Here is a 48,225-nt window from a genome sequence, read left to right on the forward strand (position 1 = left end):
ACAATCAATAAATTTGGTATTTAGATTCTGTGATAATAAAAAATTGCCGAGAAAAATACCCTTTCTCGACAATCTGACTCTCTTCAAAACAAATGAAGAGAGTTTTTTTGTATAAAGCTATTAGCCATTAACCGCCAATATAAGACATCTCAATTTTTTTGCGGTTTTTATTCATTTCATCAGTTCTTTCATCTGAATAGCGGTCTGCCCTGTTATTCCAGATATTTACAATTCGCTGTGATACCTCCTCATCGGAGGCACCATTTCTCATAAAGTTGCGAATATCATGTCCGTTGCCATTAAATAAACAGGTAAATAATTGGCCATTGGCAGAAAGACGGGAACGTGTACAGCTTGAACAGAAAGATTCAGAAACGGATGTTATGAACCCAACTTTTACATTTGTCCCTTTATAACGATAATGTTTGGCGACTTCCCCAAAGTAGGCAGGATCAACCGGCTCCAGCTCAAAGTGATCCTTTAACATTTCAAAGATTTGTTTTTTAGTCACTACATCATCCATTTTCCATCCATTGGTTGAGCCCACATCCATATATTCAATATAACGAAGCTCTAAACCCTTTTCTTTACAAAAAGCAGCCATCGGCACAACTTCGGAATCATTGAGTCCTTTTTTTACAACCATATTCACCTTGACTCCAAGACCGGCTTGTTTTGCTGCTTCAATACCTTCCAGCACAGGTCCTGTTCCGACTCCACGTCCATTTATTTTTCCAAATAAGTCGTCGTTCAGACTGTCAAGGCTGACGTTAACCCGTTTTAGGCCAGCCAGTTTAAGTTTTTCTGCCTGTTTAGGCAGCAAGACCCCGTTGGTTGTTAAACCCAAATCGCTCAAGCCCTCTAATTTTGACAGTTTTTCAATCAATACCGGCAGGTCTTTCCGCAGCAGCGGTTCACCACCTGTCAAACGAATTTTCTTTACACCTAAATGTATAAATATTTTGGCGAGACGTTCAATTTCCTCATACGTCAAGAGGGCACTTCTAGGAAGGAACTCAAAATCAGGTCCAAATTGGTCAGAGGGCATACAATATTGGCAGCGGAAATTGCAGCGATCTATTACTGAAATTCTTAAATCTCTAAGTGGTCTATTTAAACTATCTCTAATAATCGTTTTTTCCATTTCATCAACTCCATTTGAAGGAAGTTAGTTTATACCCATTGTATCAGATATCTCAAAGAAATAACTGTTACATTATTCACTATTACAATACTTTTTATCTTTTTTCTAATAAGTTTTCACTATATTGTCATTGTTTACTTCCGGTTCCGGTGTTAATTTACGTTACAATAATGGTATCAAATTAAAACTAATTTTTTGTTTGAATTTTTGAAGAGGTGATATAAATGATCACACAAATGAAGCCTACACACTCGATCGAAATAAAGGAATTACTAAAATTATCCGACCGTACATTTAAATGTGAAAAAGGACGTTATATATTCCAAGAAGGAACTGCCGCAGAAGAACTTTATATTATCATTTCCGGCAAGGTGCAAATCAGTAAAGTAACATCGGATGGCCGTGAGCTTTCATTAAGAATTTGCGGGGAAAACGACATCTGTGGTGAATTAACCCTATTTACGGAGCATCCCAGATACCTGTTTAGTGCAATGGCATTAGAAGAAGGAGAAATAGCCGCCATTAAAAAGGACGTACTTGAAAAGGAAATTTTCGATAATAGTGCCCTTGGATATGAATTTATGAAATGGATGAGCGACCATTTTCGAAAAACTCAAACCAAATTCCGTGATTTGGTTTTACATGGGAAACGGGGTGCTCTTTTTTCAACACTTATTCGGATGTCCAACAGTTATGGAATAAATAAGGGGAATGAAATCCTGATCGATTTACCGCTGACTAACCAGGAACTAGCCAATTTTTGTGGCACATCCAGGGAAAGCACCAATCGGATTTTAAGTGAGTTAAAGAAAAATAACATTATCTCCATCAAGCGAGGCAGAATTACCATCCTGGATTTACAATATTTAAAAGATGAGATAGGCTGTGAAAATTGTCCAGCCGTTTATTGCAACATAGAATAGAGGCTTGGCTTAAGAACCAGCCTCTTTTTATATCTAATCATCCCTAAAATATGCGCATGTACTGTGCTGGGAGCAAGTAAATAGAATTGCTCCCGCACTTCATTCCTATTTTGCAGCCTATTTTTCTCTTAATGCTTTTGGGGTATAAATGCAAAACGGTTCACTTTCCAAATAATCCCCTGTCATGGCATATGCCCGCGATCTAGAACCTCCGCAAACATAGCGAAATTCACAAACTCCACATTTGCCTTTAAACGAGTCAGGATTTCGTAACGATTTAAAAATCGGTGACTCACGATAAATCTCGGCAAGTGGTGTTTCACGGACATTCCCGGCCTTTACTGGCAGCAGTCCGCTCGGATAAACATCGCCAATATGAGAAATGAACACAAAACCATTTCCATCATTCACACCTTTTGGCGCTCTTCCTAACCCATCAATTGAACCAGTCAATCCTTTTTCCGTTAATGCGTTTAAATAATCAATTTCATCAACCTTTGATTTTGCTTCACGCATTTTTTGCTGGATAACTACCCGGCGATAGTGCATTGCCTCCGTCGTTTTTATATCAAATGGCACCCGCTTGCTAAGGTCATACAGCCATCTCAGCACCTTTTCATGTTCAACAGGTGAAATCATATCAGATACTTGACCTCTGCCTGTCGGCACCAGAAAGAAAACACTCCATAACACACATTGTAATTCTTCCACTAATTTAGCCATCTCTTCAAGATATTCATAGTTATACTTCGAGATGACCGTATTGATTTGAACGGGTATTTCCAGTTCATGCAGGTATCGGATTCGTTCCATGGTTAAAGCAAAGGAACCGTCCGTTCCGCGAAAATGATCATGAAGTTTGGCATTGGGTCCATCAAGGCTAAACGCCCAGCGGGATAGACCCACTTCTTTTGCCTTTTGGATGGCTTCTTTCGTTACATTCGGTGTGGCACTTGGGGTCATGGAAACCCGTACCCCTTTACTTACGGCATATTTGGAGATTTCAAATACATCTGGTCGCATCAGCGGGTCTCCGCCGGTAAAAACAAGCAAAGGATTATTCATTTCATATATTTGATCAATTAAATTTTTTCCCTCTTCAAACGTAAGTTCACGAGGATCTCTCGTATATTGAGCATCAGCACGGCAATGCAGACATTTTAATTGACAGGCTCTTGTTAGTTCCCAAATGACAATAAACGGATCTTTAGTAAAATCACGGCTAAAATCCATTAAAGGCCCTCCTAAGTACAGCTAGCCTAACCAGCTTTAATACTTAGATTATAAATGTGTTTATAGGATAAAGAAGTGAACTATCTCACTATCCTCCTCATTAACAAAAAGGGAGGACCCCTTAACATCCAGCTTCATTTTTGCCAATTTAGCTAGAATAGGTCCCCCCTAATTCCAATGTTATGAAATGGTTAGCACTTCGTATTTAGCAGCAAGATCAATGAACTCACCCATACCGCTTATTTTACCTGCTGTTAATTTATCTGTAACCCCGTAATGGTCTGCACATGTTTTGCAGGCCAATATATTGACGCCCTTTTCTTCTAGTTCCCTTAAATGAACGGATACTAATGACTCCTCGGTCATGGTCAAAACTCCACTGTTCATACAAAAGACCGCTTTCGGAAGCTCTTGTTTTTGCTTTAGGATCGTAAAAAAGGTTTCAAGAATATTCTCTCCCAGTTCTTGATCCCCTCTCCCAAGCTGATTGGAGCTTACTAAAATCACCTTATTTTGCATAATATTACCCCTTACCGTATCCCCAAAGCGATTTTTGCATAACGGGACATCATATCTTTGTTCCAAGGCGGATTCCAAACAATGTTTACTTCTGTGTCCTTAATTTCAGGTATATCAGCTAAAGATCGTTTTACTTGGTCGACAATCGTTCCAGCAAGAGGACAACCCATGGCGGTTAAGGTCATCGTAACGGTCAGTTTCCCTTCCTCATCCATTTCTAAATCGTAAACTAATCCTAAGTTTACAATATCAATGCCAATCTCCGGGTCAATGACCAGTTCCAGGGCGCCCATAATATTTTCTCTTAATTCTTCATTCATGTTATCTCACTCCTATTTATTTTTATCTTTCTTTAGTATAAATTTAATTCAAACAATTTAGTGTGAATTTTTTTACACCGGCAAAGTAAAATTGTTAACATAGTGAATATAGTGAATATAGTTTTAAATATTTCCATTTTGTATGAAACTTTTAATGTTTTTAGTTTAACATGAAGATACATTTTTTCCTAGGAGCAGCGCTTAAAGCAAAATACATGATAAAGAGGGATTTATAATGGCCGAAAAACACTTAATTGCATTAGATCTAGATGGCACATTGTTAACAGATGATAAAACAATATCAAAAAAGAATAAACAGGTACTTGCCAAAGCAAAAGAAGCAGGACATGTTGTAATGATTGCAACCGGCAGGCCTTACAGGTCTAGTGAAATGTACTATCGGGAGCTTGAATTAGATACACCTATAGTCAATTTTAACGGAGCGTTCATGCATCATCCATTAAACCAAAATTGGGGCTTTTATCATGAACCGCTTGATATTAATGTGGCAAAAGATATTGTTGAAGCCTGCCGAAGCTTCCAATTTCATAATATTATCGCTGAAGTCATGGATGAGGTATATTTCCACTATCATGACGAGAAATTATTAGAAATCTTTAGTTATGGCAATCCCAAAATTACCACCGGTGATTTAGCCAACTTTTTGCAGGATTCTCCCACCAGTATGCTTATCCATACAGAAGAAGATCAATTGAAGAAGATCCGCGGCTATTTATCTGAGGTTCACGCTGAAGTGATTGAACAGCGGAGCTGGGCGGCCCCGTGGCATGTGATTGAAATTATTAAAACAGGACTTAATAAAGCCGTTGGTTTAAAAAAAGCTGCGGATTATTACGGAATTCCCCGTGAAAAAGTCATTGCTTTTGGTGATGAAGATAATGATTTGGAAATGATTGAATATGCAGGCCATGGCATTGCCATGGGGAATGCGATTGACCCATTAAAGAATATTGCTAATGATATTACTTTGTCCAATGAAGAAGACGGAGTAGCAGCATATTTGGAAGACTTGCTGCAGATTAAATAAGAATTATTCACCAGACATTCTCTGATGAACATGATTCAGTTTGAGCATACTAGATCATGAAACAGCATTGCTGTTTCCATCAGAGCTTTGAAGCATATTGGAGGGATTCGAATGGGTAACAAATCCAGACGCTTTGTCCAGCAGGGAAAGGATTCGATCAATAAGCATGCGGAACGAATACCTTATCACATGACCTATGCTGAAGCGGAAGCTCAGAAAATGGCTAATGTGCATAGCTCCTCGCCTGGAGGAATATAACCATGGGTAACCAATTGTTCCAAGAAGCACGCCGATTTGTTGAGATGGCCATAACGGCCAGCCCAGAGAACCGCGATACTGCAGTCGCGAAAGCTAAAAATGCATTAAGCTCTGCTTATGCGAACTCGACTGCCGCGGAGCAAAGTCAGCTCCAAGAAATGCAACAACAGCTTGATCAATTAAAGTGAACAAAAAGCGGAAGCATCTAAGCTTCCGCTTTTTGCATTTAAAACCTCTCTAATACGACTGGATACTCATTTTCAATTTCTCCATTTTGATTGCGCTTATAGAGATACACCATTAAGGTTCCATTTTCCGGCAGCTTTACTAGAGGGATTTGGATGGTAAAGCTAAAGGGCCGCCACTTTACCTGTTTTCCCTTTATCCAAATCCTTTGTTCTCTCAAATATTCGTTATGCCCGTCTTCAACTGTGTAAAATACTCCTTTGTCGTTCCACTTTACTTCACCAGATACCCTATATGTTCCGTTCTCTCCTGATACCCTCATGTTTCGAAATTCTGTTTCCTTCACACCATTTATATCAGCGTTTACCATCAAGGGAAAGAAAAACAAAAGCACGCTCATAAGAAGAATACGCATTCATTGCCTCCTGGTTCATTCAGATTTCTAGTCCCTACGGAAGAATCCGTATACATTCGATGTTTCAATTATATTGGTAAAGGCATTTGGATCCACATCCTTGATGACTCTTTCCAAATCAAAAAGCTCATACCTGGTTATGACAATCATTAGCATATCTCTTGTTTCATTAGAAAATGCCCCTCTAGCCGGGACCATCGTTATTCCTCTGACAAGTTTGGCATGTATGGCTTTTTTTAATTCATCCGCTTTTTTAGTAATGATAAAAGCGGTGAGTTTTGCATATCTTGTGTGGATCGCATCCACGACTCTTGTTGAAGTATACAAAAACACTAATGTATATAGCGCTTTTTCCCATCCGTATAGAAACCCGGCGGTAATGATGATGACGAAGTTTAATATAAACATGTAGGGCCCGATTGGCTTATCCTTGATCCTGGACAGCACCATAGCAATAATATCCAGCCCCCCTGTTGAGGCTCCCCACTTTAAAGTGATTCCAATCCCTGCTGCTACAATCACGCCGCCAAAAACAGAATTTAACAGGATATCGTTTGAAACCGGTCTCACCGGTATGAGCTCTAAAAAGAACGACGAAAGGACCACGCTAAGAAAACTATAAATCGTAAAGGCTTTCCCGACTTTTTTCCACCCTAAAATGGCAACGGGAATATTTAAGATAAGTAATAACAATCCCATCGATATTGAAAACGGTGTATAGTCACTTAACACTCTTGAAAGCAATTGAGCAATCCCAGTAAAACCGCTCGAATAAATATCTGCCGGAACTAAAAATAAATTCATTCCGGCGGCATTTAACAAAGCTCCTGCCGCAACGATGCCAATTTTCTTGATTTGAAGCCAAATCACAAAAATTCCCCCTTTTTTTCCCCCTAAACAAATCAGGTAATTGTATTTTCTTACTGAAACCGATAAACTAAATCTAGTTAAGATAGATTTTTGAAAGCAGGTGAGCTTCATGCAGGTAAAAATACTCGCTGACAGCGCATGCGATTTACCTTTAAACTTTTATGAAGAAAATAACGTCACATTAATCCCATTAAAGGTCCATATCAATGGAGAAGAATATGATGATGTAAAAAATATTGACCCTATCACCGTATATGAAGCGATACGCGCAGGTAATATTCCCAAAACATCGCAAGCCTCTCCCCTATTATTTGAGGAGATTTTTACTGAAATGGGTGAGAAAAATGAGTCAGGCATTTATATCGCCTTTTCTTCTGAATTATCAGGAACCTATTCTACCGCTGTTATGATTCTTGACCAAGTAAAGGAAAAATATCCAAATTTGGATTTAACAATTGTTGATACAAAATGTGCTTCCTTGGGGCAGGGGTTAATCGTTATGGAGGCAGCACGGCTTGCCGCAGCAAACACCCCAAAAGAGGAGATTTTAAAAGATGTCCTGTTCCGGGCTCAGCATATGGAACATATTTTCACCGTTGACGATTTGGATTATTTGGCAAAGGGAGGGCGTGTCTCTAAAGCTTCAGCATTTCTTGGAGGCTTATTAAACATTAAGCCGATATTAAATATGGATGACGGAAAGCTTGTCCCGATTGAAAAAATCCGCGGACAAAAGAAGGTATGGCGCCGAATTATTGAAATTATGAAAGAACGCGGCAGCAATCTTTCCAGCCAAGTGATTGGCATCAGTCATGCAGACAATGAGGAAATGGCGAAAGAAATGAAGGCGATGCTTGAGGCAGAATTTCAGCCTAAACAAGTCTATATTTCTGCAATTGGTGCTGCAATTGGCGCCCATACCGGGGCCGGAACAATTTCAATATTCTTTTTAAATGAAATTCCTTCATCATAAAAAAAGGAGTGAGGCGCGCCTCACTCCTTTTTTTAGCTTATTTGTATTGCTCTCATTTATGATCCGTTTTCTTTGAATATTGATTTTTGCCCATCTGCCTGTTTTTTTCTGCCATCATATTTTTTTCATGATTGATGGCATTATGATCTTTTGCTTTTTTATCATTATCTGAAGTATGCGGCATATCTAAATGCTCCTTTCCAATAGTTCATCTTTATTGTTTATCATTTTGGAAAAGAGTATGTACCGAGTCGCTACTGTTTCTTAATATAGGTCCAACCGTTATCTTGATAGACTGCATTCTCCTTCATCAATTTCCCCAATGCACGCTTAAATGCAGCCTTGCTCAGTCCGAACCGTTCTTTGATATCTTCAGCCATACTTTTATCGCTGTAAGGCATAGCCCCATTTCTGCTCATTAAATAGCCTAAAATTTTTTCAGCATCCGTTTCCAATGACTCCTGCTTTCTGGCCATCAGTGAAATGTTGACAGTGCCATCTTCCTTAATATCAATGATACGTCCTTCTACTTTTTCACCTAAACGCGGTTCCACATTCCGCTGTGATTCGTGAATAAAACCTTTATAGCCTTCAATCGTATAAACCCAGCTTCCAACTTTGGCTGTCCGGTAGATGTGGCCTTGCACATTTTTATTAAAGGCACTCCGGTCCGCTTTAACAGAAATCGCTTTGATGACCTGGTCACTGGCCAGCTTTGCATAGATTAGAAAATTCCGATTGACTCTTAATGTAATATACAACAAATCTCCTTCTTTAGGCCATACCGATTCGTGAGCAGGCAAATCATCTTTTCCTAATAAGATATCCTTTGGCAGTCCAATATTTAAAAAAACGCCGATGTCCTGCTTTACATCTGTCACTTTTACCCAAGCATACTTGCCCACCGCTACTTCTGGAATAAAATCCGAAGCTGCCACTCTTCCTTCTGAATCAACATAAAGAAATACCTCCGCCTCATCGCCCTCTTCCAAAGGCCGGCTGGCCTGATTTTTGTGGAGGAGCACATCTTCCTCACCATCCGTCAAAAAATAACCAAAGTCTGTAATTCGGGCCACTTTTAAAAAAGCGGTTTGCCCGATGCTTTCTTTTATAGACATCTATCATTCCCCATTTCTTTAGGAGCTTTTTAATAGTATAAACATGATTTTATTTTTCCATTTTACCTGCTAAGGGTTTAAATGACAAAAATGCTTTTCTTGTTCGAACTGATTTATTTTACTATAATGTAGGCATGAAGGGAAACTTTAACAGAAATTGATTCCTAATTGTTTCATAATGGAGGTTATGATATGTCAAAAGACAGCTCATTTGATATTGTGTCCAAAGTCGACTTTTCTGAAGTGACAAATGCCATTACCCAAACAATGAAAGAAATTAGCACGCGCTACGATTTTAAAGGCAGTAAAAGTGAAGTCAGCCTTGAAAAAGAAGAACTTGTTCTACTCTCTGATGACGAATATAAAATGGAACAGTTAAAAGATGTCTTAATTAGCAAGCTAATTAAACGGGGTGTCCCCATTAAAAACCTCGACTATGGCAAGTTAGAAGGGGCTTCCGGCGGGACCGTCCGGCAGCGGGCAAAATTGGTTCAGGGAATCGATAAGGAAAACGCCAAAAAAATCAATACGATCATTAAAAACAGCGGTGTTAAGGTAAAAAGCCAAGTTCAGGATGACCAAATTCGTGTCAGTGGAAAAAGCCGTGATGATTTGCAAAAAATCATTTCCTTGATAAGAGAGGCTGACCTCAGCATTGATGTCCAATTTATAAATTACCGGTAAATGGTAAGCATAAAGCCCTGCTTTATGCTTTTTTTATTCCCCCCATCATAATTTTCGGCACATTTCTAACACTAACCAATGTAATGAATTGTGTTGGGAGGTAAAAAAATGAGCAATAATCAAAAGAAACCAAGTTTTCCGCCGCAGCATCAAAACCACCAGCCTGGAATGGAAAGCGAAATGAATCCAAGACCTCTATCTGTTGGTCCTGAATATAAAGCAGCGGGCAAATTAACCGGTAAAACAGCCCTTATTACAGGGGGTGACAGCGGAATTGGCAAGGCTGTTGCGATCCATTTTGCCAAAGAAGGGGCGGATGTCACAATCGTGTATTTAAGTGAGCATCAGGATGCCGAGGACACAAAAAAATTGATTGAAGCAGAAGGACGCAAATGCCTGCTTTTATCAGGAGATATTGGAGAAGAAGACCATTGCCGCGAAGTGGTTCAAAAAACAATCAATGAATATGGAAAACTCGACATCCTTGTTAATAATGCAGCGGAACAGCATCCACAGAAAAGCCTATTAGATATTAGTGCAACACAGCTGGAAAGAACCTTTCGAACCAATATTTTTTCTTACTTTTATATGACCAAGTCCGCCCTCCCGCATTTAAAACAAGGGGCATCCGTCATTAATACAGCCTCCATAACAGCCTATGAAGGAAACAAACAATTACTGGATTATTCTTCCACTAAGGGAGCCGTTGTCAGTTTTACCCGCTCTTTAGCCATGTCTTTGGCAAAGGATGGCATTCGAGTCAATGGCGTGGCACCTGGACCTATTTGGACGCCGCTCATCCCTTCCACCTTTACTGCTGAACAGGTAGAAACTTTTGGATCTACTACACCGATGGGAAGGGCCGGCCAGCCTTACGAACTTGCTCCTAGCTATGTTTTTCTTGCTTCTGATGACGCCTCCTATGTAAGCGGGCAAATGCTTCATGTAAATGGAGGAACCATAGTCAGCGGATAGAATGGCAGCGATAAGAAGCATCAGGTCATGTTCCTGATGCTTCTCTTTTAGCCTATATTCTTTTTTCCCCGCTTAATGATTAAGAACAGAAACAACAGTATTAATAATACGGCTATGATCGTAACCGTAATATATGGAAGGTTCAACCCTGTTTTATCAGCCAGCATAAACACTTCAGAGTTGTCCCGGTCAATAATAAGCGTATATTGGCCATTCTGGCTGCGGACTACATTATCACTAAGCAGCCCGCGAAGTTCTTTGTTCCTTTCCAGTTGTTCACTGGTTAATGTTACATTTTGTGATTTTCTTGTATTATTGATGGCAACGACCGTCGTTTCCCCTTTATATTCCCGTTTATAAACCACCATCCCGTCCTTGTCATACAGCATGGTGAAAGTTCCACGTGTTAAAGAGGGCTGTTGTGCTCTTACTTCCCCAATCTGGGTGATATAATCAATTAATTCTTTTTCCGCGCGGAAGCTCATTAATCTGCGGTTATCGGGAATTTCACCGCCAGTTAATGCAATCTCCGTACCATAATAAACCACAGGGATACCTGGAGTTGTATAAAGATAGGTTAAAGCTGTTTTCCAACGGGAACCAGGGAACTGTCTTTCATCCACGATATCACGAGTAAATCTTGCCGTGTATTCATTATCAAAGAAATTCGCCTCAAGCAACTGTTGCTCCGGTATAGAGGTAAGTGAGCGGCCGGTAGCGGCAAAGACCTGCCGAAGTTTTTCGCTTTGAGAATAATTAAATAGGCTGTCTAGTCCGGCACTTTGGTATTGCTCCAGCCTCACATTGGAACCTAGCGATGGAATGCCTAAAAGAAAGAAATCCTTTTTCTCATTTTTAACGGCAGAAGCAAATTGCTTCCAAAAATCGGTGGGTACGCGATCCACCTCAGGCAGGCTGTATCCGTCTATATCCGTTTTCTGAATCCACCACTTAGCAGCATCTATTAGATATTGGCTTACCTCTGGATTATCCTGATTTAAATCAGGCAGCCCATCGACCCAGCCATTCTCGGCTTGCTCTTGATCAGCCCAATCTACTTGTTCTAGTTGATCATGGTACCAGTCCCCTTTTTCAGGATCATTTACCCACGGATGGCTTTTAGCCGTATTATTGGCAACAAAATCAATGATAACCCTTATCTTCCGTTTATGGGCCTCTTTTACTAGAGTTTGAAATTCTTTCATGGTGCCGAAATGCTCGTCCACTTTGTAATAATCAGTCACCCAATAACCATGATACCCGCCTGCTGCGTTATCAAAAATCGGTGATAACCGGATGGCTGTGAAACCCATATCTTTCAAGTAATCTAATTTATCGATGATCCCCTGAAAATCACCGCCATTATATTGATTAGGATCATTCGTATTGACGTCCAAGTCATTTTTTATATCCGCATTATTAAACCGGTCTACCATAATGGAATAAATGGTTTCATCCTGCCACAGGCGATCAGCCTTTGTTTCCTCTGCATGAACAGGAATTGCCGATAGTAAAAAAATAATCAAAATGATAGGCATTATTTTATTCATTTATGTATCCCCCTATAAGAAAAGCGCAAGCATCCTAGTACCTTCTCATTCCGTTAAAAAGGAAGGGGAAGACCCCTTCCTACACTCATTTTAATCGAATCCAAGGTATATTCCAAATGTAACGGCACGGTTTTGACAACAATTAATTTACTAAATTAATATTATAGTCTTTAAACCATGTATGCAGCTGTACAAAGTATGCTAACAGCTGTGGTCCTGTCATCAGCTGTCCAAACCAAGGTTCTTGGAAAGAAGTCCCACCCGTTTCTACTAGTCTTTCTAGCTGGTCTTTCCCAAAGAACTCATGTAACGCAGAGGATGAATCCTGCAAGATATCCTTCATCCATTTTTGCACCATAACCGTATATTCCGGATTATGTGTTTTTGGATACGGACTTTTTTTCCGATACAAGACCTCCTCAGGCAATACGCCTTCAAAAGCCTTGCGGAGGATTCCTTTTTCCCTGCCACGGTACATTTTCATATCCCAAGGAATATTCCAAACATACTCAACAAGACGATGATCGGCAAAAGGCACCCTAACCTCTAAACTGGCTCCCATGCTCATTCTGTCCTTACGGTCGAGAAGGGTGGTCATAAACCAAATCATATTTATATAGAATAACTCTCGGCGCTTTGATTCTTCCAAGCTTTCCCCCTCAAGTTTAGGGGTTTCAGCAATCGCCTTGCGATATTGTTCAATGCTGTACTCGGCTAAATTCAATCGTTCCCGCCAAAATGGCTTTAATAAATTTTCCCGTTCCGTAACTGAGCGCATCCATGGGAAACCTGACCGCTCTAGATCCTCCTTGCGCCGGAACCATGGGTAGCCCCCAAAAATTTCATCCGCACATTCTCCTGAGAGGCTCACTGTAAAATCTTGTTTCATTTCCCGGCAAAACCAGAGAAGAGAAGAGTCCACATCCGCCATGCCAGGCAAATCTCTCACATGGAGCGCTTCTGTTAAATCCTGCACTAATTGTTCTTGTGTGATGGTTTTCTGATGGTGTTTAGTTGCAAAATGCTGCTCCATTAAGGCGATATACTTTTCGTCAGAGTCTGGCTGAAATTCATTTGCCGTAAAATGTACATCATTGCCCTCATAATCAATCGAATAAGTATGAAGCTGCCCTTTCCCCTGTGTTTTGAATCCTTTAGCAGCAATTGCCGTTATGATACTTGAATCAAGTCCTCCAGATAAAAATGTACACAATGGCACATCCGATACAAGCTGTCTAGTGACCGCGTCACTAACCAAATCCCGAACTTTTTCTGCTGTTTCCTCAACACTATCCTTGTGCACTTCACTTTTTACATTCCAATACCGCCAAATTTTTAACCCATCTTTGGAAAATGTCAACGCATGAGCGGGTCTCAGTTCGTTTATCCCTTTAAAAACACCTGACCCAGGCGATCTGGATGGGCCCACTCCTAACACTTCAGCCAGCCCTTCACTGGTGATTTCGGTCTTTACTTCCGGATGGGCAAGGATGGCTTTCAATTCCGAAGCAAATAATAATCCTGCTTTATGCTCTTTAAAAAATAATGGTTTTACTCCCAGACGGTCCCGCCCAATAAACAGCTGTTCTCTTTTGCTGTCCCAAATGGCAAAAGCAAAGATGCCATTTAAATAATTCACACATTCTTCAGCCCATTCTATATAGGCAGTTAACAGCACTTCAGTGTCAGAATGGCCGTTAAAGGAATATCCTTTAGTAAGGAGAATTTTGCGCAAGTCTTCTGTATTGTACAACTCTCCATTATAACAAATTGTATAACTAATGCTTTCTTTCTGTTTGGACATGGGTTGTCTTCCCCCAGCCGGGTCGACAACAATAAGGCGTTTATGACCAAAACCTACATGTGTATCCGTCCAAATGTTGGTTTCATCAGGACCTCGCTTTGACAGAGTCTGGGCCATTTTAGTTAATGTATCCGTCTCGTTTTTTATCGGTTGTTGAAAATCAATCCAGCCTGATATTCCACACATGTATCGTTACTCCTTTCGATTTGTAAATCTTGAGTACTCTCTGACATGTTCTATACTATTCAGCCCAGATTAATTCGTTAATTGTCCAGATGAAAAAGCGCCTAGCCCGTTAAATTTCCTTGTTAAAATAACTCACACCCATTTTTATAAATTTATCGGTTATAAATTATCAGAAAGATGTCTAAAAAGAAAAGTGAAGTATCTGGCACGGAGGTTAACTATGAATCGACAGCAGCGAACCCATCTATATGATATTCAAATGCGGGCACATACCGAAGGATCAGTGGAACAAATTAACGAACAATGGATATTTTTTGATGAGGAAACAGAAGAAGCTTCCATGATAGAGGACTATCTTCAGCAGGAAATAGAAATTTTTCGATTAAACCGGTGGAGAAAAGGGATATTGCTCGAGCCAGGTAAAATTCGTATTGGACATGATGTGGTCATGCTCCGTGACCATGATTTGGTAAGAATCAAAAAGCATTTAATCTATTCGCTTGAGCGGCTTTTAGAGGGAATTAATGATGATGCTTTTTTCCAATTCGTTACTACCTTAAATTCATTGAACTTTTCAATTTACGATTGTATTTATTGTTATAATCACTTATCCTTTTTATCGGATGAGAATCGTAAAGATGGAGTCAACTTTATGGTTTTCGATAACCAGGAACAAATCTGCAGCGTTCAGCATCATTTTTGCTATTTTGAAAAGGTCAACGATCGGTTTGAATTCACCTTAAATACCGGCAAACGGCTGATCATTGAAAAATTAATTTCATAATTTAGGAGGCTGACTTTTCAGCCTAAGATTGTCGAGAAAGGGTATATTTTCTCGGCAATTTTTATTTTGTCTAAATTTAAATGACCAAATTTTTTATTGATGGAGTGTCCCTACTATCGGGCCTGTTGATTTCCGCTCCGGGCACTCGCTGGTCTAAAGCCTCCTCGGCGCTGAAACCTGCGGGGTCTCCAGTGACCTCTATTTCCCGCAGGAGTCGAGTGCCCTCCGCTCCAATCAACAGGGAGGCAAATTAACTTGAAGAATAGCAGCACACTTTTTCCATCCTAAAAAAGTGTGTTGTCATCTTTTTCATGTTCTGGCAAGCTGCAGTTAGAAGAGCCTGCCCTAGACGATGGCTCTGTTAGGATTCATTGTTGTTTTTCGTGTAGGTATGAGAATGAATAAGAGGAGAATTTCCCGCTATTGTAGATTGGGGACCCTTAGGAAGCCAAAATAAGAGGAGAAATTCCGCTTAACGGTTCTAAATATGCCAAAATTCATTGATTTGGATACAATAAAGGGAAAAAATACTCTTATTTTCAAGGAAATAACGATATTTCCCAAAATAGACGGAATTTCTCCCTTTATTTTTACCTGTTGATTGGCGCGGAAGGCACGAAGACTCCTGCGGGAGTACGGGGCTGGGGAGATCCCGGCGACGAAGGAAGCTCCCCGGCACGCCCGCTGCCTGGAGCGCCAATCAACAGACTTGTTGAAAACCCTATGCATTAATAATATGATGCTAAATTGATTGACGCGGTTAATTATTAAAGAAAATAAAAGGCTGTAGAAAACTTTTTCGATAGCCTGAAGCTGACTTTTCAGCCTCTTTATTATTTTATTAATTGCCAATATATTTCGAGTAAAGTGATTTTGCTTTTGCCAGATCATTTGTTCCATGAATGAGGACGCGGGCATCCTTAAATAAAACGATTGTGATATCCTCGTCAGGTGAAAACCTGACTAAGAAATCGTTTGCTGCCACCTTGCCAATTTTTTTTAGATTCTCGGCTGCCGCTTTTAAATCAAGTTCCCGTTTATTTCTCGGATTCACTTGTACCGTATCCCTGCCACAAAGTGTGGAATAGGTCTCTTGAGGGGCGGATGCACGGTTAAGAAAATCAAATTCCCGTTTACCGCATGCTCGGCAGTTAGGATTTTTCCCTTTGGAAATATCCATTTGCAGAGAGACATGATCCCAAATATCAATTTGCTCCAAATTGGGTGTTGTGTCATGCCCTACTAATAATTTGATCGTTTCCATCGCTTGGTAAGAACCAATAATATCTGTTAACGGCGAAAGTACTCCAACGGTATCACAGGTTTCCCCCATTCCTGCCGGAACTTGTGGATATAGGCAGCGATAACAAGGAGTAATACCAGGCTTAAATACTGCAAACATGCCTCTTGAACTTACAGCAGCCCCATGAACCCAAGGGATACCATACTTAACCGCTACGTCATTGATCAAAAACCGAGTCATAAAATTATCTGTGCCATCAACAATAACATCCATTCTATTTATCAATTCTTCGGCATTATCAAGGTTTAAATCGGCTATAACGGCGTCTACAGTCACTGTAGAGTTTATTTCATTCAACCTTTTTTGTGCTGCAGCAGCTTTAGGCAAATTAAATTGGGCATCTCCTTCATCAAATAACGTTTGCCGCTGCAAATTGGATAATTCCACCAAATCCCGGTCAATCAACCGGACGTATCCTACTCCTGAGCGGACAAGGTGGTTGGAAATAACCGTCCCCAGCGCTCCGGCGCCAACAACAGCAACGCGCGATTGCATTAAGGCTTGTTGGCCTGTTTCCCCAATCCCTGCAAAAAGAATTTGCCTTGAATAACGGGCTAAATCACTCATGAAATTCCCCATTTCCAGCTAATATGGCACTTCAACTTTACTACATCCATTTTTATCATAACAAAATATGAAATTAGATTCCTTATTGAAGATTTAATTTTAAAAAAATTGAAAAAAGTGTTATAATCAAAATAATATTTGGATTTTCTGCTAAATTTTTGAAATTTGTCTTAGCTTTTAAGAGATAAAAATATTTAAGAGGAAAAGAGGGGTAGATATGAATATAGGCGGCTTTAAAAACAAAGAAGTACTAGTAGACCTAACAGATGGAACCGTATCTTACAGATCAATCAATGAGGAAGATGCGAAAAAGTACATTGGCGGAAGAGGGCTTGGCGTAAAATATGTGCTGGATAACGGGCCTGAGGTGGAAGCGCTTTCTCCAGAAAATATTCTATGCATCATGACTGGTCCTGTGACAGGCTCCCGTTCAGCCATGAGCGGACGCTTGTGTGTTGTAACGAAATCCCCGCTAACCGGCACCGTGACAGACTCCCATATGGGCGGTTGGACAGCAGCCCGCCTAAAATGGGCTGGTATCGATAATATTATCGTAAAGGGAAAAAGCGGCAAGCCTGTTTATCTTTATATCGAAGAAGGCAAGGCGGAAATTCGCGATGCCTCTAATCTTTGGGGAACCAGCACTAGAGCCTTTATTAAGGCCATGCAAGATCAATATGGAGAAAAGGATCTCAGTGTCATGACAATCGGCCAGGCTGGGGAAAATACGGTCCGCTATTCTTCCTTCATAAATGAACATGACCGTTCAGCGGGACGCGGCGGGACTGCGGCGGTTGCTGGGTTTAAAAAACTGAAAGCCATTGTCATTAAAGCTCCGCAAAAAGGAAATATGCCAGTTGCTAAATTAGATAACGAATATAAAGAAGCCAACAAAAAGGCCTTGAAGGCCGTTCTTGAAGGCGGTTTGACTGCACCCAACAAGGGCGGTTTATCCGTTTACGGGACAAACGTTTTAACCAACCTCATCAACGAGGTGGGCGCACTGCCAACGAAAAACTCACAACTGACTTACTGGGAAGAGGCCGAAAAGCACAGCGGCGAATATGTAAATCAGCATCTTCGGATTGCCAATAAATCATGCCATGCTTGCCCTGTTGGCTGTAAAATTGAAGTCGAAGTCAAGGATGGAAAATATAAAACCCGGGTGGAAAGTATTGAGTTCGAATCGGCTTGGTCACTAGGCTCCAACTGCTTATTAAGTGATGCGGAAGCCATTTCTTACTTAATTGACCGCTGCAACGAATACGGAATTGATACCATTGAGCTTGGCCATGCCTTCTCAATTACCATGGAGGCATATGAGAAAGGGATCATTTCCGAAGAGTTAAATTGGGGCGATGCCGACGCTATGCTAGAATTGACCAGGAAGATTGCTTATCGTGAAGGTCTTGGCGGCCTGCTTGCAGAAGGACCGGCGCGTGCTGCTGCAGCTTGGGGAGCGCCTGAACTTTCCATGTCTGTTAAGGGTCAGTCTATCCCAGCCTATGACCCGCGTGGAATTCAAGGTATTGGTCTTGGGTATGCAACTAGTAACCGCGGCGCCTGCCATTTGCGCGGCTATACGGTTGCCAGTGAAATTGCCGGCATTCCAGAACCAACGGATCGTTTGAAACCGGAAGGAAAAGGGGAGCTATTAAAGATTTTCCAAGATATGCTTGCCTTCTCTGATTCTATGAACATTTGTAAATTTTCCTCTTTCTCAGAAAACGCGGAACATTACGCGGAGCAATACAGTGCCATGACCGGTATTCCCATAACTGCTGAAGATGTCATGAAAGCTGGGGAAAGAATTTATAACCTAGAACGTTATTATAACAACCTAGCTGGCTTCAACAAACGGGAAGATGACTTCCTCCCTAAGCGGTTCACAGAAGAACCAGCAACTGGTAATAGCGCAGGACACGTCAGCCGGATGGATATCATGTTAGAGGAATATTATCAAGTCCGCGGCTGGGAAGACGGCGTAGTTCCAGAAGTGAAGTTACGCGAACTTGGCATCATCGATCCTGAAAATCAAGCTGTATAATAGTCCGAAAAAGGCCTCTGCTCAACATGCAGAAGCCTTTTTTAAATTTATCCACCTATTCTAGTCGTTTTATATCGATAGTTTTTGATCAGCTCCGCTAATTCGATCTGATCCTTAGCATGGAACCGCACTGTCACAGCATTCACCTTAAAAGAAGAAGTGAACGTTATTTCCTGTTCTGATACGATTTCTCCTGTCCAATCGTTTGCTGCATAGACAAACGGAAAACGATCCGTTACTCGTTTTGCCCCGAGCTCTTCAAAATACACCCCCAGGTGTTCCCGCTTTATTCCCCGAAACTCTAACTGTTTCACTTCCACATCAGCCACCAGCAACAGGCGGAAAAAGCGCAAATTGATCTGATTCTTTGACAGTGGTCTCAAGGCTGTTTAAGTGGATGATATTCTGCCCGTTTACATAAACATGAACAAAAGGCCGTAATTCTTTTTCCACAGTCAAAATCTCATCCTGCAATTCTGGAAACATTTCGATCATCTTATTTAAAACATCGATAACCTGATTCCCATCAGGCTTAACCTCCACGGTGACTCCTCCGCATATTTGGCGGAGATTGGCAAATACTTTAACAAGCACAACAACCCTCTCCTCTCCCCTTTCTTTCCATATTAAAACCAAAAAAGGCTGTTGTCACTTTTTTCTGACATTAAAAGGGGCTGCCGAAATTTTTTCGGCAGCCCCTTGACAGAGATTGTTCAAATTATGGGGTTAAAAATGACATAGGCAGCTTCACAAATCCTAGATATAATACAAGCAGCCATGCCACCACAAACTGAATCCAGAAAACGGAGGTTTTGCGGTTATTTGCTACTCGGCCGAGCAGCATTTCAAAAATTCCAATTACCCACAATCCCACAATGGCTTTCAAAATGTACCAAACATCAATATTAATACCGGAGAACAGCAGTCCCGCACCTGTCGCGATAATTGCCAAATAAAGAACGCGCAAAATCATTTGGACAATTTTAAAGGCCTTTGCTTTCCCGCTTTTATGTAAGCCAATAGAAACAAAAAATAAAATGAGAGCTAAAAGCCATGCTGTAATATGACCATGAATCATTGATTAATCCTCCTTTTCAGGTGTTCTATTTTTCCAACCTATCATACCATAGGAAGATGTTAAATACGAAAGAAAAAACAAATAAGGCATTGCTTTCGTAACATGTGAAGTTCCTGAAATGGGGCAGATTAATCTTTATCCTGAATGAACGATTTTAGTGTTCCGACTTTTTCTACCTTAACCTCGATCGTATCACCAGGCTGTAAAAACATAGGCGGTTTAAATCCACTGCCGACTCCAGCTGGTGTTCCGGTAGCAATAATATCTCCCGGTTCTAGTGTCATTCCAGCTGATAGGACGGAGATAATCTCCTCAATAGGAAAAATAAAATGTTTTGTATTGGAGGATTGGCGCACTTCGCCATTCACCTTTGTTTCAATGTCCAGTAGATTGGGATTTTCAATCAAACTCTTGTGGACAATCCATGGCCCCATTGGACAGGTAGTATCTAAGCTCTTTCCAATGAAATATTGCTTATGTTTTGACTGCAAGTCCCTTGCCGTAACATCGTTAATAATGGTATAGCCAAAAACATGGTCGAGTGCTTCCTCTTTTTTAATGGCCCTTCCGCTTTTCCCTATGATAACAACTAATTCTCCTTCATAATCTAGCTCGCTGGTTACTCCTCTATGGTTTAAAACCGATTCATTTGGGCCGATAACAGCAGTAGGTGCTTTGGTAAATACAATTGGCGCTTTAGGAATATCCTCCGCACTGCCCATCTCAATGGCATGTTCAGCATAGTTTTTGCCTATACAAAAGATGTTTTTAGCTGGTCTCGGTATGGGAGCAAGCAAGGAGATCTCGGAGAACGGGATAAAATAGGCATTTGGCGCCTCTTGCGTTTGCACCCAATCTGCCAATTGTCTCACCTTTCCAATGCAGCGGTCACCATCCGAAATAAACTCAATCATTGAATCAGGAAAGCTTGTTTCGCCTGTTCTGGCCTGTTCCGTACGATTAAGCGGCAGGACAGCTTTTTGGTCTTCATCCACAAGACATACAAAAATGTCTTCCCGATGTTTGGCAGTTGCAAATTTCATCTCCATCACCCTTTCTTTTTCTATAAGAACAGAATAACTGAAAATTTCCAATCTAACAAATAAAGGCGTTTAATTTCTATTAAAATTATGCCGTTAGATATAAATATGGGCGTTTTAATCACATTAACAGCGCCCATACATAAGATGGGAATAGGTAAGCACGACTGGAAGTTTATTCCGCTTTCACTGGCCATTATCCAAGATGGTTTTAACCTATCTAAAAAAGGTGTTGTTGTTTATGCCGGCAATTGTTGGTGTTGCTCAAGTCATTACATTAGGAAACAGTTCCACTTTTCATATTGGAGATGTATACAAAATCATGCCGTTTTCAACTGCCAAGACCTTCTCCGGAGCAGGTTCCTTTAATACTGGGGATCAATTGGCAATCCGAAACCAAGTAAGTTCGACAAACACATACGATCCCGATGTCATTGATCAAAGTAATTTCTTAAATATGTAATAAACAGGTGGTTAACCGATGAATGTTTATATACAGCAATCCATTCAGATAAACAGCTTAAGAGTAGGGGGCATTACCAATTCCTCAGTCCTTCAAATTGGCAGTGCAGGAATGATCAAGCCAGCCTCCTATCTATACAATACAGGAGGCTTTACCGGTCCAGCGCCAGCTACTATAAAACCAGATGAATTAGCGGGGCAAACAGCAGTACACTCATTTGGGACTCCTCCACCCAGCTTGACGGAACAGCCTTCAGTCCCTTTACAGGCTCCCGTCAGATCAAGAGATCGGAATCAATCTTAAATTTCTGCCTCACAAGAAGAATGAATGGAATAAATTAGGTCTTCTGGTGATAGCGTCAGAGAAGACATGTTGCGGGGTGATAAAATGTATCAAGATCTTTCTCAGTACCTTCAATGGCTTCAAATGTATATGCAATCACAAGAAAATAGAATTGCCTCTTTGGAAGCATCTATTCAAAAAATGCAGCAAGAGATCAAAACATTACATGAAACAAAAGCGATTCATGTGGATCGAATTGAATACAAGTTTGATCAATTAAAGGTTGAGACTCTTGAAGGCACATTAAACATTGGCCTAAACCCCAATGATTTGTCTGGCATTGAAGAATTTGAGGTGCAAAATCAGGCACTAAACACTCAATTTACCCCTGCAGATCAAATGAAAAGGTCGATGAAAATTGAAGAAGCCATCTATCAATATTTAGAATCCGATTTGCCGGACATCATCAGCCAGGCCCAAACTAAATTAAATATTCAACCAAACGAATCCTATTTATCTTTTATTAAACAGGATATTATTAAACAGCTTCCAACAAGGGTTGACTATCATCTGAAGAATTTTCATGCTAACCGCAATTCGGATATCCCGCTGAATGCTGACTTACAGATCATTGAACTCATTAAACAAGAAATTCAAAATGGGGTAGCGGCATTTTTAAATCAGCTTCCAGAAAATATGAAAGGAATGAAACCAGAATGATTTTTGAGGTTTATAACCGAGATCTTTGTGTAGGGAATATCACCATAACTGGTGTCGCCAGCTCCTCCATGGTTTTAATTGGCGACACCGAGACCATTCAACTTGCCTCCGCATTTGACACCCCTGCCGAATCTCTTATTATCGGACCTTTTGTCCCGCTTCAGCCGGGTGTGCAGTAATATGTTAGAAAGAACATCCAGCGTCGATCATATCCATGTAAAACAAGTGGCTTTTTCCTCTACCCTTCAAATCGGGGATTCCCAAATTATTAACCAATTTTCAAGGGCAATCGCCTTGCAAAGAGAGGCTGAAATATTTTTTGGCAATGAAGTTAATTTTGCTGACTATCGCGTATTTACGAAGCCAATTCCACTTGAGCCCGTTTATGAACCAGTCACTTTCATCCGTCACAACACTTCACCGCTAATCAAGGTCCGCAATATTGATATCACTGGGATTTCCTCTTCTTCCACACTGCATGTTGGAAACAGCAGGAATATATATTCGGAGGCGAGGGTCAAACATATACGCCATCTCTCGCCATATGGGCATGAACAAGACATTCGTTACCTGCATAGATTACGGTAAAGGCAATTGCCCATAAGAATTTTATCAAAAGAAAAGGATGTTTTTAATGCCCGCGATTATAGGACCCGTACAAATTGTCAATGTATCAGGAGGAATCGTCCAATTCGGCGACACGTTATACATCTCTCCAAAATCTGGCTCAAAAACGTTTGGAGGATCAGGAGGATTCAATACCGGCGGCCTCATTGTTGCCAATAATGGACTTAACGCAACCAACGTCCTCGATACACAACTGGTTGACCAGCCTATTGCTGGGAATTTTTAAAACAAAAATCTGGCTAAGATCAAGGACACAAAATACAGCTAATATACAAAAATGACATAAACCCATATTGGGCTTATGTCATTTTTTTAATCGTTATCAAGTTTTAAGACATGGGACCCATCGAAGAAAAATAAATACTTGTCTGTCAAAGGCCGTTTCCATATCTGTTCAATTGCTCTTGCATATAAATGAACCTGCAGCTGATATCTTTCCACAAGGATTGGTTTTGCCTGTTCAAATCCGCCTTTATAGCGGCCGGTAATTCCATCTGATTTATAATCAATAAGAATGAGTCCTGTTTCGTCCTCGAGGATACAGTCAATGATTCCTTGGATAAATATCCGTTCTGTTAAGTCAGTCCAATCCGGATAGACCTCATGAGCTGGAAGCGACAGAGTAAATGGGACTTCCCGATGTACCGCTTTTGCCTGGTAAAATTTTTGCCCCAGTTCTGTTTCAAAAAATTTCACAATCAATGAAATATCGACCATCTCTGCTTGTTCCTGCGTTAACAATTCGTTTGCTGCCATCCAAGCCACCTGCTCTTTGATCGACTCTTCTGTTACAGTCTTTGACAAATCAACATGCTGCATCACCATATGCATAGCTGTGCCGCGCTCAGCAGGACTCAATGACTTTTCCTGCATAAACTTTGGCCGTTTTAAGATTGGTTTACGGAATCGCTGGATGATATCAGTTCCGCTTTGTTCATCCATCACTTCCCGCTGCCGTTTCAATTCTGACACTGATTGCTTTGAACGATGGCTCGCTGCACTCATGAATGGGTATTGCCAAGAGAGTCTGGATCTGACTTCATCCTCATAGATGGAGGTAACGGGAACAGTCAGGCCTTTCTGGACATAGCCGAGATACCCCTCTCCTTCTGGCTCGCTAATCATCTCTTGCTTATTCATTTCTTCAGCATTCACAATAGTAATTTTCCATGAAGATGGATGCATCAAGATTTCCTGCGGAATTTGCCCTTCCGTCTCTCTTAATTCCATGGCGTCTTGGTGGCGAATGAGGGAAGGGCCAATCCAATCCATATAACTTGCTGCAGATGCCCGCTTATAATCAGGCAGCAGCCAATCAGGATGGTCGGCAGTGTCCCTCCAGCTATCCACTTTTTTAGCAGCATCCTTTAACGAGGCCGTCAAATAAAGCTTTTCCTTTGCTCTTGTCATCGCAACATACAGCACACGCATTTCCTCTGCCAGCATTTCCATTTTCTTTTTTCGTTTAAATGCCATCTGTGGCAAGGACGGATAAGTAACCCGCTTTTGTACATTTACGTACCTTGCAGCAAAGCCAAAATCCTTATCAAGCATGTAAGGCTTCTTCATATCTGTCATATTGAAGTTACGTGCCATTCCTGCCATAAACACAACTGGAAACTCAAGGCCTTTACTGCTATGGATAGTCATAATCCGAACGACATCCTCCTGCTCACCGAGTGTTTTTGCAGCTCCCAAGTCGTCCCCTCTATCGATCATCCGCTCAATAAAACGCAAAAACCGAAACAAACCGCGGAAGGATGTTTGTTCATACTGACGCGCCCGATCGTATAGCGCCCGTAAGTTTGCCTGACGCTGTTTCCCTCCAGGCAAACCTCCAACAAAGTCATAATATTGGGTATCACGAAATAACTGCCAAATAAGTTCAGATAGTGCCCCTTGCCGAGCCATCGACCGCCATTTTTTCAGCAAATCATGGAATTCTTTCACATGCACGTAAAAGCCTTCTGATTCTTGAGCAATTTTATCCTTGCAAAAGGCAGTAACGGCCTCCCAAAACGAACCTCGCTTCTGGTAAATTCTTATTTTGGCCATTTCCTCTTCATTTAGTCCGACGATCGGCGATCGCAATACGGAAGCTAAAGGGATGTCTTGGAACGGATTATCAATTACCCGAAGCAGCGAAACCATGACAGCCACTTCTGTCGCTTCAAAATACCCTGTCGATAATTCCGCGTAAATTGGGATTCCTTGCTGCTTAAATTCTTCCATAATAGCAGGGGCCCACGTCATGGACCTTAGCAAAATAACGAAATCTCGATACATAATCGGACGGGCAGTTTTCGTCTTTGTACTGTAAACAGGGGAACCCTGTGCAATCAATTCTTTGATTTTCGCTGCGATGACCCTCGCCTCTAACTGAGATTGTTCTAGGTCTGCCTTGTCAAATTCGTCTTGTGTCCTCTCCAAATCTGATTCTGTTTCTTGGGAGGATTCAGCTGACGCCTCCGTCGATTGGTCGACCAAGATTACCTCAACAGGAAAGGATTCCTCCTCTGGATAAGGAGCGCCATTTCTCAACTCGGCCGCTTCGTCGTATACTATTTCACCGACCATCACACCCATTATTTGTTTAAATAAATAATTGGCGGCATCGAGTACCTCTTTGCGGCTTCGAAAATTGCGGGCTAAATCAATCCTTAATCCGGATTCGCTGCCATCAGAAGTAAACCGGTTATATTTATCTAGGAAAAGATTGGGCTCCGCGAGGCGGAAACGATAAATCGACTGCTTTACATCCCCAACCATAAATAAATTTCCGGCCTGTTCTTCTTCTTTAGCAACAAGCTTTAAAATGGTTTCTTGCACCATATTAGTATCCTGGTACTCATCCACAAAAACCTCTTTAAAATGGCGCCGGTAAGATTCCGCTGCTTCCGATGGAGAAAAGACACCGTTTTGATCAATTTCTCCCGTCATAATTTCCAAACAAAAATGCTCTAAATCTGCATAATCAACGATCCCTTTTTCCCGTTTCACTTGCTGGAATCGGGCAGAAAACTTATGAACAAGCTCCGCTAACGTTTGAACGAATGGGTGCATTTCCTCCATATCACGAAGAAAGTTCTCCGGCTTTTGGGAAAACAGCTCATCTTTAAGGTCTTGAATCTTCTTCTTTGCTTTTTCACGCAGCTTTTGCGCTTTTTCTGTCAATTCTTTATCATATTGATCTCCTTTTACCTGTTTTGCTCTTGAGAAAGACCAAGTTTGCATCGCCCGATAGAGAGATTCCCAAGAATCTTGTTTGGCCATCATAAGGGTTTGAATCCCTTTTAGGTCATCCTCCAAATTCTCTGCTCTTGGTGCTGGACCATTGGGAAGTTTTGCCAGTTTTAAAGCTTGGTTCAGCAGTTCCTGCGCCGATTGGAATTGGAGGTCAATATCCAATAGCAATGCCTGAATAAAAGGCAGCTCTTCCAACTGTATATCTCGATTAACATCGTACATAGAAACAATAGTTTGCAAATATTGCTCAGGCATTGGATTAGAACGGGCAAAGTCATATACATTTTGAATAATTTCCTGTAGGGCCGCATCACTCCGGTCGTTCGTAAAGGCATCTACTAATTGGTAAAATCTTTCATTATCCGTTTTGCCATATTCCTCTTCAAATAGTTCATCGATTACTTCATCCCTAATTAATTGTGTTTCTGTTTGATCAGCAATGCGAAAGTTTGGGTCTATGTCAATTAAGTAATAATACTTTCGGATGACTTCCATGCAGAAGGCATGAAGCGTTGAAATAGAAGCTTTATTTAACAAACTAAGCTGTTTTCTCAAATGCCTGGATGCTGGATTTTGATTAATGGCTTTTTCTAATGCTTCACCGATTCGATGGCGCATCTCCGCTGCTGATGCATTAGTAAAGGTTACAATTAACAATTCATCCACATTGATTGGATCGTGTTCCGAAAGGACTTTTTGAATGATTCTTTCCACCAATACAGCGGTTTTGCCTGAGCCCGCCGCAGCGGCTACTAAAATATCTTTATTGCTTGCCATAATTGCCTTCCATTGATCGTCTGTCCATGTGGCATCCTTCGGTTTAGCCGGCAAGGCCCAATTACTCATGATTTTTCTCCTCCTCTCTGATAAGTTCTAAAACATCATCCTTTGAATAAGGAGCTAGAACTCGGAAGCGGTTAGCTTCCAGGGATTCGTCGAATTGACATACGGATTTAAAACTGCAAAATGTGCAAGGGATTTTATCCTTTAACTTATAGGGAGCGATATCATTCTGCCCGCCCAATATGTTTTCCCCTGCTTTCTGGTAAAGGTTTCGCACATAGCTCTTTAACTGGTCAAACTCTTCCATGCTGGCAACCTTTGAATTTTTCGTCAACTGGCCATCTTTTTTAATTCCAGCTGCGATAATCTGTGAATTTCCTGATTCGAGCGTTTGGTCCATTAGCCTGACTACATTAGGATCTCCTAACACCAAACCGTTCATTTTAAACTTTTTCATCATTTCGTTTTCAATCTCTTCTATTTCCAGCATTTTTGATGACTGGATAAACGGGTTATGGACATGAAAGTACAAAACACCTGCCGGGCTGGCCTTTATATCAGCCAACTTGTCAGAATGGGTGATGACAATGTCAAGATAGGTCAGCATTTGCAGGGCCAAACCATAGTACACTTCTGTTAAATTAACATCCTTTTCACTTGATTTATAATCAATTACTCTTAAAAAGACACCCTCATCGTCTTGCTTGGCCTGGTCAACTCGGTCGATTCTGCCGGCCAATTCCATCCGCTTGCCATTTTTCAAGGAAAAAGACAGCGGCGGCAGGTCTCCATTCGGTCCAAACCCTAATTCTAAGCCAATAGGAGAAAATCCGCTTACTCTTGCATGCTCACTTAAAACAAGTGAAGCCCGCGTGATGATCTGCTCTAATTTCCGTTTGATGTAATGATGCCGCTGTGAACTGAGCAATATTTCATTCTGGAGCTTAGGGGCCAATGTGTTAACAGCCGCTTTCGACAGCTCCTCACATTGCTGTTTGGACAGCCTTGCCCAAGATAATTTTTGTTCGTTCACTGTTTCTGATATTTGCTTAAGAGCTGCATGAAACAGTTCCCCAATATCCGGGGCTTCCAAGCGGAATACTTGCCGCTCTCTTAGCTTTAGTCCATGCTGGGCGAAATGAGAAAATGCACAGGCATGAAACAGCTCCATCCTCGACACACTGGCTTGTATCGTCTCGCCATATAAGGCATCTGCTGTTGATTTTGACAGCCTGACTGCTTGATTGGTATAGAACAGGCTAGAAAACACCTTCTGCGCTGCAGCTTGTCCACGGCTGTTCATGTAATAGTTATAAACATCCCACCACAAATCAGGTATTGGATAATTTCGTTTCTTCCATTGCAGCTGAGAAGTAAGATAAGCTAACGTCACACCGAAATTAGAAACAAAGTCTAACTGGCCGGCTTCTGGAAGGTCAGCAGGGTCCAAAACAAACAGCCGCTCTCTGACATCTTGGAACATATCTTTTATTCTTTTAATATACGAAGATGGCATCAAGGCTTTTCCTTCATTATTTGCGAGCGGGTAACTAATATAGAGCTTTTCTGTAGGCGCAGTAAAGGCTTGGTATGCAAGAAAATTTTCATCTAACAAACGGATCCTGCTGCTTGGAGCCACCTGTATCCCTGCCGCGAGCAGCACTTCCCTATCTTCGTCTGCAAGGATTCCCTCATCTGTCATTTTGGCAGGCAGTACACCCTCATTAACGCCTGCAACGAACACAGCCCTGATCGATTTAAGACGTGATTTCTCCAAATCACCAATCAAAACCTGATCAAGTGCTGGCGGAATCAGTGAAAAATGCAAGGACTCAAGGCCCGCCTCCAAAATCGAAACAAAAGCTGTTAATGAAACAGGCTCTTCTCCTAAAATTTCTACGTACTGATCGAGCAAATCGATGACAGCATTCCATACCTGCTCATGTTCTCTTGCTTTAACAAGTCTTCCTTCTTGCTCCGCTGCGATTTTCCAGCTTTCCAGTTTAGCGGGAATATCTAATTCTTCTAAAAATAAATAAACAGCTTCGCAAAGTTTACGTCCATTGTCTGCCTTTTTCAACCGTCTGGATAGCCGAAGCAATGGAGCTGTAACCATCAGTTTTAACTCATTCAATTCTTGTTCTATTTGTTTTTCAGATTCTGTTTGGATAGTTGTCCCCAGTTCCAATCCTCTTATTCTGCGATAAACCCAACGGTCTTTACTTGTCCACTTGCTGCCGTTAATTCCATATGCCAAACAATAGTTTTCAAGCCTGTCCATTTTTTCCCGCATGGTATCCGGCTTCTCATGAAGGGGATAGATTAATTCCGTTTTGATCACTCGAAACACCGGCTCATAGCGCCAGTAAGATTGAATGACTTCTAGACTGGATCGGATGAGTTCAATTAACGGATGATTAAGCATCGTCCTCTTTTGATCAATAAAATATGGAATTTCATAATCTTCAAAAATAGGCTCAAGTATCTCATGATAATCTCCCCCATTTCGGACCAACAAAGCTATATCTCGATATCGGTAGCCTTTCGTTCTGACGAGTTCCCGGATTTCACGGGCAATTCCTTCCATTTCAGCCCGCCGATTCACCGCCTGGCAAATTTCAATCTTCGTTTTTCCCTGGAACGATACAGACGGGCGTGAATCAAAATGGCTTTCTAAATGACCTAATGAACGATCGGCCCATTTTTTTGACTGGTTTAAAATAATTGGCTGTTCCCATTCAACTCCTGCTGCTTCAGCGAGATGATAAATCGTAAAACAGGCCTCTTTCGATGCACGAAACAAATCAAGTTCATCCGGAGGAGAATCCAGTGCTAAGGATTCCGCCGTCAGCGCAATCGAAACACGCTTACACTGCTTCATTAACTCTTGGATCACCTGATATTCCTGCTGTGAAAAACGATGGAAACCATCTATATAAATTTCCGCTTCTCTTAAATACCTGGAGGCGGAAATCTTTTCTGATAATAAGCGGAAATAATCTTCCGAATCAATATATTTTCCAAAGATTTCATCTTCGAATCTTTTATAAATTATTTCTAGATCGGCCAGTTTATCATGTAATGCCTTCGCATCAAAAGTGCTTTCTGATTCGAAAGATTTTAAACCGTGCATAAGATCTTCTGGATTAACATTGTATCGTTTTAATTCAATGATCATTTGCTCTACTTGCTGGATAAAACCGGTTTTATCTGCTGCCCGTTGAAAGAGCGTTAAACGATCTTTTTGTTCATGGATTATTTTACGGATTAACATATTCATTCCAACACTGCTTAAATGCATACGGCTAATTCCGCCTGTCTCCTGAAGAATCCGCCAAGCCAGCCGTGAAAAACTAAAGACTTCCGCCCGAATCATGCCGCCAATCTTCGGGTCGGTTACCAATTCATATTCAGACATAAACGTCATCTGTTCTGGAACAATATAAATAACCGGGAACCCTTCTGGATTTTCAATTAGCCTGCTGCGAATTTCGTCGAGGAACATAGCCGACTTACCGCTTCCCGACCTTCCAACTACGATTCTTAATGACATATCGGATATCGCACTCCTTTTTCCAAAACTCTGTAACACTCATTTTATCATAAAATAGGCACAAACGTTTGGAAGCCAAAAGGATGTTTAAAACCAAAAATGGTAAATCTTATTTTTACATAAAGGTTGTGTTCATGATCGATTTCCCTCTAAACATCCGCTGATTGGAGTGTCATTCAACAGGCAAGTTCAACTATTGGAGAAATAAAAAAACACGATCTAATTATCGTGCTTCAATAGAATTCCATTAAAAGTGTATATCCATTTCGTTTAATGGCCAGTAACGGAGGTCGACTTTTCCTACCACTTGGTTCACCGAAATAAACCCGAAATGCCGGCTGTCCCAGCTGCCTAAACGATTATCGCCGAGCACGAATAGCTTTCCTTCAGGAACCGTATTCTCCCCGGTAATTTCCTGTAAACTGAAATCTCCTGTAATATTCACCCCGGGTGTTTTTTCCTTGTAAACTTTCAAAAAAGGTTCTTCATATTTATGGTCATTTACATATAGCTGGTCGTTACGATATTCTATCTTATCCCCCGGCAATCCAATAATCCGTTTGACAAAATCCTCTTTTTCATTCGCATGGAACACAATAACATCGAAGCGATTCAAATCACCGGACTGGTATCCCAGCTTATTCACAACCAGTTTATTTCCATCCTCAAGAGTTGGCATCATGGACTCACCCTCAACAACATAATTGGAAAAGAAAAATGCACGAATAAAGATAAAAATGATAATGCCAATAACAAAAGCCTTCAACCATTCCATTCCTTCCCGTTTCCATTCACTTTTCATTGAATCCCCCTCCGTTTTTTTGGCTTATCCATTCTATCTCTTGATCCATTATCGGCATTTTCTACGCCTTTATTCAATCTTACTTCGATTCTTTTTCCAACATACCAAAGAATAAAAATAATCCCCAGAACGATGGCCGTACGATAGGGCTGGGTTATTAACGAACGAAGGTCATAGCCTATAAAGCTCATAGTAAAAATCATGACCATTTTGCCAATTACGACTGCAAGCATATATTGAGCGCCGCTAAGCTTGGAAAGACCTGCTACGATATTAACAATGGCCGATGGGGTAAAAGGAAAACAGAGAAGTAAAAAGAGAGGCCCAAAACCGTGCCGGTCCACCCAGTCCATTAGTTTCCTAACTTTTGGGTGCTTCGAAAAAAACACCAATAATCGCTTTTTCCCATATCTTCTAATAAGCGAAAACACCAGAAAGGCACCAACACACGCACCAAGCCATGAATATAAAAATCCAAGCCAAAGTCCAAAAGCATTTGCATTTGCCATTACAAACACTACAAGAGGAAGAAACGGCAGGAACGCTTCAAGAATGGTAAGCCCGATTCCCGGGAGCGGTCCCAGTGCTCGATATTCCTGTATGAGGTCCATAATATTATCTAGTGTAAACCAGGCTCTAATTACTTCCATATCCATCCGTTTTCTCCTTCTATCTTTTACCAGATTAACTATGAATTATTTTGTAATAAATTCGTGAAGGGCAGCTTTATTCTTTTGCAAATCTATATCTAAAACGGCTCCGTCTTTAGCCACTCTCTTCTCAGTAAAACTGTTGTCAATTGGAATCCGCAATGTATCTACATTCCCCCGTTCATCCGAGAAGAAATCTTTTCCGATAAATAACATATCAGAAGTGTCCATATTCGTGTTGATAAATGGGCTGACCACACCAAGCAGCTTCGGGAGCTTGGCAACATTTTGAATGCTGACTAGCTGGTCTCCAATTGCTTTCACTGCCTTCTGCTGCCGTTCAACCCTTCCAAAATCGCCGATCGCATCATGCCGAAAGCGGACATAGCTTAGCATCTCTTCCCCATTTAATCTTTGCAGGCCTGGCTGCAATGGGACATCCACATACGCGCTCATTTTCTTTTCAACATTTATTTCCACACCATTTGGAAATGCTTCATCAATCAGCTGGACAAAGCCTTGAAAATCTACAATCGCATAGTATTGCAAATCAATATCAAAGTTTTGTTTAATGGTCTTCCTTATTAGTTCAGGGCCGCCACGTGCAAAAGCTGAGTTTATTTTATGTTTGCCGTATCCGGGAATTTGTACATAAGAATCCCGCATAATCGAAGTGAGTTTAAAAGTCCCTTTGTCTTCATTATAATGAGCAATCATGATCGTATCTGCCCGCGAAGGCTCATCTCCCCGGGCATCACTTCCCAGCAATAGGATATTGGTATCCCCATATTGATCCTTTTGGCCTTCAAATTTATAGTTCACTTTTGCTTCTTCCGGATCCTTATTGATATTTTTTAATGATTGGTTTACGCCTTGGTTATATTGGTAATAGGAATACCCAATAGCACCACCGACAAGCAATAAAAAGAAAATCAAAATAGATGCCCATCTTCGCCGTTTCTTATTTCGATGTTTGTCCGCTCTCATTAAAATCACCTATTATGTATGTATTTTTTATCACTAAGTCTATTCTTAAATTCATTTTCCCCCAACAGATATCCTTCTATTAATAAAAACTTTCTCATGAAAATGATGAATTTTGCAATAAAAAAGCCTCGCTGTTTAGCGGGCTTCTTCACATACTTCTATGTAGAGGCATTATTGCATTATTGAATGGTTTTTAGTAAAATAAAATAGGAACATTAGTTCGATTTTTAGAAAGGTGTGAATGACAATGACCAGAATTCCAGAGTATGATCGGGACATGATGGAAAAAGCTATTTATTTGCCAATGGTTTTAACCATCCTAAATCGGGATCACTCCGTAGTGGATAAAGGTCCTTTCAAGCTAAAAAAACCTTATTTGGAATTAATTGAAGCGGTGATGAAGGATATTCAGGGTGAGTTATTCCAAGTCAAACAATACATGAAAAAGAATCAACTGCGGGTAACCGAAATAAAACGGGATGAAACCTTTACGATGTATATGTTTATTTACAAAGGATACGAAGAAAATCACAATTACTTTAATCCAAGAATCCGCAATAAAGTCCAAGAATTAATGCAGGCCTATTTATTAAAGGGGCGCCAATTGTCATGAGAATGTTATACAATCTATTTCAATAACCGTTACTTTTCCGTTTCATAATCCTTTCCGCTTTCTGAAGTATTTAATTCCTTTGGCCCGTGAAGCAAATAAATCATTTTCTTGCTCCCATCAATTCTCTGCATAAGCTTTGTTTTAAGCAATGAAGTTCTAAGGATTTGTGTTTCAATCGTGGTAGATGAGACTGGGAACAGATGAGAAGATTTATTTCGAAAAGTGATTAATGTTTGATGCGGACCCATTCGGCGATATTTTTCAATATGTTCATTGGAAATCCATATACACTCTGGACTGGCGGGTGCAGTGGTAGGAAAAAAGAAAATATGGTTAGATGGCTCAATTACAATCGGGAGTTTACGACAATACCCAATAAGCTGCTTTGTCCCTTTCTTTCTGCTTTCATAATCCACTCCAAAATAGGTACAGCTTCGTCTAATAATGTCCAAAGGTTTGAACGGGGAGACGTATTCATCTTCAACTTCAGTAATCTGAGAATACACTTTACTTCCGTATTCTACAGGTGACAAAAACATCGTGCAAGAATTAATCTCATAATCTTGAATTTCATGTTTCAAACAAATCAACTCCTTATTTAAGATTCGAAATTATTTTAACACTTCCAAAACATTATTCCCCAGATTTTCTGAATTGTTGCTAATTTATTCACAAATTTTTATCAAGAAAAATAAAAACTGAAAATTTGAATTATTATTGATAATATTCAAAAAACCCCATATAATAGAAAAAAGCATTTGGGGTGATTTTCATGAAAGAAAAATCGTATGCGGAATTAATGAAAGTTGCAGCCATGAAGCGGAATCGGTTAAAAGAAAACTTTGTCCAGGAACTCTATGTTGAAATGCTCTTAACGGAAATCCAATTGACAGTGGAAAAGGAAAAGCTAATGCAAAGTATTGATCAGGCAATTGACCGTAAGGATAGAATGTCTTTTCTCCAATTATCCAGCCAGCTTAAAGAAGTGAATAAGAAATTTGGGACTTAAATGACCTGTGCTTGCCGTCTTTGACGGCTTTTTCTTTTCGGATAAAAAAGAAGCTGGGGGATTACCTCCAGCTTAATCCTTGCACAATCAATCCTGCCGATGTTCAATTTCATATTGTTCAAGCATAGAAATACGCTCAAGCATCGTAGGATGAGTATACCGAAAAATCTTTACCAATAATGGAGGGTGAACTTGAGTCAAACCTGACTTGGCTAACTCCTGAAAAGATGTGATCGCCGCTTCCGGATTTTTCGTCATTTCTATTGCATAGCGGTCCGCCCTCGTCTCTTGATATCGGGATGCTAGATTGACAAGCGGGCTTGCTGCAAATAACAGTATGGAGACGATCATAAAAAATAACGGAAGGGAACGGATGTCTCCCACTTTTACAGTCTTCCACTCTTTCCCTAAGCGGTTTTGGACCCAATTCATGATCCTATAAGTTAAATATAATCCCAGCAGGGAAAGCAGCAAATAACCACCAATTCCCCAATATATATGCTTTTCTACATAGTGGCACATTTCATGCGCCATAATAAGTAATATTTGCTCATCCGTCAGCCGATTCAGGGTAGTATCCCAAAGGACAATTCTTGCATTAGAACCTATTCCTGTTACGTAAGCATTTAATGCGTTTGTTTTTTCAGCCATGTCCACTTCAAATACATGTTGTGCTGGAATGTCAGCCTTATCTGCAAGCTGCAAAATTTTTGCTTCTAATTCTTTATTTTTTAAAGGATAGAAATCATTGTATAGTGGATCGATAATCACTGGCTGCAGAAACATCATAAATAACGTAAAAGGCACAGATAAAAGCCAGCCATAGAACCACCAGCGTTTTGTGCTTTTTTTCATCAGCCAGTACAGCACTGGGACAATCACCAGCCATGTCCCATAATTAATCCAAAAGTCAATCAGCTCATCCTTCATCCACGAAGGGAATGTTTGTGTGGATATATGATACGTCTTGGACAAGGAATAGCTGATATAGCTTAAGGGAAGAGTTGCTATATAAGCAGCTAACGATAACCAAAACAGATAAATCGGCGTGTGCAGCAGCTTGTATTTTGTAGAATCCTCCGCCCAGCGTTTGAAGACATTCGACAGGCCGAAGATAAGGATGAGAAAATAAACGAGCCATTCAAATGGTTCTGCCAAGAAAAATAGCAGGTTACGAATTTCTGAATATTCTTCGCTTAGCATGAGCTCTCTGCCATTTAAAAAAGTGGCCGGGTCCGCTTTTGTTCCTTGAAATTCAAATGGCAGCTTTGGATCTGCGAAATGGAATAAATACCAGTAGAAAAATAATCCATATAAAACAAAGGCCAAAACTGCATAGACCCCCAGCTTTCTTACCATGTTTTGTCCCCCTTTTTGTACAGCCTCCTATACTTAGTTTAGTAAAAAACTTTTGATTTAGAACTAGACACGTCCTAATAAACAAAAATTGGCATTACAACACGAAAGGCAGAGCCAATCGGTCTGCCTTTCCCCCAAAAATTAATATTTTTATTTATGCTGGACTGCCCTGAGTTACTTGTGACCTAAGGGCTCTTCTTAGAATTTTACCGGTTGTATTTTTGGGAAGCTCTGCTAAAAATTCAATAGAAGTTGGGACCTTATATTTTGCCAAGTGCTCTCTGCAATAGTTTTGCAGCTGCTCGCATGTTATCTCGTGATTATTGCTTACTACATAGGCCTTAACTGCCTCTCCTTGATTCGGATCAGGTACGCCGAGCACAGCAGCCTCTACTACATCTGGATGATTGTAAAGGACCTCCTCCACTTCACGAGGATAAACATTATAGCCGCCCACAATAATTAGATCCTTTTTGCGGTCAACAATATAGAAATATCCTTCTTCATCCATTCTAGCCATATCACCGGTATAAAGCCAGCCATTGCGAATGGCTGCCGAGGTTTCCTCCGGCATTTTATAATAGCCTTTCATCACATTAGGTCCTTGAACAATAAGTTCGCCCACTTCACCGATTGGGACCTCTTCCCCAAGCTCATTTACAACTTTATTTTCAACATTTGGGATGGAAACACCTATGGAACCCGGTTTGCGCGGACGGTCTAGAGGATTAAAGCAAGTTACCGGCGATGCCTCTGATAAACCATATCCCTCTGAAACTAATACATGAAATTTCTGTTCAAAATTCTTTAGCAGCGCAACTGGCATGGACGCTCCTCCAGAAATGCATAAACGGAGTGTGCGTAAGTCATCCGGATTTCCTTCCGGATATTGATAGAGGAAATTATACATGGTAGGAACTCCAGCAAAGACCGTTGCCTTTAATTCTTTAGCCAGCCGGAAAATTTCCTTTGGACTAAATTTAGGAACAATGAGTAATGAAGCGCCCCTCAAAAGTGGTGCATTTAAGGATACGGTTAAACAGAAAACATGAAACATCGGCAAAGTGGTGATCACCCGGTCTGCTTGGTTCATTTTCAAATAGGCTCCGACATCCCTGGCATTGCTGTATAAATTCTGATGAGTCAGCATCGCCCCTTTCGGTTTCCCGGTCGTTCCTGAAGTATAAAGAATCAGCGCGGTATCGTCACTTTTCAGTTCAGGCCCTTGAAAGTCCAAATCCCCGGCTGCAACAATACTTGTAAACGATTTCATTTTTGAAAAAACAGAGAGATCTTCAATGGCTGGATTTCCTAACCCGTTTTGTTCTGTTTCGCAAATGATATAATGCTCCACTTTTGGCAGCAGCTGGTGTACCTTTTCAGCAATTGGAATCATCAGATCCAGGCCGACTACTACTTTCACATCACCATTGTTTAAAATATAGCCAATTTCATCCTGCGTATAGATTGGATTAATGGGAATAACGGTTGCCCCTAACCGTAATGCCCCATATAGACTGATGACAAAATGAGGGGAGTTTCCCAACAATAAAGCAATGTGATCCCCTTGTTTTACTCCGAGTTTTGCGAGTCCTGATGCAAATTTCGTTATCGCTTCATCCAATTCAGCATACGTTGAGGATTGGCCCATAAAATAATAGGCAATTTGATTGGCAGAAGCTTTTGCAGTTTTGTGAAGCTGCAATGGCAAATTCATTTCTCTCTCCCCTTTGTTATGAATGAATAATCATTCATATTATTTTAGCAACAATTTACAAATATATTATATTGAATGAATGAACTCTATACAAGTATAATACTCTAAAATTTCTGAAAAAAGAAACCATTTAAATTTATTCACAATAAAAGAAACAGCACCCATAAGGTGCCATTTCATGAAATAGGAATTAGTATATTAAGTTAATAAAATCTTGTTTAGATATATTTCCAAAATAGTGGGTCGTATCGATATCCTCTAATGCCTTTTCAATTTCGCTTTTTTGATAACGAATTCCTTTGAGCCTCGTTTCAATCTCACTTACATCCCCGACGCCAAAGAAATCCCCATAGATTTTACAATTTTCAATGATCCCTTTATTTACTTCCAACCGGGCATCTATTGTGCCAGCAGGAAAGCGGTGGGAATGCTGCAAATTAAATTTTGGTGATCTGCCATAATTCCACTCCCAATTTTGGTAGCGTTCCTCCGAGATTTTATGAATCTTTTCCCAATCCTCTTCTGTTAAAACATACTCAGGTATTTCTTCCTGGCCTTCAAAGATCGACTTTAACAAGATGGAACGGAATTCTTCAATTCCTAATTTTTTAGAAAGAAATTCAGAGATATTAGCAACACGGCTGCGAACGGATTTGATCCCTTTCGATTCAATTTTTTCTTTTTTCACTCTAAGAGCGGATACCACATGATCCATCTCTGAATTAAGCATCAGTGTCCCATGGCTGAACATCCTGCCCTTTGTTGAAAATTGGGCATTTCCGGAAATTTTCCGTCCTTCCACTTCAATATCATTCCTGCCGCTTAACTCTGCGTTAACACCCAAATTTCTTAGTGCCCTGATAACCGGCTCGGTAAACTTGCGATAATTATGAAAGCTTTCCCCATCATCCTTTGTAATAAAGCTAAAATTAAGATTGCCTAGATCATGGTAAACTGCACCACCGCCTGATAATCTTCTCACCACATGTATTCCGTTTTTCTCCACATACTCAGTGTTGATTTCCTCAATCGTATTTTGGTTTTTCCCTATAATAATTGAAGGTTCATTTATGTAGAACAATAAATACGTTTCATTAATATTTAAATGCTTCAGCGCATATTCCTCAATGGCAAGATTAATACGGGGATCCGTAATTCCTTTATTATCAATAAATAACATGTCCATTATCCTTTCTATACTGTAATCACCTGAAATTCTTCTGCAAGTTTTATTATACCAGTATATTCACTTGATGCCTCTCCCAAGAGCTCGGCCAAATTGCCGTAATGCGGAAGATGGGTCAGGATTAATTGTTTGACACCGGCTTCGCGGGCAAAACGTCCAGCATCCAGACTATTCATGTGACCGGCCGGTTTCCCATTTTGATTAGCATAAAAATTACATTCGCAGACAAGAACCTCCGCACCTTGGCTAAAGGAAATAAACTCTTCTTTAAAGGAGCTATCAGCCGTATAAACAAACCTCTTGCCTCCCGCCTCAAACCTCATTGCATAGCATGGCACTGGATGGTCTGTTTTCAGAAATGAAATTTGGAAGGGACCTGCTGTTAATTCCCGGTTAGGATCATAAACGATACCCTCGGTAATATTTTTGAAAGTTAACTTGGAGAACTCCTGTTGGTCAAGAGAATGCCCATAAACAGGCAAGGCCGGCATTTGTTTTCCCAAATACCCTTGAATTAATCTTGCATGCTGCAATACTCCAATATCGGCTATATGGTCAGGATGGTAGTGTGAAATAATCACAGCATCCAATTGTTCCGGATGGACAATGTTTTGCAGCTTTGCAAGCACTCCACTGCCGCAATCAATTAACAAATGAAATCCCTCATGCTCCAGCAGGTAGCCTGAACTGGCTGCATTCGCTTTCGGGTAGCCGCCCCAAGGCCCAATAATCGTAAGCTTCATATTCCATTCCTCCCAATTTAAGTTTCATACCTATAATATACGCTAATATCAAAATAAACAGCAAAACAAAACCAGCCTAATAAATTAGACTGGTTTCGTCTGCAATTAATTCTCAAGCGGTTTGGTAAACTTTGTTTTAAATCGGATCATCAGATAACTTATGGTGCAAATAGCAAAAATAACGATATATCCTGCCAATATGGAAAGATTCTCCCACATATATCCGAAATCGCCGCTTGAAACAACGGCTTTGAAGCCTCTTACGGAGTAAGTCATCGGCAGCAGTGCATTAAAGTGCTGCAAGAAATCAGGAATCGTTTCAAGCGGGAATGTGCCTGCGCTGGTTGTTAATTGGAAAATCAAGATTAAAATGGCGATGAAACGGCCAACATCCTTCAATGCAGTAACTAGCAATTGAATTAGTGCAACGAAGGTTAAGCTCGTCAAAATGGTAAACAGGATAAATCTAGGAATACTTTGAACCTGAAGGTCCAAAGCAGTTAATAGGATGATATCTGCCAATATAGCTTGAACAATACCCATAACTGCAAGAATCGAAAATTTGCTAATGAACCAGTTAAATCCGTTTGCTGGTTGTACAGCTGGTTCTGCAATTGGAAAGACAATGGAAAGAATCAATGCACCCACAAACAATCCAAGCGACAGGAAGTATGGCGTAAATCCTGTTCCGTAGTTTGGCACATGATTGACACTTTCTGTATCCAGTTTCACTGGTTTTGACATCATATCATAAGTCTTGCCATTCGCATTCACCTTTGAAGCTTCATTGGCGCCTTCTGCTAATTTATCAGCCAATTCCTTGGCACCATCGGAAACTTTTGCTGTACCGTCAGCTAATTGGCCGGCGCCTTCTGCCAGCTGATTAGAACCGTCAGAAAACTGGCCGGCACCGCTCGACAACTGACTCATTCCTGAGGTTAAATCATTGGCACCGCTAGTTAAAGCTTGAGACCCCAAATATAGTTGATGGACTCCAAGCTGTAATTGTTTTTGGCCATCATTCACGGCATCAATGCCTGCTAACAGCTGATCAAAATACGGATCGGTCTGGCTGGACAGCTTTTGTTCAAGTCCACTTGTTGCACCAGCTAATTTTTGGCCGACAGCAGTCTGGAACTGGCCAAATGCTCCAGCTAATTTCGGTGATAACTCAGCCGAGATTTGCTGTTCGACCGCTTCTTTCGCTGGTATTTGCGCCTTAGCGCCTGCTATCACGCCATCTACAATTTGTGGATTGACACCATAATTTTTTAAGGCTGCAGCTAACTGATCCATCGTGCTTGTTTGCTGTTGAATCATGGTTTCAGCCATTTCTGATGTCAATGTATCAGATAATTGTGTTTTAAATTGATTAATGCCTGTGTTTAATTCCTCAACACTTCCTGCCATCTGACTGCTAATCCCTTTTGCTATTTCAGCAGGCAGGGCGGTTTTCATTTGTTCGGCCCCTGCATATACTTGGTTTGTTCCATCTATAAGCACAGGCATGCTGGAATCTGCCTGTTCAAGACCTGATTTTAACTCAGCTGATCCGGACGCCAGTTGTTCCGAACCGGAAGAAGCTTGTTTGACCCCTTGATTAAATTCAAGCGATTTCTCAGCAAGCGTCGTCAATCCCTCGGTTAATTCTTTAGACCCGCCAGCCAATTCGACAGCTCCTGAGCTTAACTCCCCAGCCCCATCACTTGCCTGCCCGATGCCATCCGCAAGGTCTGTTACTTTATCAAACATCGTTTCTGCGTATGTTTTCGTTACCTGTTCGGCTACCGCAGTCTTCACTTTTTCAGCTGCTGTTCCGCCAATTTGAGCTGATAGGAAGTTAAAGCTTTCATTGGGAACATAAATCAGCTCCAGCTTTTTCGGATTATTGTCCAATAAGGTTGTCGCATTCTTGGAAAAATCTTTTGGGATTTCAATCAGCATATAATATTTTTCATTGTTAAGCTGTTTATACCCCTCGTCCTTAGTTACCGTTTGAAATTTGAATTCATTACTTTTGGTTAACTTTTTCACAAGGTCCTTCCCTAGCTGCAATTGCTGCCCATCTAATTCAGCCCCTTGATCTTCGTTGACAATGGCAACCGGCAGCTGATCGAGTTTAGCATACGGGTCCCAAAAAGCCCATAAAAACATTCCGGCATACAAAACAGGAATAAATAACACAGCGAGGATGGGAATAAGGATTTTCTTGTTTTTGAAAATCGTTGATAGTTCTTCCTTTAACAGAACGTTTTTCACCTCGGATGCCTCCTTTTATAATATTGACCATTTTGTTCATACAGTCATTTTTATCAAAAAAACAAAGGACTATCAAATAGAATAATCCTTTTATGACCAAATGAACAATTTAGTCATTAAATACCTTAAGAGTATACTCCCATTTATACTTGTAATCAAGTAAAACATAAAAAAGAAGCTGTTATATTTGAACAGCTTCTTTAAGATAATTTAAAGCATTTTGAACGGCTGCTTCCCCTTGGTCAATACAATCAGGCATTCCAACACCGCCATAGGAAGAACCCGCTAAAAAGACTCCTGGCAATTCCGTTTTCATATGTTCCAAGATTTTTTTCAAGCGCTGTTTATGTCCCACTGTATATTGGGGCATCGAATTTTTCCAGCGTGAAACAATGAAAAAGTCCGGATTCATGGTAATATCCATCGTCTTTTTCAGGTCTTCGAGGACAATTTTTACAATTTGATCATCTGACAGGTCGACAATCGTCTCATCACCAGCTTTTCCTACATAGCAGCGAAGCAGTGCTTTCCCTTTCGGAGCCGAGTGAATCCATTTTTTATGCGTCCATGTGCATGCGGTAATGGAGTAATCATTGTTTCTTGAAACGACAAACCCGGTTCCATCAATATCCTGCTTGATCGCCTCCTCTGGAAAGGCCAGTGCAACGGTCGCAACAGATGTTGATGGAACTGATTTAAATGGCTCAAAGAAGGGATAGTCAGAAAACATCGCCTGCGTTACTTTATGCGGGGTAGCTGCAATAATACTGTCAGCAATTAGCATTTCGCCATTATTTAAGTATATTTCATACTTTTGGTTTACTCTGATGATTTTTTCAACCCGATGGCCTTTTAAAATTGATTCGTGTGCCAATTTTGCTTCAATGGCCTCGGCAAAGGATTGAAGACCGGTCTTAAATGTCAAAAATCCGCCTGTTTTCTTTTCCTTCATTTCTTTAGGCTTCGGCTGCGAAGGGATTGTTTTTTTCATCCCCAGAATTAAGCTCCGGTATTTTTGCTCGACCTCATAAAACTGCGGGAACGTGGCCTGAAGACTGAGCTGGTCGATATCACCTGCATATATTCCTGATAATAATGGCTCAATTAAATTCTCGACCAGTTCATCACCCAATCTTCTTCTGAAAAATTCACCTAATGATTGGTCTTTGCCGCTTTCTGAGCGGGGCAAAACCAAATCCGCAGCAGCTCTTAGTTTCCCGGGAATTGAAATAAGGCCAGTCGTGACAAACGGCCCTATTTCCGTTGGAATACCCATCATCGCCCCGCCAGGAATAGAAAACAGTTTCTCATTGGCAAGTACAAATGACTTCCCCGTGGAATTGGGCACTAGCTTGTCCTCCATCCCAACTTCTTTAGCCAGATTTATGATACTTGTTTTTCTAGCTAAAAAGGAATCGGGACCGCGCTCAATGATAAAACCGTCTCTAATGACGGTTTGCATTTTACCCCCAAGACGGTGTGATGCCTCAATAAGTTGAACCTCAATAGGAAGGCGGCGGGCATTTATTGATTTTTGCAAGTAGTATGCGGCAGAGAGGCCGGAAATTCCTCCGCCAATAATGACAACCTTGTGCTTGTGTTCTGCCACGGACATCACCTTCTTCCAGTTTGACGTTTTCTCATTTATTCTGCCGCTTTTTTCAGAACGGCTGTCGATAATACTTCAATAAATTCTGCCTTGGCATTTGGCATTTCCGGGCGATAGTAGTGAACCCCTAATTCTTCTGTGACCGCCTTACACTCTACATCATTATCATAAAGAACCTCTAAATGGTCGCAAACGAAACCGACCGGTGCATATACGAATGCTTTATAATGATGCACTTTATATAAGCTTCTCGTTAAGTCTTGGACATCTGGCCCCAGCCATGGGTCCGGAGTATTTCCGGCACTTTGCCAGCCGATGCAATAGTTTTTTACACCTGCTTGTCCTGCAATCAAATCGGCTGTTTCCTGCAGCTGTTTGGGATATGGGTCACCTAGCTGGAGAATCTTCTCTGGCAGGCTATGGGCCGACACAATTAGCACAGCATTTTCTTTTTCATCTTCAGGCATTTCATCAAAAATCCCCTTGATTTGATCAGACCAGTATTGGATAAACTTCGGCTCTTGATACCAGCTGTCAATCGATTTGATCGAAAGGCCGCCTGCTTTTTCCGCTGCCGCTGCTGCCCTGCTGTTATAAGATTTAATGCTAAAGGTAGAATAGTGAGGCGCCAGCACAATGCTCACTGCCTCCGTTATACCATCCTTACTCATTTGCTGCACGGCATCTTCAATAAATGGTTCAATATGTTTTAATCCCAGATACATTTTAAATTCAATTTCCGATTGAATCGTATTAAGATGCCTTTCCAGCTTTTCTGCTTGTTCAAGCGTTATTTTTGCCAGAGGTGATATACCCCCGATAGCTTCATAACGATTGCGCAAGTCCTCTATCATTTCGGGAGTTGGCTTTCGCCCATGGCGTATATCTGTGTAATAACGTTCTAGGTCTTCAGCAGTATAGGGTGTGCCATATGCCATAACCAGCAGACCCATTTTCCTTTTTGTCATCTATTGCACCTCATTTTTGAACTTTCTACAGTAATCAAGAACACTTTGAAGCAGGTCATCCCTCTATATAGTTTCACTTTATTGTGCCAAAAAATCAGCGGCACTGCCAATTTTATGCCTTAAAGAGAAATAGGATTGACCTTATTTTACAGCTGAGTATTCATGTATAAACGCCGTTAATCTTTTTAAAGTTTCCGGATTCACAGAAGGGAATACCCCATGGCCTAAGTTAAATATGTAGCCGCCCTGCTCCATTCCCTGATCCAAAATGGCTTTTGCCTTTTGCTCAATAACCTCCCAAGGAGCTAACAGAATGGCAGGGTCAAGATTTCCTTGAACAGTTTTTTGAATGCCCAACTCTCTCGCTTGGCGAATAGGAAGCCGCCAGTCCAATCCGACGACATCAAGCGGCAGATCATTCCACTCCAGCGCTAGATGGCTTGCCCCAACACCGAACATAATAAGAGGCACATTTTCTTCTTTTAAAGAGGCAAAAATCCGATTCATGACTGGTTTAATAAAATAGCGATAATCCTCAACATTCAGTGCGCCAACCCAAGAGTCAAAAATTTGTATGGCTTTTGCACCGGCATGGATTTGAGCCTTCACGTATGTAATAATCATATCGCCTAACTTATCCATTAAAGCAAACCAAGCTTTTGGCTCCGTATACATAAATGCTTTGGTTTTATTGTAATTTTTCGACGGTCCGCCTTCGATCATATAACTGGCAAGAGTGAATGGCGCGCCGGAAAAACCGATTAATGGAACGGTTAATTGCTCTTCCGTTAGCAGCTTAATGGTATCCAGTACATAGGGAATATGTTCCTCTGGGTGAAGTTCCTGAAGTTTCTCCACATCTGACAACGAACGGATTGGATTATCAATGACCGGTCCCACTCCCCCTTTAATTTCAACATTCATTCCCATACCTGGGAGCGGTGTCATGATATCCTTGTATAAAATAGCAGCATCTACATTGTAATTATCGACTGGCAATCTTGTCACATAGGCGCATAATTCTGGCTGATGAGTGATTTCAAAAAGAGAATACTTTTCTTTAATTTCACGATACTCGGGTTGAGAACGCCCAGCCTGTCTCATATACCATACAGGGACATAGTCCGTTTTCTCACCTCTCGCCGCTTGTAAAAAAGTCTCATTTATCGTTTTGTTCATTCCATTGTCCCCTTTCATTACACATCTGTTTACCATTTTAATATATAAAGATTAATTTTAAAAACTTCAATTTCATAATAGACTGTCTACACTATATCGATTAAACATATTTGTGTATAGTAAATGTTATTAACTGTCAAAAAAAAGTCAATTTTCAAGAGTGACTTAATGTCAAGAATGTATAATAATGTCAGTCGTACACTAATAGTAACTAAAGGAGGATAAAAAATGGATGGATATATAACAACTGGCACAGCTGAGTATCTAAAGAAGCTTATGAAAAATTATGAAAAGGAAAAGATTGTCGTCATGGAAAATGCCAAAGGGGGACTTCTATTCCATGAGACGACAGGACCGTCCCTATTCCAACAGCCTAGGAAGTATGAGGTGATTGAAAGGCTCGGGGATTTGCCAAAAGAAGGCTATACTGTCTTGAACTATATTCCAGTAACGGACGAAGGGCGTCCCTTATTTGAACACCAGTTAAGCATTCAAGACTGGCTGTTCAAAAATGAAGCGGGATTACTGGCCTTAAGAGTGCTTCGGCCGCTTTCATCCAAAACTTATATCATCATGACCTTTTGGGAAAAAGGGACATTCTATGATCAATGGCAAAAAGCTAATCCCCCGCTGGCTGAAAAGTTAAACAAAGGTCTGGGCTATAGCCCGCAGCCCCAAATCTTCGATGGTTTCCCCTACACCCAAAAGTACACAATATCAGGGTAAACACCCTATTAATGTTTGTTAGAAGTTTCAATCCCCAGTTAAACCTGTCTTGGAATGGAGAAATGGCTCCATTCCTTTTATTTTGAAAATACGCCTCTATCACTAATTTTCTTCTTCACCACTTTGATTGTTTTTTAATATCCTGTATTACATCCATCAGGGCGGATACCCAACTTGCCGCCTATGGAATTAGAGAGGAGGCCAATTTATGCTTGTCGAGCTGACTGCTCTTCATTGGATATATGTCATTTTCATTGCCTTAATCATCGGCTTCATGGTCATGCGAAGAGATACGACTATTGTTTGCATTGCCGGTATTTTTTTAATTGCAATTACAGCCACCGGCAGCTTAGCTCATGCCGTGAGCAGTATTTTTACGAGTTTTATTTATGCGATAACAGAGTTGTTATCTACCATTCTGGTCATTTCAATTATTGTTGGAATGAGCCGCACGTTAACGACAACAGGAATCAACGATGTGATGATTTCTCCATTTAGAAAGCTGATCCGCAATCCCGGATTAGCTTATTGGACGATTGGAATTTTAATGATGGCCATTTCCTGGTTTTTTTGGCCATCACCAGCTGTCGCCCTGCTCGGGGCCGTGCTTCTCCCTGCAGCAATCAGAGCAGGGCTTCCTGCACTTGGTGCCGCTATGGCTATGAACCTGTTTGGGCATGGAATAGCCCTGTCTGGGGATTTTGTTATCCAAGCAGCTCCAAAACTGACCGCGGATGCAGCGGGTCTTCCCATAAATGAGGTTATCCAGGCAAGTGTACCGTTGGTTTTTATCATGGGCATTGTCACTACGACAGTTGCCTATTACTTCCTGCGAAAGGATATGAAACGGGGACGATTGTCAGCCGGCCCCTCATCAGAAACGGTTTCAGAGGAAAACTCGGATACCTTGCCTCCACTCTTATCCATAAACCAAAAACGATTTTTCGCTATTTTGGTCCCATTATTGTTTGTTGCCGACGTAGCCGCCATGATCGTTCTGGACTTAACCGGCGGAGATGCCACAGCTTTAGTGGGCGGCACTTCCATCCTGATCCTGCTGCTGATTTCTTTAGCGAATTACAAGAGCAAAGGACTTGAAAAAACCACCCATTTTTTAATTGAAGGCTTTCAATTTGGTTTTAAGGTTTTCGGGCCAGTCATCCCGATTGCCGCGTTCTTTTATTTGGGTGACGCCGGTTTTACAAAAATTGTTGGGGATTTCCTGCCGCAGGCATCTCAAGGCATTGTGAATGACCTAGGTCTGGCTCTTGCCAGCATTGTTCCTTTAAGCAAAACAATAGGGGCTGTCACTTTGACTGCAGTGGGGGCAATAACTGGATTGGATGGGTCGGGGTTCTCAGGGATATCACTAGCCGGCTCAGTGGCCAGCCTATTTGCTGTGGCAATAGGAAAGGGAGCTGCTACTCTGACTGCGCTGGGACAAATTGCGGCAATTTGGGTTGGCGGGGGAACACTCGTTCCGTGGGCGTTAATCCCAGCGGCAGCTATTTGCAATGTGGATCCATTTGAACTGGCCCGAAGAAACCTGCTGCCCGTCATCATTGGCCTCATTGTAACCACCATAGCAGCCATCTTTTTAATCTAACATACTACAAAAATGGCAAAAGAGGCTAAATCAGCCTCTCAGGCTGTCGAAAAACCTTCGACAGCTTTTATTTTATCTTTATTCTTTATTAATTCACCGCGTTAATATGATAT

The 48,225-nt window shown here is 41.0% G+C and carries 49 protein-coding genes; 20 read left to right on the plus strand and 29 right to left on the minus strand.

Annotated elements, in window-relative coordinates; translation table 11 throughout:
• Positions 1–127: 127 nt before the first annotated feature.
• Positions 128–1,144, minus strand: coding sequence for a GTP 3',8-cyclase MoaA (moaA, locus tag NFS43_RS18940; RefSeq protein WP_251554345.1), 1,017 nt, complete (start codon positions 1,142–1,144; stop codon positions 128–130).
• 224 nt (positions 1,145–1,368) lie between these two features.
• On the opposite strand from moaA, the gene NFS43_RS18945 reads away from it, so the two are divergent.
• Positions 1,369–2,067: a Crp/Fnr family transcriptional regulator gene (locus NFS43_RS18945; RefSeq protein ID WP_251554346.1), complete on the plus strand. Its 699-nt coding sequence runs from the start codon at positions 1,369–1,371 to the stop codon at positions 2,065–2,067.
• Positions 2,068–2,184: 117 nt separating this feature from the next.
• Here NFS43_RS18945 and NFS43_RS18950 read toward each other — a convergent pair whose 3' ends face one another.
• The 3 genes from NFS43_RS18950 to NFS43_RS18960 all read right to left on the minus strand — a co-directional run bounded on the left by NFS43_RS18950 (position 2,185) and on the right by NFS43_RS18960 (position 4,139).
• Positions 2,185–3,300, minus strand: a complete 1,116-nt coding sequence (locus tag NFS43_RS18950) for a TIGR04053 family radical SAM/SPASM domain-containing protein (protein WP_251554347.1) — start codon at positions 3,298–3,300, stop codon at positions 2,185–2,187.
• Between the two features lie 180 nt (positions 3,301–3,480).
• The gene (locus tag NFS43_RS18955; protein WP_251554348.1) at positions 3,481–3,819 is read right to left on the minus strand and encodes a DsrE family protein; all 339 of its coding nucleotides are present in this window, start codon (positions 3,817–3,819) and stop codon (positions 3,481–3,483) included.
• 11 nt (positions 3,820–3,830) lie between these two features.
• The gene (locus tag NFS43_RS18960; RefSeq protein ID WP_251554349.1) at positions 3,831–4,139 is read right to left on the minus strand and encodes a metal-sulfur cluster assembly factor; all 309 of its coding nucleotides are present in this window, start codon (positions 4,137–4,139) and stop codon (positions 3,831–3,833) included.
• 235 nt (positions 4,140–4,374) lie between these two features.
• On the opposite strand from NFS43_RS18960, the gene NFS43_RS18965 reads away from it, so the two are divergent.
• The 3 genes from NFS43_RS18965 (at position 4,375) to NFS43_RS18975 (ending at position 5,633) form a co-directional block, all read left to right on the plus strand.
• Positions 4,375–5,187, plus strand: a complete 813-nt coding sequence (locus tag NFS43_RS18965; protein ID WP_277613975.1) for a Cof-type HAD-IIB family hydrolase — start codon at positions 4,375–4,377, stop codon at positions 5,185–5,187.
• Between the two features lie 111 nt (positions 5,188–5,298).
• Positions 5,299–5,445 carry a hypothetical protein gene (locus NFS43_RS18970; protein WP_251554350.1) on the plus strand — a complete coding sequence of 49 codons (147 nt, stop codon included), beginning with the start codon at positions 5,299–5,301 and terminating at the stop codon, positions 5,443–5,445.
• Positions 5,446–5,447: 2 nt separating this feature from the next.
• Positions 5,448–5,633 carry a DUF3813 domain-containing protein gene (locus NFS43_RS18975; RefSeq protein WP_251554351.1) on the plus strand — a complete coding sequence of 62 codons (186 nt, stop codon included), beginning with the start codon at positions 5,448–5,450 and terminating at the stop codon, positions 5,631–5,633.
• 38 nt (positions 5,634–5,671) lie between these two features.
• On the opposite strand, the gene NFS43_RS18980 is transcribed toward NFS43_RS18975, so the two are convergent.
• Both NFS43_RS18980 and NFS43_RS18985 read right to left on the minus strand, forming a co-directional pair.
• Positions 5,672–6,046, minus strand: a complete 375-nt coding sequence (locus tag NFS43_RS18980; protein WP_251554352.1) for a Gmad2 immunoglobulin-like domain-containing protein — start codon at positions 6,044–6,046, stop codon at positions 5,672–5,674.
• A gap of 27 nt (positions 6,047–6,073) precedes the next feature.
• Positions 6,074–6,916: a YitT family protein gene (locus NFS43_RS18985; protein ID WP_251554353.1), complete on the minus strand. Its 843-nt coding sequence runs from the start codon at positions 6,914–6,916 to the stop codon at positions 6,074–6,076.
• Positions 6,917–7,025: 109 nt separating this feature from the next.
• On the opposite strand from NFS43_RS18985, the gene NFS43_RS18990 reads away from it, so the two are divergent.
• On the plus strand, positions 7,026–7,889 hold the full coding sequence (locus NFS43_RS18990; RefSeq protein WP_251554354.1) for a DegV family protein: 864 nt from the start codon (positions 7,026–7,028) through the stop codon (positions 7,887–7,889).
• A 52-nt stretch (positions 7,890–7,941) separates the two neighbouring features.
• Here the strand turns inward: NFS43_RS18990 and NFS43_RS18995 are convergent, their stop codons facing one another.
• Complete coding sequence (locus tag NFS43_RS18995; RefSeq protein WP_251554355.1) at positions 7,942–8,073, minus strand: DUF3941 domain-containing protein; 132 nt, start codon at positions 8,071–8,073, stop codon at positions 7,942–7,944.
• A gap of 70 nt (positions 8,074–8,143) precedes the next feature.
• Positions 8,144–9,007: a CvfB family protein gene (locus tag NFS43_RS19000; protein WP_251554356.1), complete on the minus strand. Its 864-nt coding sequence runs from the start codon at positions 9,005–9,007 to the stop codon at positions 8,144–8,146.
• A 192-nt stretch (positions 9,008–9,199) separates the two neighbouring features.
• Between NFS43_RS19000 and NFS43_RS19005 the strand changes: the two genes are divergently transcribed.
• Together NFS43_RS19005 and NFS43_RS19010 are read left to right on the plus strand one after the other, a co-directional pair.
• The gene (locus tag NFS43_RS19005; RefSeq protein WP_251554357.1) at positions 9,200–9,691 is read left to right on the plus strand and encodes a YajQ family cyclic di-GMP-binding protein; all 492 of its coding nucleotides are present in this window, start codon (positions 9,200–9,202) and stop codon (positions 9,689–9,691) included.
• Positions 9,692–9,799: 108 nt separating this feature from the next.
• Entirely contained in the window at positions 9,800–10,666 is an 867-nt protein-coding gene (locus tag NFS43_RS19010) for an SDR family oxidoreductase (protein WP_251554358.1), read from the plus strand.
• A gap of 47 nt (positions 10,667–10,713) precedes the next feature.
• Here NFS43_RS19010 and NFS43_RS19015 read toward each other — a convergent pair whose 3' ends face one another.
• Both NFS43_RS19015 and asnB read right to left on the minus strand, forming a co-directional pair.
• On the minus strand, positions 10,714–12,216 hold the full coding sequence (locus tag NFS43_RS19015; RefSeq protein WP_251554359.1) for an alpha-amylase family glycosyl hydrolase: 1,503 nt from the start codon (positions 12,214–12,216) through the stop codon (positions 10,714–10,716).
• Positions 12,217–12,358: 142 nt separating this feature from the next.
• Positions 12,359–14,206, minus strand: coding sequence for an asparagine synthase (glutamine-hydrolyzing) (gene asnB, locus NFS43_RS19020; protein ID WP_251554360.1), 1,848 nt, complete (start codon positions 14,204–14,206; stop codon positions 12,359–12,361).
• Positions 14,207–14,426: 220 nt separating this feature from the next.
• Between asnB and NFS43_RS19025 the strand changes: the two genes are divergently transcribed.
• Both NFS43_RS19025 and NFS43_RS24455 read left to right on the plus strand, forming a co-directional pair.
• Positions 14,427–14,990 (plus strand): DUF2777 domain-containing protein, encoded by a 564-nt coding sequence (locus NFS43_RS19025; protein WP_251554361.1) that lies wholly within the window; start codon positions 14,427–14,429, stop codon positions 14,988–14,990.
• Between the two features lie 597 nt (positions 14,991–15,587).
• Positions 15,588–15,722 carry a hypothetical protein gene (locus NFS43_RS24455; protein WP_277613976.1) on the plus strand — a complete coding sequence of 45 codons (135 nt, stop codon included), beginning with the start codon at positions 15,588–15,590 and terminating at the stop codon, positions 15,720–15,722.
• A gap of 109 nt (positions 15,723–15,831) precedes the next feature.
• Here NFS43_RS24455 and NFS43_RS19030 read toward each other — a convergent pair whose 3' ends face one another.
• The gene (locus NFS43_RS19030) at positions 15,832–16,860 is read right to left on the minus strand and encodes a ThiF family adenylyltransferase (RefSeq protein WP_251554362.1); all 1,029 of its coding nucleotides are present in this window, start codon (positions 16,858–16,860) and stop codon (positions 15,832–15,834) included.
• Between the two features lie 217 nt (positions 16,861–17,077).
• Here NFS43_RS19030 and NFS43_RS19035 point away from each other — a divergent pair, with 217 nt between their 5' ends.
• On the plus strand, positions 17,078–18,907 hold the full coding sequence (locus tag NFS43_RS19035; RefSeq protein ID WP_251554363.1) for an aldehyde ferredoxin oxidoreductase family protein: 1,830 nt from the start codon (positions 17,078–17,080) through the stop codon (positions 18,905–18,907).
• A 47-nt stretch (positions 18,908–18,954) separates the two neighbouring features.
• Here the strand turns inward: NFS43_RS19035 and NFS43_RS19040 are convergent, their stop codons facing one another.
• The 4 genes from NFS43_RS19040 to NFS43_RS19055 form a co-directional block, all read right to left on the minus strand.
• The gene (locus NFS43_RS19040) at positions 18,955–19,290 is read right to left on the minus strand and encodes a MoaD-like domain-containing protein (protein WP_251554364.1); all 336 of its coding nucleotides are present in this window, start codon (positions 19,288–19,290) and stop codon (positions 18,955–18,957) included.
• On the minus strand, positions 19,229–19,501 hold the full coding sequence (locus tag NFS43_RS19045) for a ubiquitin-like small modifier protein 1 (RefSeq protein WP_251554365.1): 273 nt from the start codon (positions 19,499–19,501) through the stop codon (positions 19,229–19,231). The genes NFS43_RS19040 and NFS43_RS19045 overlap by 62 nt, the downstream gene beginning before the upstream one ends.
• A 124-nt stretch (positions 19,502–19,625) precedes the next feature.
• Positions 19,626–19,985 carry a YisL family protein gene (locus NFS43_RS19050; RefSeq protein ID WP_251554366.1) on the minus strand — a complete coding sequence of 120 codons (360 nt, stop codon included), beginning with the start codon at positions 19,983–19,985 and terminating at the stop codon, positions 19,626–19,628.
• Between the two features lie 128 nt (positions 19,986–20,113).
• On the minus strand, positions 20,114–21,028 hold the full coding sequence (locus NFS43_RS19055) for a fumarylacetoacetate hydrolase family protein (protein WP_251554367.1): 915 nt from the start codon (positions 21,026–21,028) through the stop codon (positions 20,114–20,116).
• A gap of 238 nt (positions 21,029–21,266) precedes the next feature.
• Here NFS43_RS19055 and NFS43_RS19060 point away from each other — a divergent pair, with 238 nt between their 5' ends.
• The 6 genes from NFS43_RS19060 (at position 21,267) to NFS43_RS19085 (ending at position 23,343) form a co-directional block, all read left to right on the plus strand.
• Complete coding sequence (locus NFS43_RS19060; RefSeq protein WP_251554393.1) at positions 21,267–21,488, plus strand: spore germination protein; 222 nt, start codon at positions 21,267–21,269, stop codon at positions 21,486–21,488.
• An 18-nt stretch (positions 21,489–21,506) separates the two neighbouring features.
• Positions 21,507–21,791 (plus strand): spore germination protein GerPB, encoded by a 285-nt coding sequence (locus tag NFS43_RS19065; RefSeq protein WP_251554368.1) that lies wholly within the window; start codon positions 21,507–21,509, stop codon positions 21,789–21,791.
• Positions 21,792–21,875: 84 nt separating this feature from the next.
• A complete protein-coding gene (gene gerPC, locus NFS43_RS19070) occupies positions 21,876–22,490 on the plus strand; it encodes a spore germination protein GerPC (RefSeq protein WP_251554369.1) in 615 nt (204 codons plus the stop codon).
• Positions 22,487–22,669 carry a spore gernimation protein GerPD gene (locus NFS43_RS19075; protein ID WP_251554370.1) on the plus strand — a complete coding sequence of 61 codons (183 nt, stop codon included), beginning with the start codon at positions 22,487–22,489 and terminating at the stop codon, positions 22,667–22,669. The genes gerPC and NFS43_RS19075 overlap by 4 nt, the downstream gene beginning before the upstream one ends.
• A gap of 1 nt (position 22,670) precedes the next feature.
• Positions 22,671–23,078, plus strand: coding sequence for a spore germination protein GerPE (locus NFS43_RS19080; RefSeq protein ID WP_251554371.1), 408 nt, complete (start codon positions 22,671–22,673; stop codon positions 23,076–23,078).
• 46 nt (positions 23,079–23,124) lie between these two features.
• On the plus strand, positions 23,125–23,343 hold the full coding sequence (locus NFS43_RS19085) for a spore germination protein (RefSeq protein ID WP_251554372.1): 219 nt from the start codon (positions 23,125–23,127) through the stop codon (positions 23,341–23,343).
• A gap of 86 nt (positions 23,344–23,429) precedes the next feature.
• Here NFS43_RS19085 and addA read toward each other — a convergent pair whose 3' ends face one another.
• The 5 genes from addA to NFS43_RS19110 form a co-directional block, all read right to left on the minus strand.
• A complete protein-coding gene (gene addA, locus NFS43_RS19090; protein WP_251554373.1) occupies positions 23,430–27,209 on the minus strand; it encodes a helicase-exonuclease AddAB subunit AddA in 3,780 nt (1,259 codons plus the stop codon).
• Positions 27,202–30,699, minus strand: a complete 3,498-nt coding sequence (gene addB / locus NFS43_RS19095; RefSeq protein ID WP_251554374.1) for a helicase-exonuclease AddAB subunit AddB — start codon at positions 30,697–30,699, stop codon at positions 27,202–27,204. The genes addA and addB overlap by 8 nt, the downstream gene beginning before the upstream one ends.
• A gap of 247 nt (positions 30,700–30,946) precedes the next feature.
• Positions 30,947–31,501, minus strand: a complete 555-nt coding sequence (gene lepB, locus NFS43_RS19100; protein WP_251554375.1) for a signal peptidase I — start codon at positions 31,499–31,501, stop codon at positions 30,947–30,949.
• Positions 31,498–32,157 (minus strand): TVP38/TMEM64 family protein, encoded by a 660-nt coding sequence (locus NFS43_RS19105; protein WP_251554376.1) that lies wholly within the window; start codon positions 32,155–32,157, stop codon positions 31,498–31,500. Before NFS43_RS19105 ends, lepB begins: the two co-directional genes overlap by 4 nt.
• 39 nt (positions 32,158–32,196) lie before the next feature.
• Positions 32,197–33,138 carry an LCP family protein gene (locus NFS43_RS19110; protein WP_251554377.1) on the minus strand — a complete coding sequence of 314 codons (942 nt, stop codon included), beginning with the start codon at positions 33,136–33,138 and terminating at the stop codon, positions 32,197–32,199.
• A gap of 247 nt (positions 33,139–33,385) precedes the next feature.
• Here NFS43_RS19110 and NFS43_RS19115 point away from each other — a divergent pair, with 247 nt between their 5' ends.
• On the plus strand, positions 33,386–33,751 hold the full coding sequence (locus NFS43_RS19115; RefSeq protein WP_251554378.1) for a YhjD family protein: 366 nt from the start codon (positions 33,386–33,388) through the stop codon (positions 33,749–33,751).
• A 29-nt stretch (positions 33,752–33,780) separates the two neighbouring features.
• Here the strand turns inward: NFS43_RS19115 and NFS43_RS19120 are convergent, their stop codons facing one another.
• The gene (locus tag NFS43_RS19120; RefSeq protein ID WP_251554379.1) at positions 33,781–34,332 is read right to left on the minus strand and encodes a competence protein ComK; all 552 of its coding nucleotides are present in this window, start codon (positions 34,330–34,332) and stop codon (positions 33,781–33,783) included.
• Positions 34,333–34,523: 191 nt separating this feature from the next.
• On the opposite strand from NFS43_RS19120, the gene NFS43_RS19125 reads away from it, so the two are divergent.
• Positions 34,524–34,760 (plus strand): IDEAL domain-containing protein, encoded by a 237-nt coding sequence (locus tag NFS43_RS19125; protein WP_251554380.1) that lies wholly within the window; start codon positions 34,524–34,526, stop codon positions 34,758–34,760.
• A gap of 87 nt (positions 34,761–34,847) precedes the next feature.
• Here the strand turns inward: NFS43_RS19125 and NFS43_RS19130 are convergent, their stop codons facing one another.
• The 8 genes from NFS43_RS19130 to hemE all read right to left on the minus strand — a co-directional run bounded on the left by NFS43_RS19130 (position 34,848) and on the right by hemE (position 45,780).
• Positions 34,848–36,119 (minus strand): M48 family metallopeptidase, encoded by a 1,272-nt coding sequence (locus tag NFS43_RS19130; protein ID WP_251554381.1) that lies wholly within the window; start codon positions 36,117–36,119, stop codon positions 34,848–34,850.
• 154 nt (positions 36,120–36,273) lie between these two features.
• Complete coding sequence (locus NFS43_RS19135; RefSeq protein ID WP_251554382.1) at positions 36,274–37,836, minus strand: fatty acid--CoA ligase family protein; 1,563 nt, start codon at positions 37,834–37,836, stop codon at positions 36,274–36,276.
• Between the two features lie 190 nt (positions 37,837–38,026).
• Complete coding sequence (locus tag NFS43_RS19140) at positions 38,027–39,016, minus strand: lipoate--protein ligase (RefSeq protein ID WP_251554394.1); 990 nt, start codon at positions 39,014–39,016, stop codon at positions 38,027–38,029.
• Positions 39,017–39,030: 14 nt separating this feature from the next.
• On the minus strand, positions 39,031–39,765 hold the full coding sequence (locus NFS43_RS19145; RefSeq protein ID WP_251554383.1) for an MBL fold metallo-hydrolase: 735 nt from the start codon (positions 39,763–39,765) through the stop codon (positions 39,031–39,033).
• A 105-nt stretch (positions 39,766–39,870) separates the two neighbouring features.
• Positions 39,871–42,024, minus strand: a complete 2,154-nt coding sequence (locus NFS43_RS19150) for a YhgE/Pip domain-containing protein (protein WP_251554384.1) — start codon at positions 42,022–42,024, stop codon at positions 39,871–39,873.
• Between the two features lie 181 nt (positions 42,025–42,205).
• On the minus strand, positions 42,206–43,633 hold the full coding sequence (gene hemY, locus NFS43_RS19155) for a protoporphyrinogen oxidase (protein ID WP_251554385.1): 1,428 nt from the start codon (positions 43,631–43,633) through the stop codon (positions 42,206–42,208).
• 35 nt (positions 43,634–43,668) lie between these two features.
• The gene (gene hemH, locus NFS43_RS19160; protein ID WP_251554387.1) at positions 43,669–44,601 is read right to left on the minus strand and encodes a ferrochelatase; all 933 of its coding nucleotides are present in this window, start codon (positions 44,599–44,601) and stop codon (positions 43,669–43,671) included.
• Positions 44,602–44,742: 141 nt separating this feature from the next.
• Complete coding sequence (gene hemE, locus NFS43_RS19165) at positions 44,743–45,780, minus strand: uroporphyrinogen decarboxylase (RefSeq protein ID WP_251554389.1); 1,038 nt, start codon at positions 45,778–45,780, stop codon at positions 44,743–44,745.
• 228 nt (positions 45,781–46,008) lie between these two features.
• Here hemE and NFS43_RS19170 point away from each other — a divergent pair, with 228 nt between their 5' ends.
• Positions 46,009–46,506: an antibiotic biosynthesis monooxygenase family protein gene (locus NFS43_RS19170; protein ID WP_251554390.1), complete on the plus strand. Its 498-nt coding sequence runs from the start codon at positions 46,009–46,011 to the stop codon at positions 46,504–46,506.
• A 208-nt stretch (positions 46,507–46,714) separates the two neighbouring features.
• Positions 46,715–48,112: a hypothetical protein gene (locus tag NFS43_RS19175; RefSeq protein WP_251554391.1), complete on the plus strand. Its 1,398-nt coding sequence runs from the start codon at positions 46,715–46,717 to the stop codon at positions 48,110–48,112.
• Positions 48,113–48,225 lie beyond the last annotated feature (113 nt).

The sequence above is a fragment of the Neobacillus muris genome (genome assembly GCF_943193175.1).
Taxonomy (GTDB): Bacteria; Bacillota; Bacilli; order Bacillales; family Cytobacillaceae; genus Neobacillus; species Neobacillus muris.

Coding starts and splice junctions, on each gene's coding strand:
- NFS43_RS18955 (WP_251554348.1), bottom strand. CDS start 3,819: ATGCAAAATAAGGTGATTTTAGTAAGCTCCAATCAGCTTGGGAGAGGG.
- NFS43_RS18980 (WP_251554352.1), bottom strand. CDS start 6,046: ATGCGTATTCTTCTTATGAGCGTGCTTTTGTTTTTCTTTCCCTTGATG.
- NFS43_RS19170 (WP_251554390.1), top strand. CDS start 46,009: ATGGATGGATATATAACAACTGGCACAGCTGAGTATCTAAAGAAGCTT.
- NFS43_RS18965 (WP_277613975.1), top strand. CDS start 4,375: ATGGCCGAAAAACACTTAATTGCATTAGATCTAGATGGCACATTGTTA.
- NFS43_RS19145 (WP_251554383.1), bottom strand. CDS start 39,765: ATGAAGCTTACGATTATTGGGCCTTGGGGCGGCTACCCGAAAGCGAAT.
- hemH (WP_251554387.1), bottom strand. CDS start 44,601: ATGACAAAAAGGAAAATGGGTCTGCTGGTTATGGCATATGGCACACCC.
- NFS43_RS18945 (WP_251554346.1), top strand. CDS start 1,369: ATGATCACACAAATGAAGCCTACACACTCGATCGAAATAAAGGAATTA.
- NFS43_RS19130 (WP_251554381.1), bottom strand. CDS start 36,119: ATGGTAAGAAAGCTGGGGGTCTATGCAGTTTTGGCCTTTGTTTTATAT.
- NFS43_RS19175 (WP_251554391.1), top strand. CDS start 46,715: ATGCTTGTCGAGCTGACTGCTCTTCATTGGATATATGTCATTTTCATT.
- NFS43_RS19140 (WP_251554394.1), bottom strand. CDS start 39,016: ATGTTATTTATTGATAATAAAGGAATTACGGATCCCCGTATTAATCTT.
- moaA (WP_251554345.1), bottom strand. CDS start 1,144: ATGGAAAAAACGATTATTAGAGATAGTTTAAATAGACCACTTAGAGAT.
- NFS43_RS19085 (WP_251554372.1), top strand. CDS start 23,125: ATGCCCGCGATTATAGGACCCGTACAAATTGTCAATGTATCAGGAGGA.
- NFS43_RS19060 (WP_251554393.1), top strand. CDS start 21,267: ATGCCGGCAATTGTTGGTGTTGCTCAAGTCATTACATTAGGAAACAGT.
- hemE (WP_251554389.1), bottom strand. CDS start 45,780: ATGAACAAAACGATAAATGAGACTTTTTTACAAGCGGCGAGAGGTGAG.
- NFS43_RS18990 (WP_251554354.1), top strand. CDS start 7,026: ATGCAGGTAAAAATACTCGCTGACAGCGCATGCGATTTACCTTTAAAC.
- NFS43_RS19075 (WP_251554370.1), top strand. CDS start 22,487: ATGATTTTTGAGGTTTATAACCGAGATCTTTGTGTAGGGAATATCACC.
- NFS43_RS19050 (WP_251554366.1), bottom strand. CDS start 19,985: ATGATTCATGGTCATATTACAGCATGGCTTTTAGCTCTCATTTTATTT.
- addA (WP_251554373.1), bottom strand. CDS start 27,209: ATGAGTAATTGGGCCTTGCCGGCTAAACCGAAGGATGCCACATGGACA.
- NFS43_RS19015 (WP_251554359.1), bottom strand. CDS start 12,216: ATGAATAAAATAATGCCTATCATTTTGATTATTTTTTTACTATCGGCA.
- NFS43_RS19135 (WP_251554382.1), bottom strand. CDS start 37,836: ATGAATTTGCCATTGCAGCTTCACAAAACTGCAAAAGCTTCTGCCAAT.
- NFS43_RS19025 (WP_251554361.1), top strand. CDS start 14,427: ATGAATCGACAGCAGCGAACCCATCTATATGATATTCAAATGCGGGCA.
- NFS43_RS18975 (WP_251554351.1), top strand. CDS start 5,448: ATGGGTAACCAATTGTTCCAAGAAGCACGCCGATTTGTTGAGATGGCC.
- NFS43_RS18950 (WP_251554347.1), bottom strand. CDS start 3,300: ATGGATTTTAGCCGTGATTTTACTAAAGATCCGTTTATTGTCATTTGG.
- NFS43_RS19055 (WP_251554367.1), bottom strand. CDS start 21,028: ATGAAATTTGCAACTGCCAAACATCGGGAAGACATTTTTGTATGTCTT.
- NFS43_RS18960 (WP_251554349.1), bottom strand. CDS start 4,139: ATGAATGAAGAATTAAGAGAAAATATTATGGGCGCCCTGGAACTGGTC.
- NFS43_RS18995 (WP_251554355.1), bottom strand. CDS start 8,073: ATGCCGCATACTTCAGATAATGATAAAAAAGCAAAAGATCATAATGCC.
- NFS43_RS19115 (WP_251554378.1), top strand. CDS start 33,386: ATGACCAGAATTCCAGAGTATGATCGGGACATGATGGAAAAAGCTATT.
- lepB (WP_251554375.1), bottom strand. CDS start 31,501: ATGAAAAGTGAATGGAAACGGGAAGGAATGGAATGGTTGAAGGCTTTT.
- NFS43_RS19110 (WP_251554377.1), bottom strand. CDS start 33,138: ATGAGAGCGGACAAACATCGAAATAAGAAACGGCGAAGATGGGCATCT.
- NFS43_RS19080 (WP_251554371.1), top strand. CDS start 22,671: ATGTTAGAAAGAACATCCAGCGTCGATCATATCCATGTAAAACAAGTG.
- gerPC (WP_251554369.1), top strand. CDS start 21,876: ATGTATCAAGATCTTTCTCAGTACCTTCAATGGCTTCAAATGTATATG.
- asnB (WP_251554360.1), bottom strand. CDS start 14,206: ATGTGTGGAATATCAGGCTGGATTGATTTTCAACAACCGATAAAAAAC.
- NFS43_RS19000 (WP_251554356.1), bottom strand. CDS start 9,007: ATGTCTATAAAAGAAAGCATCGGGCAAACCGCTTTTTTAAAAGTGGCC.
- NFS43_RS19105 (WP_251554376.1), bottom strand. CDS start 32,157: ATGGATATGGAAGTAATTAGAGCCTGGTTTACACTAGATAATATTATG.
- NFS43_RS19065 (WP_251554368.1), top strand. CDS start 21,507: ATGAATGTTTATATACAGCAATCCATTCAGATAAACAGCTTAAGAGTA.
- addB (WP_251554374.1), bottom strand. CDS start 30,699: ATGTCATTAAGAATCGTAGTTGGAAGGTCGGGAAGCGGTAAGTCGGCT.
- NFS43_RS19010 (WP_251554358.1), top strand. CDS start 9,800: ATGAGCAATAATCAAAAGAAACCAAGTTTTCCGCCGCAGCATCAAAAC.
- NFS43_RS18970 (WP_251554350.1), top strand. CDS start 5,299: ATGGGTAACAAATCCAGACGCTTTGTCCAGCAGGGAAAGGATTCGATC.
- NFS43_RS19035 (WP_251554363.1), top strand. CDS start 17,078: ATGAATATAGGCGGCTTTAAAAACAAAGAAGTACTAGTAGACCTAACA.
- NFS43_RS19030 (WP_251554362.1), bottom strand. CDS start 16,860: ATGAGTGATTTAGCCCGTTATTCAAGGCAAATTCTTTTTGCAGGGATT.
- NFS43_RS19005 (WP_251554357.1), top strand. CDS start 9,200: ATGTCAAAAGACAGCTCATTTGATATTGTGTCCAAAGTCGACTTTTCT.
- NFS43_RS19125 (WP_251554380.1), top strand. CDS start 34,524: ATGAAAGAAAAATCGTATGCGGAATTAATGAAAGTTGCAGCCATGAAG.